Raw genomic sequence first — 57,671 nt, 5'->3', positions numbered from 1 at the left:
GCAGCTGCACCAGATCGCCACGACCATTCTCAAAGCCGGCTTCCCGGTGGTGCTGGATGCCACCTACCTCAAGCAGGCCCAGCGCGAGGCTGCCGCCAAAGTGGCCAGCAGCACCGGTACGCCGTTCCTGATTCTCGACTGCCAGGCACCGGATGCGGTCATTGCCAGCTGGTTGCAGCAGCGCCAGGCCGAGAATACCGACCCGTCCGACGCCACGCTTGAAGTGATCAAGGCGCAGCAGGCCAATCGCGAAGCGCTGACCAGCGAAGAGCAGCCGCACTGCAAGCGCGTCGACACCCAGGACAGCGCCAGCATGGATCAACTGATCGAGCAGATTCGCCAGCACCTGCCCGGCCTTTGAGGTTACAGGCGTGAAGCAGTCGACAGTTCAGGCCTGAAGTCAGGCGCCTTCTCAGTGATGTCATTACAATATCATCACAACTCATACAAGGAGGCGCCGCCATGAACCAACCCCGTCAGCTGGACAACGTGCTGTTCACCCTGGTTCGCGACGAAAAGATCGCCGCCTTCAACCGCGAGAAAGCCGCGCACGCCTCGATCGATTTTCGTGGTGGCGACTTCCGTGGGCTGGACCTGCGCGAGATGGACGTCAGCGGTGTCGACTTCTCCGACGCTTACTTCCGCGCAGCCGACCTGCGTGGCCTGGACCTTCGGGAAAACGGCCTGGAGGGCGCAAGCCTTGCCCATGCGCAGATTTCCGGCACCTACTTCCCGGCCGAACTGAGTGCTGACGAGATTCTGATGTCGGTCAAGTACGGCACCCGCCTGCGTTATCGCACAGCCCGCTGATACCGTCGCGGCCGGGCATGGATTCTGTAGGAGAGTGATGCTAGCTGTGCAGGCCTCATCGCAGGCTGGCGCCAGCTCCCACAAAGACTGTGCCGGCTGTGATGGAGATGTCTGACTGAGATCTTGTGGGAGCTGGCGCCAGCCTGCGATGGGGCCGGTGCAGGTTGCACACAACCAACAAGCAGGCTGTGCCCCGTAACTCCGGCATCCCGTCGGCCCCTATGGCAAAAGGCCGCGCAATCGCCAAGCCCCGCTACACTCCTCTCAGACCTGCTCGCGATTTATCCCTCTACCCCGTTCAGCCATCGCAAGGAGGCTTGATGAACGATGAATTGCAGCACCTGAAAAACCTTGGCAAAACCTCCGCACAATGGCTGCACGCCGCCGGTATTCACAGCGCATCGGACCTGCGCCGCCTCGGCGCTGTGGGCGCGTATCAGGCAGTCAGAACGCGAGGGTTCCGGGCTTCGAAAGTGCTGCTGTACGCCATTGAAGGCGCCCTGCTGGACATGCATTGGAACGACCTGCCCGCCGAACGCAAGGAAGCGCTCAACGAACAGCTGAACGCAAAGTGCCATCCGTCGCCGGCCGGAAAATAAATCAGAAACAGCCATTGACTACGAAATGAGAATCGTTATGATTATCACAACTGGTCGCGAGACTGGTTGGATACTCTGAAAGGCCTTGGTTCGGACTTTCAGATTATCTCCTCATCAGGCTAATCACGGTTTTTGACCCGCCAATTTGGCGGGTCTTTTTTTGCCTGTCGTACAGCCACCTCTGTCCAAACGCAGCTCACGTCTTGTGGCGAATACAAGAACTGCGCACCATAGCCGCCTCAATGCGCTACGCCGTCCATCAACAAGATGCCCCTCATGCATTACCTCTGCCCCAGCGCCACCCTGAAAGAAGGCCACAGCCGGGCGTTCACCCTGGACGGCACGCAGCTGTTCGGCGTGCGCCGCAACGGCACCGTGTACCTGTACCGCAACAGCTGCCCGCACCGTGGCATCAGCCTGAACTGGGACCAGGACCAGTTTCTCGACGCCAGCGGCACGTTGATCCAGTGCGCTCATCATGGCGCGCAGTTCATCATCGACAGCGGCGAGTGCATCACCGGGCCATGTGCGGGGGAATGGCTGGAGGCCCTGGGCTGCCACGAAGACAGCCAGGGGGTCTGGCTTACCGAGTGAGCAGCACTGGCAGCGGCCGGTCGATGACAATCTGCTCGGCGTCCAGGCGCGCGCCATACGCAAGCACCTCCACCCCATCAGCCACCGCCGCGCGCAGCGCATCGGCATAGGCCGAGTCGATTTCGTCGGCCGGGCGCACCGCCTCGATGCCGGTGAGGTTCACGCAGTACAGTTGTACGGCGCGGATGCCCTGGCGCGCCAAGGCGGCGAGCTCGCGCAGGTGCTTGGCGCCGCGCTGGGTGACGGCGTCGGGGAAGGCGGCCACCGCCGTGTCGGGGTAACCGAGGGTGACACTCTTGACCTCGACATAGGCCGGGCCGCTGTCGAACTGCAGGTAGAAGTCGATGCGGCTGCGCTCCTCGCCATACGCCACTTCACGCCGGAGCGCGGTGAAACCGGCCAGTTCAGTGATCACTCCGGCCCGCAGCGCCTCCTCGACCAGCGCGTTGGCCCGCCCGGTGTTGACGCAGGCCAGCCGCCCCTGCGGCGTTTCGCTGATTTCCCAAGTGCCGGGCAGCTTGCGCTTGGGGTCGTTGGAGCGGCTGAACCAAACCTGCCCGCCTTCGCGCATGCAGTTGAGCATGGAGCCGGTGTTGGGGCAGTGGATGGTCAGTTGCTCGCCGCAGGCCAGTTCGATGTCGGCAAGAAAGCGTTTATAGCGGCGCAGCAGGCGCGCCTGTTCCAGTTCAGGGAAAAGCATCAGCCCTGCCAGCTGCGCAGGCCGCGGGCGATACGCTGCACCGCCTCTTCCAGGCGCTGGACGTTCTGGGTGTAGGCAAAACGCACGTGATGGCTGGACTGATGCCGGCCAAAATCGACACCTGGGGTAAAGGCCACCGCCTCGGTTTCCAGGAAGTGCTTGCAGAATGCAAAGGCATCGCCGCCGAATGCGCTGATATCGGCGTACAGATAAAACGCCCCTTGCGGCTCCACGGCAATGCCGAAGCCCAGCTCACGCAGCGCGGGCAACAGGTAGTCACGGCGGCGCGCAAACTCGGCGCGGCGTTCTTCGAGGATGGCCAGGGTGTCCGGCTGGAAGCACGCAAGCGCGGCATGCTGGGCCATGCTCGGCGCACTGATGTAGAGGTTCTGCGCCAGTTTTTCGAGGTCACCCACCGCCGACGGCGGCGCCACCAGCCAACCCAGGCGCCAGCCGGTCATGCCGAAATATTTGGAAAAACTATTAAGGACAAAGGCTTCATCGTCCACTTCCAACACGCTTGAAGCGTCCATGCCATAGGTCAGACCGTGGTAGATCTCATCCACCACCAAGTGGCCGTTGCGCGCACGGGTGGCCTTGGACAGGCCGGCCAACTGGTCGCGGTCAAGCACGGTGCCGGTCGGGTTGGCAGGCGAGGCCACCAGCGCACCGACGCTGTCTTTGTCCCAGTAGCGCTCGACCAGGTCTGCGGTCAGCTGATAGTTCACATCGGGCCCCACCGGCACCAGTTGCGCGCCGCCTTCGACCAGGCGCAGGAAATGCCGGTTGCACGGGTAGCCAGGGTCGGCCAGCAGCCAGTGCTTGCCGGGGTCCACCAGCAGGCTGCTGGCCAACAGCAGCGCGCCAGAGCCGCCCGGGGTGACCAGCACGCGCTCAGGGTCAAGGTCGACGCCGTAGCGCTGCCCATAGAAGCCGGCAATCGCCTCGCGCAGTTGCGGCAACCCGCGTGCAGCGGTGTAGCGGGTGTGGCCATTGGCCAAGGCCGCTTGCCCGGCGGCGACGATTGGCGCGGCGGTGGTGAAGTCCGGCTCGCCGATTTCGAGGTGGATCACATCACGGCCTGCGGCCTGCAGCTCGTTGGCGCGCGCCAGCAGGGCCATGACGTGAAAGGGTTCGATGGCGCGACTGCGCGCACTGTGTGGCTGAGCCATGGGCCTTCTCTCAATTGGGTCTAGACTGGTGATTCTAACCGCGCAATCTACCGAACGTGCCGTTCACGCCGCTGTCCATAGCATCCATGGCACGGGCTAGCGCACCCCGGTGCTATCTGGTAAGTTCGGCGGCTCGCAGTCGCAGGGCCGGCGGGTGCCGGAGATGGAATCAAGCCTGCGCATTGGATCAGATGAGTGAGAGGCGGTCTATTCATGTCCACCGTAGAAAAGCAAAAAGCCGGTCAGACCATGTACGGTGTCGAGCCTTATAAGGAAACCAAAGGCGAAGAGTACATGGGTGAACCCATGCGCAAGCACTTCACCAAGCTGCTGGGCGCCTGGAAACTTGAGCTGATGACCAGTGTCGATCAGACCGTGACTCACATGAAGGACGAAGCAGCCAACTTCCCTGACCCGGCCGACCGTGCCAGCCAGGAAGAAGAGTTCGCCCTTGAACTGCGTAACCGGGATCGCGAGCGCAAGTTGATCAAGAAGATCGACAAGACCTTGCAGAAGATCCAGGACGAAGAGTACGGCTGGTGCGAATCCTGCGGTATCGAGATCGGCCTGCGCCGCCTTGAAGCCCGCCCGACCGCCGACCTGTGCTTCGACTGCAAGGAAATCGCCGAGAAAAAGGAAAAGACGGTCGGCAAAGGCTGATCCGAATCCTGCAAAGACGGGGCGTAGGGGTTGCCGGGCATTGCCTGCGCAGCCGCTACGCCCCGTCTTCATTTATATAGCCTGCGCAGACCATGACCGACTCCCGCTATATCGGGCGCTTCGCCCCCACCCCCAGTGGCTTGCTGCATTTTGGCTCGCTGGTCGCCGCCCTCGCCTCCTGGCTGGATGCCCGCGCCGTCAACGGCCAATGGCTGCTGCGCGTGGAAGACACCGACCCTCCTCGGGAAATGCCCGGTGCCCGCGATGCGATCCTGCACACCCTGGAAAGCTACGGCCTGCACTGGGATGGCGAGGTGGTGTGCCAGAGCCTGCGCCATGACGCCTACGCCGCCGTGGTCGACCGCTTGTTCAGCATGGGCCTGGCCTATGCCTGCACCTGTTCGCGCAAGCAGCTCGAAGGATACGGTGGGGTTTACCCAGGCCATTGCCGCAATGCTGGGCATGCCCGTGACGGTGCGGCGATTCGTGTGCGGGTGCCGGAACTGATCTACCGCTTCAATGACCGGGTGCAAGGGCCGTTCGAGCAGCACCTGGGCCGCGAAGTGGGCGACTTCATTATTCAGCGTCGCGACGGGCTGTACGCCTACCAATTGGCGGTGGTGCTGGATGACGCCTGGCAGGGGGTGAGCGATGTGGTGCGCGGCGCCGACCTGCTGGACAACACGCCGCGCCAGCTGTACCTGCAGGAACTGCTCGGGTTCTGCGAGCCGCGTTATCTGCATATCCCGTTGATTACCCAGCCGGACGGGCACAAGCTGGGCAAGTCGTACCGCTCGCCACCGCTGGCGCCTGCCGAAGCCACCCCGCTGCTGCTCAGGGCGTTGCGGGCGTTGGGGCAAGCTACCGAGGCGCAGTGGGCGCAGGCGTCACCTGACGAGGTGCTGGCCATTGCCCGCCAGCAATGGCAGCCGCAGAACATCCCCCGGCAGATGAGCGTGCCCGAGGCTGATTTGCACTAAAGCAGGCCCGGCCTATCGCAGGCTTTCGCCAGCTCCCACAGAGGCCGCGTCAGCTGCAATATTGGTGTCTGGCTCAATTCCTGTGGGAGATTCTATGGTTTTGTACAACCCTGTTTTCGCCAGACATATCTCCTTGTGGCGAGCGGGCTTGCCACAACTATCTATCGTTTCCCACAGGATGGGGTACAACCAGCAATGTTGCGGTTGAGCACGGTCTCTGTGGGAGCTGGCGATAGCCTGCGATGAGGCCAGCACAGGCAACCCCGGTGGCGCAAAACCCAGCCATTTCAAAACCTTGGCCAATACCGTGGATTCCCGCTACCCTCGCCCCCGCCATTTGCAGCAATAATCAACGCCAAACCCGCAGCGCCCAACCATCGAGGCCAGCATGTACATCTATCGTTTGGTCCTGCTTCTGGTCGTGGGGATCTATCTGTTCTCCCCGGCCATCATGGACTGGTGGATCGAGCCGACCGGAGCCTGGTACCGCCCGTACCTGCTCTGGCTGATCCTGATCGTCGTCACCTTCATCCTGCAGAGCCAACGAGATGCCGATGAGCTTTAGTCTGACCCAGATGATCCTGATCAGCGCCGCCTACCTGCTGGTGCTGTTCGGCGTGGCCTGGATCAGCGAACGCGGGTTGATCCCGCGCGCCATCATCCGCCACCCCCTGACCTACACCCTATCGCTGGGCGTCTACGCCAGTGCCTGGGCCTTCTATGGCTCGGTCGGCCTGGCCTACCAGTACGGCTATGGCTTCCTGGCCTGCTACCTGGGGGTGTCCGGGGCGTTCCTGCTCGCCCCGGTGCTGCTGTACCCGATCCTCAAGATCACCCGCACCTACCAGTTATCCTCGCTGGCCGACCTGCTGGCGTTTCGCTTTCGCAGCACCTGGGCCGGCGCACTGACCACCATCTTCATGCTGATCGGCGTGCTGCCCTTGCTCGCCCTGCAAATCCAGGCGGTGGCCGACTCCATCAGCATCCTCACCGGCGAGCCGGTCAAGGCGCGGGTGGCATTTGCGTTCTGTGCGCTGATCACCCTGTTCACCATTTTCTTCGGCTCGCGGCATATCGCCACCCGTGAAAAACACGAAGGCCTGGTGTTCGCCATTGCCTTCGAGTCGGTGATCAAGCTGCTGGCCCTGGGTGGTATCGGCCTGTATGCGCTGTATGGCGTATTCGGTGGCCCACACGAACTGGAGCTGTGGCTGCTGCAGAACCAGACCGCACTGGCCGCGTTGCACACCCCGTTGCAGGAAGGCCCGTGGCGGACCTTGCTGCTGGTGTTCTTCGCCTCGGCCATCGTCATGCCGCACATGTACCACATGGCCTTCACCGAGAACCTCAGCCCGCGCTCGCTGGTCAGCGCCAGCTGGGGCCTGCCGCTGTTCCTGCTGCTGATGAGCCTGGCGGTGCCACTGGTGTTGTGGGCCGGCCTGCGCCTGGGCGCCAGCACCAACCCGGAATATTTCACCCTCGGGCTGGGCATCGCCGCCAACAATGAGGCGCTGGCGCTACTGGCCTACGTCGGCGGGCTGTCGGCCGCCAGCGGGCTGATCATCGTCACCACCCTGGCGCTGTCGGGCATGGCCCTGAACCACCTGGTGCTACCTCTTTACCAGCCGCCCGCCGAGGGCAATATCTACCGCTGGCTGAAATGGACCCGCCGCGCGCTGATTGTTGCCATCATCACCGCAGGCTTTGTCTTCTACCTCACCCAGAACAACCACCAGAGCCTGGCCAACCTGGGCATCGTCGCCTTCGTGGCCACCTTGCAGTTCCTGCCCGGCGTGCTTTCGGTGCTGTACTGGCCAACCGCCAACCGACGCGGCTTCATCGCCGGCCTGCTGGCGGGCATGCTGGTATGGATGCTGACCATGCTGCTGCCGCTGCTGGGCAACCTGCAGGGCTTCTACATCCCGATGCTGGATGTGATCTACGTGCTGGACGACACCAGCTGGCACATGGCAGCAATTGGTTCGCTGGCTGCCAACGTGCTGCTGTTCACGCTGATTTCACTGTTTACCAACGCCAGCAGCGAAGAAGCCAGCGCCGCCGAAGCCTGCGCTGTGGATAACGTACGCCGCCCGCAACGCCGTGAGCTGCATGCCGCCTCGCCGCAGGAATTCGCCACCCAACTGGCTAAGCCTTTGGGTGCCAAGGCTGCGCAAAAGGAAGTCGAGCAGGCGCTGCGCGACCTTTACCTGCCGTTCGATGAGCGCCGCCCGTATGCCCTGCGCCGCCTGCGCGACCGTATCGAGGCCAACCTGTCCGGCCTGATGGGCCCAAGCGTGGCCCAGGACATGGTCGAAACCTTTCTGCCGTACAAGTCCGGTAACGAAAACTACGTGACCGAGGACATCCACTTCATCGAAAGCCGGCTTGAGGACTACCACTCGCGCCTGACCGGCCTTGCCGCCGAACTCGACGCCCTGCGCCGCTACCACCGGCAGACCTTGCAAGAGCTGCCCATGGGCGTCTGCTCGCTGGCCAAGGACCAGGAAATCCTGATGTGGAACAAAGCCATGGAAGAGCTGACCGGTATCGCTGCCAAGCACGTAGTCGGTTCGCGCCTGGTAACCATCACCGAGCCATGGCGCGGCCTGTTGCAAGGCTTCATCAACGTGCCCGACGAACACCTTCACAAGCAGCGCCTGGCGCTCGACGGCCAGCCGCGCTGGCTGAACCTGCACAAGGCCGCCATCGACGAGCCGCTGGCACCGGGCAACAGCGGCCTGGTGCTGCTGGTAGAGGACCTCACCGAAACCCAGGCCCTGGAAGACAAGCTGGTGCACTCCGAGCGCCTGGCCAGCATTGGCCGCCTGGCCGCAGGCGTGGCCCACGAGATCGGCAACCCGATCACCGGCATCGCCTGCCTGGCGCAGAACCTGCGCGAGGAGCGCGAGGGCGACGGCGAGATCATCGAGCTGTCCAGCCAGATCCTCGAACAGACCAAGCGCGTGTCGCGCATCGTGCAGTCGCTGATGAGCTTCGCCCACGCCGGCGGCAGCCAGCAGAACAGCGAAGAGCCGGTGTGCCTGGCCGAGGTGGCGCAGGACGCCATTGGTCTGCTGGCGCTTAACCGGCGCAATTTCGAAGTACAGTTCTTCAACCTGTGCGACCCCGAGCACTGGGTGGCAGGCGACCCGCAACGCCTGGCGCAGGTGCTGATCAACCTGCTGTCCAACGCCCGCGACGCCACCCCAGCCGGCAGCGCGGTACGGGTGCGCACCGAAGCCACCGAGCATACCGTCGACTTGGTCGTGGAAGACGAAGGCAGCGGCATCCCGAAAAACATCATGGACCGGCTGTTCGAACCGTTCTTCACCACCAAGGACCCAGGCGAGGGAACCGGACTGGGGCTCGCGCTGGTCTATTCCATCGTGGAAGAGCATTATGGGCAAATCACCATCGACAGCCCGGCCGACATCGAGCGCCAGCGTGGTACCCGGATCCGCGTGACCCTGCCCCGGCATGTCGTAGCGACGTCCCCTGAAATTCGAGACCGTCGAGAGAATTGAATCAATGCCGCATATTCTGATCGTCGAAGACGAAACCATCATCCGTTCGGCCTTGCGCCGTCTGCTTGAACGCAACCAGTACCAGGTCAGCGAAGCAGGCTCGGTGCAGGAAGCCCAGGAACGCTTCAGCATTGCCACGTTCGACCTTATCGTCAGCGACCTGCGCCTGCCTGGCGCCCCAGGCACCGAGCTGATCAAGCTCGGCCAGGGCAAGCCGGTATTGATCATGACCAGCTACGCCAGCCTGCGCTCGGCGGTGGACTCGATGAAAATGGGCGCGGTGGACTACATCGCCAAACCGTTCGACCATGACGAGATGCTGCAGGCCGTGGCCCGTATTCTGCGTGACCGGCCAAGCACGCCGGCGCCAACAGCGCCTGCCGAAACCCGCCCAGGCACTGCCAAGGCCACGGCCGACAAACCCGCTGCCGCCGCCGCCAATGGCGAAATTGGCATCATCGGCTCCTGCGCACCGATGCAAGAGCTGTACGTAAAAATCCGCAAGGTCGCCCCGACCGACTCCAATGTGCTCATCCAGGGCGAGTCGGGCACCGGCAAAGAGCTGGTGGCGCGCGCCCTGCACAACCTGTCGCGGCGCGCCAAGGCGCCGATGATCTCGGTAAACTGCGCTGCCATTCCCGAAACCCTGATCGAGTCCGAACTGTTCGGCCACGAAAAAGGCGCGTTCACTGGCGCCAGCGCTGGCCGTGCAGGCTTAGTCGAAGCCGCCGACGGCGGCACGCTGTTCCTCGATGAAATCGGCGAACTGCCGCTCGAAGCCCAGGCCCGCCTGCTGCGGGTGCTGCAAGAGGGCGAGATTCGCCGGGTCGGTTCGGTGCAGTCGCAAAAGGTCGATGTGCGCCTGATCGCCGCGACCCACCGGGACCTGAAAAACCTGGCCAAGGCCGGGCAGTTCCGCGAAGACCTTTATTACCGCCTGCACGTCATTGCACTGAAGCTGCCCGCACTGCGCGAGCGCGGCCCGGACGTCAACGAAATCGCCAGCGCCTTCCTGGCCCGCCAGAGTGCGCGCATTGGCCGCGACGACCTGCATTTCTCCAGCGAAGCCGAACAAGCCATCCGCCACTACAGTTGGCCGGGCAACGTGCGCGAGCTGGAAAACGCCGTGGAGCGTGCGGTCATTCTCAGCGAGAGCCCGGAGATATCCGCCGAACTGCTGGGCATCGACATCGAGCTGGCCGACCTTGAAGACGACGACCTGCTCGACAGCCTGCCAGGCATGGCCGGGGGGGGCAGCAATGCCAGCCACGAGCCTACCGAGGACCTGTCGCTGGAAGACTACTTCCAGCACTTCGTGCTTGAGCACCAGGACCACATGACCGAAACCGAGCTTGCGCGCAAACTCGGGGTTAGCCGCAAATGCCTGTGGGAACGCCGCCAACGCCTGGGAATCCCACGGCGCAAGAGCAACGCCACCAGCGACAACTGATTCGGCTCGGCCCAACGCGGGGCAAGCTTTCTCTCACCGGCGTGGGAGCGGGCTTGCCCCGCGATGCGTTCAGCACCCGGTAACAGATCAGTTGCGTAAAAATCTGTTACCGCAGCTGTCAGCCGTAACAGCGCCCGAGGCGTACGGTAACGAAATTTCTACATTTGCCCGGCGCACACAACCTGCGAAATGGCCAAAACCCCCGGTTTCATTGGGTTTTGAAAAGTTGGCACGGCACCTGCTATATCTTTGGTACAAGAACAATAAGAAGCACTGCAACTCATAACAAGAACAAGACGAAACGGCTCACGCACAATAAAAACAAGACGGCGGAGGCGCAGCTAACTGATTCTTTTGGAGAGGAGTTGTGTTTGGGGCTAGCCCCACGATCAGGCAGAGAACAACAAAAACTGCACTTAAAAGCAGCACCTGAACTGGTTGGACCGCAAGGTCAGCATCATCTCGGCGATCAAAGCAATCCGTTTGCTCTTCACCCCCGGTCTGGGGGTCGTTCACAGGCCAAGGCCTGGTGAACAGGGCACTCAACAAAAACAAGAAGCCCGACATAAAAACAATAAGAGCACACAACGACTTGGTGGGGAGCTTAGGCTCCCCATTGTCGTTTCTGGCCCTCTGCCACGGGGGTTGGCACACCGCCTACACCATTCCTCCAGTAAATGCTAGAATCCCCGCCCATCATGCGGCCATTCCCCTATCCATGGCCGAACATTCCTTCAAACAGTGCATCCCATGCTGAAGAAGTTGTTCCAGTCTTTCCGCCCGCCAGTCCCTGGCCAGCACCACAGGCGCACCACGCCTGAAGTGATCAATAAAAGCCAGCACTCGCTGCAACGCAGCCAGTTCAGCCGCCATGCGGTTGGCATCGTCGAACGCCTGCAGGCGGCCGGCTACCAGGCTTACCTGGTCGGCGGCTGCGTGCGCGACATGCTGCTGGGCATCACGCCCAAGGACTTCGATGTCGCCACCAGCGCCACGCCTGAACAGGTGCGTGCCGAGTTCCGCAATGCCCGTATCATTGGCCGGCGCTTCAAGCTGGTCCACGTGCATTTCGGCCGCGACATCATCGAAGTCGCCACCTTCCGCGCCCCGCATTCGGACGAGGACCAGGTCGACAGCCACCGTTCCTCGCACAACGCCAGCGGCCGCATCCTGCGTGACAACGTATACGGCACCCTGGAAGAAGACGCGCAACGCCGCGACTTCACCATCAATGCCCTGTACTACGACCCGGTCAGCGAGCGCGTGCTCGACTACGCCAACGGCATGCACGATGTGCGTAACCGTCTGCTGCGCCTGATCGGCGACCCGACGCACCGCTACCAGGAAGACCCAGTGCGGATGCTGCGCGCCGTGCGCTTTGCCGCCAAGCTGAATTTTGGTATCGAAAAACATACCGTGGCGCCAATCCGCGACCTGGCCCGCATGCTGCGCGATATCCCGCCGGCACGCCTGTTCGAAGAAAGCCTCAAGCTGTTCCTGAATGGCCAAGGCGCGCTGACCTTCGAAATGCTGGTCGACCTGAACCTGTTCGAGCCCCTGTTCCCGGCCAGCAGCCAGGCCCTGGAAGAGCGTCCGACCTACGCCCACACCTTGATCAGCCAGGCGCTCAGCAACACCGACCTGCGCGTCAAGCAGGGCAAGCCGGTAACGCCTGCGTTCCTGTTTGCCGCATTGCTGTGGCCCGCATTGCCAGGCCGCGTGCTGCAACTGCAAAGCCAGGGCGTGCCGCCGATTCCCGCCATGAACGGTGCGGCCCACGACCTGATCGCCGAACAGTGCCAGCGCATTGCTATCCCCAAGCGCTTCACCCTGCCGATCCGCGAAATCTGGGACATGCAGGAGCGCCTGCCACGGCGCAGCGGCAAGCGCGCCGACCTGCTGCTGGACAACCCGCGTTTCCGTGCCGGCTACGACTTCCTGCTGCTGCGGGAAAGCGCAGGCGAAGAAACCGACGGCCTCGGCCAATGGTGGACCGACTATCAGGACGCCAACGAAAGCCAGCGCCGCGACATGATTCGCGACCTGGGCAGCCGTGATGAAGGCGGCGCCACCGGTGCCGGCCCGCGCAAGCGCAAACGCAGTGGCAGCAAGCGCAAGCGTGACGACGAGCAGGTGTGGGACTGAGCATGACCCGCGCCTACATCGGCCTGGGCAGCAACCTCGATGAGCCCGCCGAGCAGCTGCGCAGCGCCCTGCTGGCGCTCGACGGCATCAGCGCAACGCGCCTGGCGGCCGCCTCGGCGCTGTACACCAGCGATTCGCTGCTGCCCGGCCAGCCGCGCTACACCAACGCCGTGGCTGCCCTCGATACCGAGCTTGCGCCGCTGCAACTGCTCGACGCCCTGCAAGCCATCGAGAATGGCCAGGGCCGGGTACGCAAGGAACGCTGGGGCCCGCGCACCCTTGACCTCGATGTGCTGCTGTTCGGTGACCAGGTCATCGACCTGCCGCGGCTGAAAGTGCCGCATTACCACATGCACGCCCGCCCCTTCGTGCTCTACCCGCTGGCCGAGCTGGTACCCGCCGATTTTCAGCTGGCCGATGGCCGCAGCCTCGCGCAGTTGCTCCAGGATTGCCCGTTCGTCGGCCTCGAACGCCTGTAATTCGGGCGTTTCAGCGGGCGGTAACGCCAGTAACACCTGCGCCGTAACAATGCGGTAACAGGGTGATTGACTTCCCCCACCTCGCTCACGACTATAGGCGTCCCGCGGCGCCATACGGCCGCAATCACCCATTTGGGCCCGGACGGACCTGCACCCCGAACATCACAACGATGATGTGCCGCTCCGGAAGATGAATACACGCGTTGTCCGCAGTTGTTGTTCACAGCGCCTGAACGAGGATGCCCCTACATGCCTGAAGTAACCCTGACCACCCTGACCACCCTGAACGGCCTCAAGGCTGCGGGTGAAAAGATCACCATGCTGACCTGTTACGACGCGACCTTCGCCAAGGTTGCCAGCGAGGCCGGCGTTGAAGTGTTGCTGGTCGGCGATTCGCTGGGCATGGTCCTGCAGGGCCATGACAGCACGCTGCCAGTCAGCAACGATGACATGGCCTACCACACCGCCTGCGTGAAACGCGGCAACCAGGGCGCGCTGATTCTGGCCGACCTGCCGTTCATGGCCCACGCCACCCCCGAGCTTGCCTTCAGCAACGCCGCGCAGTTGATGCGCGCCGGGGCGCACATGGTCAAGATCGAAGGCGCCGCCTGGCTTGCCGACACCATTCGCCTGCTGGCCGACCGCGGCGTACCGGTGTGCGCGCACATGGGCCTGACCCCGCAAACCGTCAATGTGCTCGGCGGCTATAAAGTGCAGGGCCGCAGCGAAGCCCAGGCGCGGCAGATGCGCGCCGACGCCATCGCCCTGGAGCAGGCCGGCGCCGCCATGCTGCTGCTCGAATGCGTGCCCAGCGAACTGGCCGCAGAAATTACCCAGGCGGTCGCCATTCCGGTCATCGGCATTGGCGCAGGCGCGGCCACCGACGGCCAGGTGCTGGTGCTGCATGACATGCTCGGGCTGTCGCTGACCGGCCGTGTGCCGAAGTTCGTGAAGAACTTCATGGACGGCCAGCCGAACATCCACAGCGCCCTTGCCGCCTACGTGCAGGCGGTCAAAGCGGTGAGCTTTCCAGCTGACGAACATGGGTTCAACGCATGAATACCGTCAACAGCGTGGCCGAACTGCGCGCCGCCGTGGCCCGCGCCCGTGGCGAAGGCAAGTGCATCGGCTTCGTACCGACCATGGGCAACCTGCACAGCGGCCACGCCGCACTGGTGACCAAAGCCGCCCAGCGGGCTGACTTCGTGGTCGCCAGCATCTTCGTCAACCCGCTGCAGTTTGGCGCCGGCGAAGACCTCGACAAGTACCCGCGCACCTTGGCGGCCGACCAGCAAACCCTGGTGCAGGCCGGCTGCGACTTGCTGTTCGCCCCCACCGTCGAGGAGATGTACCCCGACGGCATGGCCGTGCAAACCCGGGTCAGCGTGCCGCAGTTGTCCGAAGGCCTGTGCGGCGCCAGCCGCCCTGGGCATTTCGAAGGTGTGGCGACGGTGGTCAGCAAGCTGTTCAACATGGTCCAGCCCGACCTTGCAGTGTTTGGCGAGAAGGACTTCCAGCAGTTGGCTGTGATCCGCGCCATGGTGCGCGACCTCAACCTGCCGATTCAGATCATTGGCGAGCCGACCGTGCGCGCCGACGACGGCCTGGCGCTGTCGTCACGCAATGGCTACCTGAGCCCCGAGCAACGCGCCGCAGCGCCGCATCTGTACCGGGTGCTGAGCGCCATGGGCGAGGCCATCAGCCGAGGCCAGCGCGACTTCGCGGCGTTGATCGCCGACGGGCAGGCGCAGCTGGAGGCTGCGGGGTTTCGCAAGGATTACCTCGAAGTGCGCCACGCCGTTACCCTACGCCCCGCGCAGGCCGATGACCGTGAGCTGGTGGTCATCGCTGCTGCCTACATGGGTAACACCCGGTTGATCGACAACCTTTACCTGCACCTGCAAGCACCTGCCGCCTGACACGGAGAGCGTGCGCAACCGCAACATTGCTGGTTGGACCAATCCTGTGGGGAATGATAGACAGTTGTGGCGAGCGGGCTTGTCCCGCGTCGGGCTGCGCAGCAGCCCCTTGGGTTTTCAGGGCTGCTGCGCAGCCCAACGCGGGACAAGCCCGCTCGCCACAAGGGAAGTCGCCACAAGCAGATATGCCTGGCGAGAACAGGCTTGTACAAAACCATAGGATCCCCCACAGAGATCTCGTCGTTGTTGATCTTGTGGGAGCCTGCGACAGGGCCAGAGCAGCTTCGATAATATTTCATCTGCCACGCCCCTTGCCCCATTCCCGCCCCGCAGCCAATGCCTATAATGATTCCCTTGCAACTGGCAAAGGTTGCCAGTGTCATAGCCTGACCATGCACCAAGGAAACCATCCGCAATGGCGTATTACCGTACACCCCACGATGTGACGGCGCTGCCCGCCTGGCAGGCGCTTCAGCAACACCGCGACGCCATGCAGGGCTTCAGCATGCGCGAAGCCTTCGCCGCTGACGGCAAGCGCTTCGACCAGTTCTCGCTGAGCAGCTGCGGGTTGTTCCTCGACTACTCGAAAAACCTCATCACCGAGCAAACCCGCGACCTGCTGGTGAACCTGGCCAACGAAGTCGAGCTGGGCGATGCCATCAAGGCCATGTTCAGCGGCGAAATCATCAACGCCTCCGAAGGCCGCCCGGTGCTGCACACCGCCCTGCGCCGCCCGGTTGGCGACAAGCTGAGTGTCGGTGGCGTCAACGTGATGCCCGACGTGCACAAGGTGCTGAACCAGATCACCGAGCTGGTCGGGCGCATCCACGATGGCCTGTGGCGCGGTTACAGCGAAAAACCCATCACTGACGTGGTGAACATCGGCATCGGTGGCTCGTTCCTCGGCCCCGAGCTGGTTTCCGAGGCGCTGCTGCCCTACGCCCAACGCGGTGTACGCTGCCATTACCTGGCCAATATCGACGGCAGTGAATTCCACGAGTTGTCGGCCAACCTGCGCGCCGAAACCACGCTGTTCATCGTTTCGTCGAAATCGTTCAACACCCTCGAAACCCTGAAGAACGCCATGGCCGCGCGTACCTGGTACCTGGCCCAGGGCGGTTCGGAAGCCGAGCTGTATCGCCACTTCATCGCCGTGTCGAGCAACAAGGCCGCGGCTGTGGCCTTTGGTATCCGCGAAGAGAACATCTTCCCGATGTGGGACTGGGTCGGCGGGCGTTACTCGCTGTGGTCGGCCATCGGCCTGCCGATCGCCCTGGCCATCGGCACTGCCAACTTCAAGGAACTGCTGTCCGGTGCCTACACCATGGACCAGCATTTCCAGACCGCGCCGTTCGACAAGAACATGCCGGTGCTGCTGGCCTTGCTCGGGGTCTGGTATGGCAACTTCTGGGGCGCACAAAGCCACGCGATCCTGCCGTACGACCATTACCTGCGCAACATCACCAAGCACTTGCAGCAGCTGGACATGGAGTCCAACGGCAAGAGCGTGCTGCAAGACGGCACCCCGGTCAAAACCGACACGGGCCCGGTGATCTGGGGCGGCGTCGGCTGTAATGGCCAGCACGCTTACCACCAGTTGCTGCACCAAGGCAGCCAGCTGATTCCGGCCGACTTCATCGTGCCGGTGGTGAGCTTCAACCCAGTCGCCGACCATCATCAGTGGCTGTATGCCAACTGCCTGTCGCAAAGCCAGGCACTGATGCTCGGTAAAACCCGCGAAGAAGCCGAGAGCGAACTGCGCGCCAAGGGCCTGAACGAGGCCGATATCGCCAAGCTGGCGCCACACAAGGTGATCCCGGGCAACCGCCCGAGCAACACCCTGGTGGTCGAGCGCATCAGCCCACGCCGTCTCGGCGCGCTGGTGGCGATGTACGAGCACAAGGTCTTCGTGCAGAGCGTGGTCTGGGGTATCAATGCCTTCGACCAGTGGGGCGTGGAGCTGGGCAAGGAGCTGGGCAAAGGCGTCTACCAGCGCTTGGTCGGCAACCTTGAAGAAAGCGCCGAAGACGGCTCGACCCAAGGCCTGATCAACTACTTCCGCGGCCGCCACCGCGGCTGATCGCAAGGCCGTTTCTGCTCGTAGGAGCGGCCTTGTGTCGCGAAAGGGCCGCAGAGCGGCCCCAGACTCCCGGCATCATGCACTATCTCCGGGGGCTGCTTCGCAGCCCTTTCGCGACACGAGGCCGCTCCTACCCAGGACCTTGTGATCCTCAGGAACATCGCCTCCAGCTACACTGTCCATCGAATAGCCGTTGCAGTCCCCGCCCCTTACAAGAGCAGGACCACCGCCATGTTCGATATCCGCAATTACCCCGACGCCCTGGCTGTCAGCCAGGCCACCCGCCTGAGCGAAGACGACTACCGCCGCCTCTACCGCCAGTCCGTCGACGACCCCGACACCTTCTGGGCCGAACAAGCCCAACGCCTGGACTGGAGCAGCCCCTGGTCGAGCGTGCAACAATGCGACCTGAAAACCGGCCAGGCGCGCTGGTTCGACGGTGGCCAGCTCAATGTCAGCTACAACTGCATCGACCGTCACCTGGCTCAGCGCGGCGATCAAACCGCCCTGCTGTGGGAAGGTGACGACCCCGCCGACAGCAAGGTCATCACCTACCGCGAACTGCACCGCCACGTCTGCCGCCTGGCCAATGCCTTGAAGGCGCGCGGGGTAAAAAAAGGCGACCGGGTGTGTATCTATATGCCAATGATCCCTGAAGCCGCCTACGCCATGCTGGCCTGCACGCGCATCGGCGCGGTCCATTCGGTGGTGTTCGGCGGGTTTTCCCCGGACGCCCTGCGCGACCGCATTCTGGACGCCGACTGCCGCACCGTGATCACCGCCGATGAAGGCGTACGCGGTGGCAAGCGGGTGCCGCTCAAAGAAAACGTCGACAAGGCCTTGGCCAGTTGCCCGGCAGTCAGCAGCGTCGTAGTGGTCAAGCGTACTGGGGCCGACGTGGCCTGGGCCGAGGGCCGCGACCTCTGGTATCACACGGCCACCGAGCAGGCCGGCGACGATTGCCCGCCCGAGCCAATGGACGCCGAAGCGCCGCTGTTCATCCTTTATACCTCCGGCAGTACCGGCAAACCCAAGGGCGTGCTGCACACCACCGGCGGTTACCTGCTGCAAGCTGCACTGACGTTCGATGTGGTGTTCGATTACCGCGACGGCGAAGTGTTCTGGTGCACCGCCGATGTGGGCTGGGTCACCGGCCACAGCTATATCGTCTATGGGCCACTGGCCAATGGCGCGGTGTCGCTGATGTTCGAAGGCGTGCCCAACTACCCCGATACCTCGCGGTTCTGGCAGGTGGTGGACAAGCATAAAGTGAACATCTTCTACACCGCGCCCACTGCCCTGCGTGCGCTCATGCGCGAAGGCCCAGGGCCGCTGCAAAGCACCTCGCGCGCCAGCCTGCGCCTGCTCGGCAGCGTCGGCGAGCCAATCAACCCGGAAGCCTGGGAGTGGTACTTCGAAAAAGTCGGGCAAAAACGCTGCCCCATCGTCGACACCTGGTGGCAGACCGAAACCGGCGCCATCATGCTCACCCCGCTGCCCAGCACCCAGCGGCTCACGCCGGGTTGCGCGACCCAGCCGATGTTCGGCGTGCAGCCAGTGCTGCTGGACGACCAAGGCAAGCTGATCGAAGGCCCCGGCGCCGGGTTGCTGGCCATCAAGGCCAGCTGGCCGGCGCAGATCCGCAGTGTCTATGGCGACCACCAGCGCATGGTCGACACCTACTTCAAGCCGATGCCCGGCTACTACTTCACTGGCGACGGCGCACGCCGCGATGCCGACGGCGATTACTGGATCACCGGGCGCATCGATGATGTGATCAATGTGTCAGGCCACCGCATAGGCACCGCCGAGGTCGAAAGCGCCCTGGTGCTGCACGACAGCGTCGCCGAGGCGGCCGTGGTCGGCTACCCGCACGACCTCAAGGGCCAAGGGGTCTATGCCTTCGTCACCACCATGAACGGAGTGACGCCCGACGATGCGCTGAAAGCCGAGCTGCTGGCGCTGGTCAGCAAGGAAATCGGCAGCTTCGCCAAGCCTGAACTGATCCAATGGGCACCGGCCTTGCCCAAGACCCGCTCGGGCAAGATCATGCGGCGTATACTGCGCAAGATCGCCTGCAACGAGCTCGACAACCTGGGGGATACCTCCACCCTCGCGGACCCAAGCGTGGTCCAGGGCCTGATCGACACGCGTCTCAACCAGTAACCCGCGGCCGGGCCAGGCCGCCTTCACTGCAAGGTTGCCATGGAAGCCCTACGTCGCCGCATCGAAACCCAGGTCATGAGCCTTACCGGGCTGGCCCTCGGCCAGCTCGACCTGGAATCCCCCAAGGGCGACCCAGGGCTGTTCGGCCCGCAGAGCATCAGTTGGCGGGTGCACGGCGATTTCCCCAGCATGCTGGTGGGTGGCATCAGCGCCTTGATGCTGCAAGTGCTGCACCCCCTGGCCTTGGCCGGAGTGTGGGATCACTCCAACTTCCGTCACGACCTGCTCGGGCGCCTGCGCCGTACCAGCCAGTTCATCTCTGGCACCACCTTTGGCTCGACCCGCGACGCCGAGTGGCTGATCGAAAAAGTACGCACCATCCACCTGCAGGTGGTCGGCAATGCCCCCGATGGGCGCCCCTATGCGGCCAGCGACCCCGACCTGCTGACCTGGGTGCATGTTGCCGAGGTCAGCAGCTTCCTGGCCGCACACCTGCGTTATCGCAACCCTGCCCTGCCCCGCGCCGCCCAGGATGCCTACTACGACGAGATCGCGCTGATTGCCGAGCGCCTTGGCGCCCGTGACGTGCCGCGGTCCTGCGCTGAGGTCGAGGCATACCTGCAACGCATGCGCCCGCAGCTGCAGTGCGATGCGCGCAGCCTGGAGGTGGTCGATATTCTGCTCAAGGCCCCTGCCCCCAGCCGCCTGGCGCAACCGGTGGGCAAGCTGATGCTCAACGCCGGGATCGACCTGCTGCCAGCCTGGGCCGGGCAAATGCTCGGCCTGAAACAGAGCGCACTGGAGCGGCGCATGATCCGCCTGGGCCTTGCCCGCACCGCGCCACTGCTGCGCTGGGCCATGCGTGATGGCTCGGCGCATCGCGCGCGGCGGCGCATGGGCCTGGAATAAGGTATTTTGGTCGGCTCAGCGGAACCCATTTAACGTGCCATACTCCAACCACCCCAGCCTGATACAGACGATGCGACACATGCCCAAAGGATTGACCCGCGCCGTCGGCGCCCTGCTGGCCCTCGTGGCCCTGTACAGCCTGCTTGGCTTTCTTATCCTCCCGGGCATTGCCTTGCGCATCGCCAACCAGCAGTTGGCGCAATACGCCACGCTGCCGGCGCACTTGCAGCGCATAGAGCTCAACCCGTTCAGCCTGGAGCTGACCCTCTGGGGCCTGCAGATCGGCGAACCGGGCAAGGAGCAAGTGGGCTTCGAACGCCTCTACGCCAACCTGTCGCTCGACAGCCTGTGGTCCAAGGCGCTGCACCTGCAAGCGGTAGAGCTCGACAAACCGCGCACCGAGCTGCTGTTCGCCAAGGACGGCAGCCTCAACCTGACCCGCCTGTTCAAGCTGCCGCCGAGCGAGCCCAAGCCGGAGCAACCGCCCAGCGACCCGTTCCCACTGCGCATCGGCAGCATCAAGCTGAGCGATGGCTACCTGCACTTCGAAGACCTGCGCCCCAGCGAACCCATCGAGTTTCTTTACGACTCGCTCGACCTTGAGCTTAAAAACCTCAGCACGCTGCCGGACGACAACGCCGACATGACCTTGGTGGCCAACGGCCCCAATGGCGGGCGCATCGATTGGGCCGGCACCCTGAGCCTGGCGCCAATCGCCTCCGAAGGCACCCTGAAAGTCACCGACGGCAAAATGAAGCTGTTCTGGCCTTATGTGCGCGATGCCGTGCCGCTGGTGCTGGAAGACGGCCAGGTCAGCCTGGACGCGCACTACAAGATCAACCTGGCCAAAGAAACCGAGCTACTGCTCGACAAGGTGTCGCTGCGCGTCGCCCCGTTTGCCATCAACGCCCCGGACGGTCGCAAGCTGGCGCGCCTGGCCAGCCTTGAAGTCAGCGAAACCTCCATCGACCTGGCCAAGCAGTTGGTAACCGTGGGCAAGGTGCGCAGCGAAAAGCTCGAAACCTGGGCCGCGCTCGAAAAGGACGGCCAGCTCGACTGGCAGAAACTGTTCGCCAGCCAACCGGCCAAGGCCACCCCCAAGGAAAAAGCCGAACCGGCAGCCGCCGAACCGAGCGCCAAGGAAAAGGCCGCCAAGGCGCCGAGCAAACCCTGGCAAGTGCTGCTCAAGGACGTCCAGGCGCGCAATTACATGGTGCACCTGGCCGACCGCAGCCAGAAGGAGCCCGTGGCGCTGGATGTCGGCCCGCTCAACCTTGACCTGAAAAACTTCGACAGCCTCAACGGCTCGCCCTTCCAGCTCAAGCTCGATACCGGCGTGGGCAAGCAAGGCAAGCTGCAAGCCACAGGCCAGGTCAACCTGGCGCCTGTCACTGCCAAGCTGGATGTCAGCACCCGCGACATCGACCTGCGCGTGGCCCAGGCCTATATCAGCCCGTACATTCGCCTGGAACTGCGCAGCGGCATGCTCGCCAGCGACCTCAACGTCGACCTGAAGAACACCTCGCCGCTGGCCTTCGCCATCACCGGCAAGGCCCAGGTCAACCAGTTGCATACGCTGGACACCATCAAGAGCCGCGACTTCGTCAAATGGCAGCAGGTCAACGTCGACGGGTTGTCGTATGTGCATGGCGATGCCCTGACCATCGACAAGGTCACGCTGATGCAGCCTTACGCCCGCTTCATCATCAACGAAGACCGCACCACCAACGTCGATGACCTGCTGATCCCGCAGCCAGCAGGTGCTGCGGCACCGGCCAGCCAGAAAAAGGCCAGCACCGCCAGCAGCGCTGAAAAACCGCTGGGCATCCGCATCGGCCAGATCGACATCAAGGAGGGTTCGGCCAACTTCGCCGACCTGACCCTGACGCCCAACTTCGCCACTGCCGCGCAACAGCTCAACGGCCAGATCGGCACCATCGACAACCGCCAGCCGACACCGGCCAAGGTCGAGGTGAAGGGCAAGGTAGACCGCTATGCGCCAGTGACCATCAAGGGCGCGCTCAACCCGTTCAACCCGATGGCCAGCCTGGACATCGCCACCAGCTTCAAGCGGGTCGAGCTCACCAACCTGACCCCTTACTCCGGCAAGTTCGCCGGCTTGCGCATCCGCAAAGGCCGGATGAACCTCGATTTGCACTACTTGATCACCAATGGCCAGCTCAAGGCGCAGAACAAAGTGGTGATCGAGCAATTGCAGCTGGGTGACAAGGTCGACAGCCCGGACGCCGTCGACCTGCCGATTCGCCTGGCGGTGGCCTTGCTCAAGGACACCAACGGTACGATCTCCATCGAACTGCCGGTGACGGGCGACCTGAACAACCCGCAGTTCAGCGTCATGCCGATTGTCTGGCAGACCCTGCGCAACCTGGTGCTGCGTGCGGCCCAGGCGCCGTTCAAGATGCTCGGTGGCCTGGTCTCCGGGGGCGGCGCGGCTGATCTTGGCAACGTGTCGTTCGCGCCGGGTTCCAGCGACCTCAGCCCCGATGCCCAGGAGGCGTTGGACAAGCTGGCCGCAGCATTGAAGGAACGCCCTGAACTGCGCCTGGAAATCGAAGGCACCGCCGCGCAGAACAGCGACGGCCCATTGATCGCCCAGCAGCGGCTGGAGCGTGAGTACCAGGCCACCTGGTACAAGATCTTGCAGCGCCGCGGCGACAAGGTGCCTGCCAACCCTTCACTGCTGGTGGTCGACGACAGCGACAAGCCAGCCATGCTCGAAGGCATCTACCGCACCCGCCTCAAACAGCAACCGCCGGCGCAATGGGAACAACTCAGCCGCAGCGAGCGCGCCGACAAGCTGCGCGAAGCGGTGATCAAATCCTGGGCAGAAAGCGCAGCCCTGCTGCGTACCCTTGGCCAGGAGCGGGCCAGCAGCATCAAGGACTACCTGGTCGACCGTGGGCAGCTTGAAGATGACCGCGTGTACTTCATCGATGCAGCGCTGGGCCAGGCTGAAAGCGATGGCCGGGTAGTGACGCCAATGCACCTGGATGCCGAATAAGCCCCCGGTGAAGGCGCCAAATAACCCCGCATAAACAAAAGCCCCGGCCAATGCCGGGGCTCTTGTTTATGCGGTGGCCAATCCTTTGGCTTATGGGCTAATCCTTATTCAGCCTTCAGGCCGTCAGCCGAAACAGCTTTCACGCCTTCGATTTTCTTGGTGATGTCGACAGCCATTTTTTTCTGGGATTCGGTCACGGCAACGGTCGAGGACAGGGAAACAACACCCTTGTTGGTTTCGACTTTGATGTCGCTACCTGGAATGCCTTTCTCGGTCAGCAGATCCGCTTTCACCTTGGTGGTGATCCAAGTGTCTTTGGTCTCTTCCTTGGCTTTGGTCACTTCACCGGCAGCCAGCATCATTGGGGCTTGGGTGGCCGCCTGTTGCGCGAATGCTGCGTTGGTCATGGTCAGGGTCAGAGCGGTAGCAGCAGCGGCAGCAATAGCGAACTTCTTCATGTGGGTCACTCCTGTTGTCGAAAGATCTGCGCCAGGGTTGGTGGCGTCAGGTAACAGGGATATTGCATGGCCTGTGCCAGCTTTTCCGTTTCGCTTGAAGCCTTTAAAAACAATGACTTACGAGAAAATCGTTGATACACCCTTCGTGCATTTTGCAAGCCGGGGCGGTTTCCTGCATGCAAGATGCAAGTGTGCTTGAGAAATCGCAGGCAAAAAAAACGACCCCGAAGGGTCGTTCTATAAGCCTTAAGGCTTAAACGCCCGATGCCTTGGCAGCGGCTACGTCTTTGATCGACAGTTTGATACGGCCGCGGTTGTCCACGTCCAGTACCAGTACTTCGACTTCCTGGCCTTCCTTCAGCACGTCGGTGACTTTCTCGACACGAGCATCGCTCAGCATCGAGATGTGCACCAGGCCGTCTTTGCCTGGGAGGATGTTGACGAAGGCGCCGAAGTCGACGATGCGCTCGACCTTGCCGACGTAGATCTTGCCGATCTCGGCCTCTGCGGTGATACCCAGGACGCGCTGCTTGGCAGCTTCTGCCGCTTCCTTGGTTTCGCCGAAGATCTTGATGGAGCCGTCGTCTTCGATGTCGATCGAAGCCTTGGTCTCTTCACAGATAGCGCGGATGGTGGCGCCGCCTTTACCGATGACGTCACGGATCTTGTCGGTGTCGATTTTCATCGCGATCATGGTCGGAGCGTTGGCCGACAGTTCGGTACGCGACTGGCCAATGATCTCGTTCATCTGGCCGAGGATGTTCAGGCGCGCTTCCAGGGCTTGGCCCAGGGCGATTTCCATGATCTCTTCGGTGATGCCGTTGATCTTGATGTCCATCTGCAGCGCGGTAACACCTTTGGCGGTACCGGCTACCTTGAAGTCCATGTCGCCCAGGTGGTCTTCGTCACCGAGGATGTCGGTGAGGATGGCGAACTTCTCGCCTTCCTTGACCAGGCCCATGGCGATACCGGCGACCGGCGCCTTCATTGGCACACCAGCGTCCATCAGGGCCAGCGAAGCACCACAGACCGAAGCCATGGAGCTGGAACCGTTGGATTCGGTGATTTCCGAAACGACGCGGATGGTGTACGGGAACACGTCAGCGGCAGGCAGCATGGCCTGGACCGAACGACGGGCCAGACGGCCGTGGCCGATTTCGCGGCGGCCGGCGCCACCCATGCGACCACACTCGCCCACCGAGAACGGCGGGAAGTTGTAGTGCAGCATGAAGGGGTCTTTCTTCTCGCCTTCCAGGGTGTCCAGCAGCTGTGCGTCACGCGCAGTACCGAGGGTGGCAACTACCAGCGCCTGGGTTTCGCCACGGGTGAACAGTGCCGAACCGTGGGTTTTTGGCAGAACACCGACTTCGATGTTCAGCGGACGCACGGTCTTGGTGTCACGGCCGTCGATACGCGGCTTGCCGTTGACGATGTTCTCGCGCACGGTGCGGTATTCGATTTCGCCGAAGACTTCTTTGACTTCAGCAGCCGAAGGCTGGCCTTCTTCACCGGAGAACTTGGCGATCGCCTGATCGCGCAGCTCGCCCAGGCGCGCGTAGCGGTCGGCCTTGACGGTGATGGTGTAGCCCTGGGAAACAGCCTCGCCGAACTCGGCGCGGATGGCGTTGAACAGCTCGGTGTTGGCAACGGCCGGTTTCCAGTCCCAGGTCGGCTTGGCAGCTTCGGCAGCCAGCTCTTTGACCGCTTTGATCACGGCCTGGAATTCGTCGTGGGCGAACAGCACGGCGCCCAGCATCTGGTCTTCGGTCAGCTCTTTGGCTTCCGATTCAACCATGAGTACAGCCGATTCGGTACCGGCTACGACCATGTCCAGGCTCGAAGCCTGCAGCTGCTCGTAAGTCGGGTTCAGCAGGTAGCCGGTGCTTTCGTGGAAGGCAACGCGGGCAGCGCCGATCGGGCCTTCGAACGGGATGCCGGAGATTGCCAGGGCAGCCGAGGTGCCGATCATGGCGGCGACGTCCGGGTCGGTCTTCTTGCTGGTCGACACGACGGTGCAGACAACCTGCACTTCGTTCATGAAGCCTTCTGGGAACAGCGGACGGATCGGACGGTCGATCAGGCGCGAAGTCAGGGTTTCTTTTTCGGAAGGACGGCCTTCACGCTTGAAGAAGCCACCAGGGATCTTGCCGGCGGCGTAGGTTTTTTCCTGGTAGTGCACGGACAGCGGGAAGAAGCCTTTGCTCGGGTCTGCGTGCTTGGCACCGACCACGGTCACCAGCACGGTGACATCGTTGTCGACGGTGACCAGCACTGCGCCGGAGGCTTGACGGGCAATGCGGCCCGTTTCGAGAGTAACGGTCGATTGACCGAACTGGAACGTCTTGATTACCGGGTTCACGGTTTCCTACCTTCTTCAGTGGCTCTTGGGGGAACTGGTTCTTGCGAATGGGTGGGCAGAACGGAGTATCGGCTCCATTGACCGTCCAGATACAACACGAGGTTGGGAGCCTGGCGCCGAGCGGATAAACCGCACGACACACCAGACTGCCAACCTCGCAGATCGCGCGACGTGCCCGACGGCAGCACTGCTGAGCAGCGCTACCGAAGCATGCGACACGCCATGCAACACCACTGGCCAGGCCGCTATTAGCGACGCAGGCCCAGGCGACCGATCAGGGCGCTGTAACGAGTGGTGTCTTTACCCTTCAGGTAATCCAGCAGCTTACGACGCTGGTTGACCATACGGATCAGACCACGACGGGAGTGGTGGTCTTTATCGTTGGCCTTGAAGTGGCCTTGCAGCTTGTTGATGTTGAAGGTCAGCAGGGCAACCTGAACTTCCGGGCTGCCGGTGTCGCCTTGGGCTTGCTGATAGTCTGCAACGATCTGAGCTTTTTCTTCGACGCTGAGGGCCATTTGGCTTCTCCTGATAACGGAACCCGCAAGCGGGCCCAATAGGCCAGGGATTCAATCCCTGTATTAATAAGAAGAGGAATGACCGTGCCTACTGACAGCCATCCTCGAACCCGCAGGGCAAAGCCTGAACCTCGCCCTGTGGTTTCGGTCATTCCGACCGAATCAAGCGACGCGGCGCAATGCGCCCGTCTTCGCTCACTTCACCGATACCGATGAAGCGACCATTGTGATCCTGCACCCGAACCATGCCGAACTGCGGCGCTTCTGGGGCACGTACTGCCTGGCCATGCAGCCAGTAAAACGAACTGTGCTCGGACAGCTGCACCAGCGGCCAGTCGAGCAACCCGCTGTCGGACGGCATCAGGAAGCGGTCTAGCGCTTCGTTGCCACCCTCGGCGTGGGCTTGTTCCAGCGCTTCGAGGGTCACGGTCTGGGCCAGCTCGAAGGGGCCTGCCTGGGTGCGGCGCAGCTCGGCAACGTAGGCTCCACAGCCCAACGCCTCGCCCATATCCTCGACCAGAGTACGGATATAGGTGCCTTTGCTGCAGCCAACCGACAGGCGCGCCCGGGTGCCTTCGCACTCAAGCAGCTCAAGCCGGCTAATAGTAACAGAACGCGCCTCGCGCTCCACTACCTCTCCTGCACGCGCCAGTTTATACAGCGGCTGGCCATCGCGCTTGAGGGCGGAGTACATCGGCGGTATCTGCTGGATTTCACCGCGAAAACGCGGAATGACCGCTTCGATATCGGCGCGACCAACGGTCACCTCACGGCTTTTGAGCACTTCGCCCTCAGCATCGCCGGTGGTGGTGGTCTGGCCCATCTGCATGACCGTCTCGTAGCCCTTGTCGGAATCGAGCAGGTACTGCGAGAACTTGGTCGCCTCACCAAAGCACAATGGCAACACACCAGTGGCCAGCGGGTCGAGGCTGCCGGTGTGGCCGGCTTTCTCGGCATTGAGCAGCCAGCGGACTTTCTGCAGGGCAGCGTTGGAGGTGAACCCCAGCGGCTTGTCGAGCAGGATGATGCCGCTGACGTTACGGCGGATACGTTTGACCTGGGCCACCGCTTACTCCTTGGTGTCCGGCTGTTCGTCATCCTTGTGCAACCGGTCTTCGGCGACGGCACGTTCGATCAGGGCCGACAGGTGTACACCGCGGCTGACGCTTTCGTCGAAGTGGAAGTGCAGTTGCGGCACGCTGCGCAGTTGCATGGAACGGCCCAAGTGCAGGCGCAGGAAGCTCGCCGCGCTGTTCAGCGCCTTGACGGTCTGCGGTACGGTGTCGGCATCGTCCGGGCTCATCACGGTGATGAAGACCTTGGCGTGGCCAAGGTCGCGGCTGACGTCGACGGCAGTGATGGTCACAAGGCCAACACGCGGGTCTTTGACTTCACGGCGGATCAGCTCGGCCAGCTCGCGCTGCATCTGATCGCCTATGCGTTGGGTACGGCTATATTCTTTTGCCATTTTTGCTACCTGTAACTTAAAGCGGCAAACGCCCGGTCAAGCCGAAGCCTGACCGGGCGCTGCCTGCAGAGGCGCTGCCAGACGCCGCGAACGGCGCTGGCAACGGGCTCACCCTCAGAGGGTACGAGCCACCTGGACTTTCTCGAACACTTCGATCTTGTCGCCGACCTTGACGTCGTTGTAGCTCTTGACGCCAATACCGCACTCCATGCCATTACGCACTTCGGCAGCATCGTCCTTGAAGCGACGCAGCGATTCCAGCTCGCCTTCGAAGATAACAACGTCGTCGCGCAGTACGCGGATCGGACGGTTGCGGTACACGGTACCCTCGATGACCATACAGCCAGCGATGGCGCCGAACTTCGGCGAACGGAACACGTCGCGCACTTCGGCAACACCCAGGATGTTCTCGCGAACATCACTGCCGAGCATGCCGGTCAGGGCCTTCTTGACGTCTTCGATGATGTCGTAGATCACGTTGTAGTAACGCATATCCAGACCTTCCTGCTCGACGATACGGCGTGCACCCGCATCGGCACGCACGTTGAAGCCGAACAGCACCGCATTGGACGCCAGCGCCAGGTTGGCATCGCTCTCGGTGATACCACCGACGCCGCCACCGATCACGCGGACCTGCACTTCGTCGTTGCCCAGGCCGCCGAGCGAGCCTTGCAGCGCCTCGAGAGAACCACGCACATCGGTCTTGAGAACGATGTTGAGGGTTTTCTTCTCTTCCTGACCCATAGTCTCGAAGATGTTTTCCAGCTTGCCGGCGTGAGCACGGGCCAGCTTGACCTCACGGAACTTGCCTTGACGGAACAGGGCAACTTCGCGGGCTTTCTTCTCGTCAGCAACCACGGACAGCTCGTCACCGGCGTCCGGGGTGCCATCCAGGCCAAGGATCTCGACCGGGATCGACGGGCCAGCTTCCTTCACAGGCTTGCCGTTCTCGTCGAGCATGGCACGTACGCGGCCATAGTTGGAGCCGACCAGGACCATGTCGCCCTGACGCAGGGTGCCGTCCTGAACCAGGATGGTGGCAACCGGGCCACGGCCCTTGTCCAGGCGCGATTCAACCACGACACCACGGCCAGGAGCGGTCGGAGTGGCGGTCAGTTCGAGAATCTCGGCCTGCAGCAGGACAGCTTCGAGCAGCTCGTCAACACCGGTACCCATCTTGGCCGAAACCTTGACGAATGGAGTGTCGCCACCCCATTCCTCGGAGGTCACGCCTTCGACGGACAGCTCGTTGCGGATACGATCGAGGTCCGCACCTGGCTTGTCGATCTTGTTCACTGCAACCACCAGCGGTACGCCAGCAGCCTTGGCATGCTGAACGGCCTCGCGGGTTTGCGGCATCACGCCGTCGTCCGCAGCCACCACCAGGATGACGATGTCGGTCGCCTTGGCACCACGGGCACGCATCTGGGTAAACGCGGCGTGGCCCGGGGTGTCGAGGAAGGTGACCATGCCACGGTCGGTTTCGACGTGGTAGGCACCGATGTGCTGGGTGATACCACCGGCTTCGCCAGCAGCAACCTTGGCACGACGGATGTAGTCGAGCAGCGAGGTCTTACCGTGGTCAACGTGACCCATGACGGTAACAACCGGGGCACGGGAGGCAGTCTCACCTTCGAACTTGAGCGACTCGGCCAGCGAGTCTTCAAGCGCGGTGTCGCTGACCAGCGTGACCTTGTGGCCCAGTTCTTCGGCGATCAGCTGAGCGGTTTCGCGGTCCAGTACCTGGTTGATGGTCACCGGGGTGCCCATCTTGAACATGAACTTGACGACTTCGGCGCCCTTGACCGACATGCGCTGAGCCAGGTCCGAGACGGTAATGGTCTCGCCGATGGTCACGTCACGGATGACAGGACCGCTCGGGCTCTGGAAGCCATGCTGGTTACGCTTCTTGCCTTTGCCCTTGCCACCGCGACCACGACGGAAACCATCGCTTTCTTCATCGGTGGTACGTGGCGCAGCGCGTGGAGTCGGAGCCTTTTCCTTCTCCTTGACCTTGACCTTGATCGACACACGAGGGGCTTCGCCACGGCGTTCGCCGGTAGCTGCACCACCGCCGCCACGACGGTCGTCGTCACGGGTACGGCTTTCGTTGCGACGGGTCTCGTCTTTCTTGCGCTCGGCAGCACGGGCAGCGGCGTCTTCGGACACCGGTGCATCGGCCACGATAGGCGCGGCAGCAGCCGGCGCCGGCGCAGGCTTGGCAGCAGGCGCCGCAGCCGGAGCGTCGCCAGCCTGACGGCGAGCCTGCTCGTCGTTGCGGTTGCGCACTTCGTTGTTGATGCGGTCGCGCTCGGCAGTTTCAGCCGCGCGGCGCTCTTCCAGCTCGCGCTTCTGCTCGGCCTGGATTTCTTCCGGGCTGCGCTGCACGAATACTTTCTTCTTGCGTACTTCTACGCTGATGCTCTTGCTACCGGCGACACGCAGGGTGCTGGTGGTCTTGCGCTGCAAGGTAATCTTGCGCGGCTCTTCCACCTTGCTTTTATGGCTGCTTTTCAAATGAGTCAGCAGAGTCTGCTTCTCATTGTCGGTCACTACCTGACCGGCGTCGGTGTGCGGCAGACCTGCCTCACGCATCTGCTGCAGCAGGCGCTCTACCGGTGCCTCGACCTCTTGGGCCAGTTCTTTCACCGTGACTTGCGTCATGCACTTCTCTCCTCAGGCCGCGCCTAATTACTCGAACCAGTGGGCTCGGGCGGCCATGATCAACTTGCCGGCACGCTCTTCGTCGATGCCGTCGATGTCGAGCAGGTCGTCGATCGACTGCTCGGCCAGGTCTTCGCGGTTAACCACGCCGCGCACCGCCAGTTCGGCCGCCAGGTCTTTGTCCATGCCCTCGAGGGAGAGCAAGTCTTCAGCCGGATGGGCGTCTGCCAGTTTTTCTTCGGTAGCGATGGCTTTGGTCAACAAACGGTCCTTGGCCCGAGCGCGGAGCTCAGTGACGATCTCCTCGTCAAAGCCATCGATGTTGAGCATTTCTTCCAACGGTACGTAGGCAATTTCTTCAAGGCTGGTAAAGCCTTCGTCGACCAGGACTTGTGCCAGCTCTTCGTCGACTTCCAGTTCATCAATGAAATTACGCAGGATGTCGCCAGTTTCAGCCTGTTGCTTGGCCTGGATGTCCTTTTCGCTCATCACGTTCAGGGTCCAGGCAGTCAGCTGACTGGCCAGGCGAACGTTTTGACCGCCACGGCCAATGGCCTGGGCCAGGTTGTCTTCGGCTACGGCGATATCCATCGCATGGGCGTCCTCGTCAACGATGATCGAGGCAACTTCTGCCGGCGACATGGCGTTGATGACGAACTGCGCCGGGTTCTCGTCCCAAAGGACGATATCCACACGCTCACCACCCAGCTCGCCGGATACGGCTTGGACGCGCGAACCACGCATGCCGATACAGGCACCTTGCGGGTCGATGCGCTTGTCCTTGGAGCGGACGGCGATCTTGGCACGCGAACCCGGATCCCGGGATGCGGCCATGACTTCAATGAGGCCTTCAGCGATTTCCGGCACTTCGATGGTGAACAGCTCGATCAGCATCTGTGGCGCGGTACGCGACAGGATCAGCTGAGGACCACGGTTCTCGGTGCGGATTTCCTTGAGCAGCGCGCGCAGACGCACGCCAACCCGGAAGGTCTCACGGGGAATAATGTCTTCACGGGCCAACAGCGCTTCGGCGTTGTTGCCCAGGTCGACGATAACGTTGTCGCGGGTAACCTTTTTGACGGTACCGGAGATGATCTCGCCAACACGTTCGCGGTAGGCGTCAACCACCTGGGCGCGCTCGGCTTCGCGGACCTTCTGCACGATGACCTGCTTGGCGGTCTGCGCAGCGATGCGGCCGAATTCGATCGACTCGATCTTCTCTTCGATCACGTCGCCGACTTTGGCGTCCGGATGAGTCTGGTGGGCTTTTTCCAGCCAGGTTTCGATGGCTGGGTCGTCCAGGTCGTTTTCGTCGACCACGGTCCAGCGGCGGAAAGTCTCGTAGCTACCGGTGTGGCGGTTGATTTCCACACGCAGGTCAACTTCGTCTTCAAAACGTTTTTTGGTTGCAGTAGCCAGGGCTACTTCCAGCGCTTCGAAAATGACGCCTGGCGGTACACCCTTTTCGTTGGATACCGATTCAACAACCAGCAGTACTTCTTTGCTCATCGTACGCCTCGCCTTGCGCAAGCCATTGAGCCCGGAAAATCCGTCGGGCTCGGCACGTCTCAGTCAAAACTGGGAATAATATTGGCCTTGTCGATCGAGTCGATCGGCAGCAGGAATTCTTGATCGTCCACCTGGACCACCACGTCCTGTTCCTCCACACCGCGGAGAAGGCCCTGGAAGTTACGACGACCCTCGAAGGGTGAACGCAGTTTGATCTTCACCTGTTCGCCAGCATGCGAGGCAAACTGTTCAACGGTGAACAGCGGGCGTTCCATGCCAGGAGAGGAAACCTCAAGGGTATATTCGGAGCTGATCGGGTCCTCTACATCGAGAACGCTGCTGACCTGGCGGCTGACTTCAGCGCAGTCGTCCACCAGAATGCCGCCTTCCTTGTCGATGTAGACACGTAATACCGAATGCTTGCCCTGGGAGACGAATTCGATCCCCCAGCATTCAAAGCCCAGCCCCGTGACCACCGGGGCCAACAAGGCCTGCAACTGTTCTAGCTTGCTCGACACCTGAACCCCCTCGTGCATGCTGTGCAAATAAAAAATGGGCGAAGCGCCCATCCCTGAAAGCGCCGTCGGACAACGGCGCCGAAAAATGTTAGCTAGCAAAAAGCCCCTGAAAAGGGGCTCCGCTGAAGCTGGTTGCGGGGGCTGGATTTGAACCAACGACCTTCGGGTTATGAGCCCGACGAGCTACCAAGCTGCTCCACCCCGCGACAAAGCTGGGGCGCAAGTATAAGACCGAACCCTGTCCAGGGTCAATCCAACTTCCACCTACAAGAAAGCCCGCTAAAGCGGGCTCTCTTGCTTCAATTGGTACCGAGAAGGGGACTCGAACCCCTACACCCTATGGGCACAACCACCTCAAGGTTGCGTGTCTACCAATTCCACCACCTCGGCAATACTACATTTGAAACCCGTTACTGCTGCTCTTTTGCCGGAGGAGGTACATCACCAGAGTTGGTGGTTTCGCTCTTCTGCTGCTGGAGCACCGGTACATCATCATTGACGGCCGGCTTTTGCTCTTTGACTTCCAAAACCGCTGGATCTGGCAAACCGGCTTGAGTGAGCTGGTGTGCCTGCTGCTTGGCGAAGTATCCTAACCCAAGTGCAGTCAAAAAGAAAGTGGCAGCAAGTATAGCAGTAACTTTACTCAGGAAGGTAGCAGAACCTTGACTCCCGAACACAGTATTAGAAGCCCCTGCGCCGAAAGATGCACCTGCTTCCGCACCTTTACCCTGTTGCAGCAGCACCATGACAACCAGTGCCAATGCCGCCAACAGATGAAAAACAACTACGACTGTTTCCAGCATTGTTCAGTTTCCTGCGGCGCGACAAATTGCACCGAATTCGTCTGCGTTCAAGGAAGCTCCACCAATGAGCCCCCCATCAATATCCGGCATGCCGAACAGTTCGGCCGCATTGGCCGCCTTCACGCTGCCGCCGTAGAGAAGCTGCACGTTCTGTGCAACTTCGGCGTCCTGCGCCGCCAACTGCTTGCGGATGGCTGCATGCACATCCTGAGCTTGCTGTGGCGAGGCCGTCAAACCCGTACCGATGGCCCATACAGGCTCATAGGCAATTACTGCATTGGCAAAAGCCTTGATACCGAACGCGTCGATAACACTGCTTAGTTGACGCCCTACAACTTCGAGCGTCTTGCCCGCTTCGCGTTCCGCTAGAGTTTCCCCTACACAGAGCACCGGCGTCAAACCACTTTTCTGAGCGGCTGCAAACTTTTGATTCAGCACTTCGTTACTTTCGCCGATTATCTGGCGACGCTCGGAGTGGCCAATCAATACCAACTTGCAGCCCACTTCAGCCAGCTGACTCGGCGCAACTTCGCCGGTCAACGCACCCTGCTCGGGCTGTACTGCAGAATTCTGTGCTCCAACGATGACCGCCGTACCTTTGAGCCCATCAACAACTTCGTTGATGAACAAGGCCGGTGGAAACACCGCAACTTCGACACCGTTAGGAATGAGCATTTTGCCCAAGCCCTGAGTCAGCTCAGCGACGCTGGCGCGGTTACCGTGCATCTTCCAGTTACCAGCTACCATGGGGCGACGCATGCTTTACCTCGTCGGTCAAAGTGGGCGCAGATCTTACCCAACCCGATCTGCGCTGGCAAGCCTATTTCAGGCACAAACTTCTGCAACCAGTTTAGCCAGGGCTTCGGCATGGCCGCGCACCTGGCTTTCGTCGTCGCCTTCGACCATCACCCGCACCAACGGCTCGGTCCCGGATTTGCGCAGCAGCACGCGCCCGCGCCCGGCCATGGCTTCGGTGGCCTTGGCACTGGCCTCGACCACCAGCGGGTTCTGCAGCGGGTCGCTCTTGCCGGCTTCGAAGCGCACATTGATCAGCACTTGCGGGCACTTGCGCACCCCTTGACGGGCCTGCGCGAGGTTCTCGCCACGGCGTTTGAGGGCCATCAGCACCTGCAACGCGGCGATGATCGCATCACCGGTTGTGGTGTGGTTGCAGCACACGACGTGCCCTGAGTTTTCACCACCCAGCAGCCACTCACGCTCGATCAGCTCGGCCATGACGTAGCGGTCGCCGACCTTGGCCCGCACGAACGGGATATCCAGCTCTTTGAACGCAAGTTCCAGGCCCAGGTTGCTCATCAGCGTCCCGACCACCCCACCCTGCAGCTTGCCGCGGTCATGCAGGTCGCGACCGATTACATACAGCAGCTCGTCGCCGTCGACGATGGCGCCAGTGTGGTCAACCATCAGCACACGGTCGCCATCACCGTCGAACGCGATGCCAAGGTCGGCATGGCCTACCAGCACGGCAGCCTGCAGCGACTCGATATGGGTCGAGCCACAGTTTTCGTTGATGTTCAGGCCATCTGGTGCGGCGTTCAGCACCGTGACGTCGGCACCCAGCTCGCGGAAGACGCTCGGCGCCACCTTGTAGGTCGCGCCATGGGCACAATCGACGACGATCTTCAGCCCGGCAAAGCTGGTGCTGGTGGGCACGCTGCTCTTGCAGAACTCGATGTAGCGGCCGGCAGCGTCGTTGATGCGCGACACCTTGCCCAGCTTGCCGGACTCGACCACGGTCATCGGCTGGTCGAGAAGCTCCTCGATCATCAGCTCGACTTCGTCGGGCAGCTTGGTACCGCTGCCCGAGAAGAATTTGATGCCGTTGTCGTCATGGGGGTTGTGCGAGGCACTGATAACGATGCCAGCTTCGGCATGGAAGGTACGGGTGAGGTAGGCGATGGCCGGGGTCGGCATCGGGCCCAGCAACATCACGTCGGCACCGGCAGCGGACAGGCCAGCCTCAAGCGCCGACTCGAACATGTAGCCAGAAATACGCGTGTCCTTGCCCACCAGCACGCGGCAATGGCCCTGCTTGCGGAAGGCCATACCTGCGGCCCAGCCGAGTTTCAGCATGAAGTCCGGGGTGATGGGGAACTGGCCCACGCGGCCACGGATACCATCGGTACCAAAATATTTTCTGCTCATAGGGACTCCAATGTTCTTATTCGGCGCTCTGCACCGCTGCAATCATGCGCACCACATCGACCGTTTCGGCGACATCATGGACACGCAGGATGCTCGCCCCTTTGGTCATGGCCAAGGCTGCCAAGGCAAGGCTGCCATAAAGCCGCTGATCAACCGGGCGCTGCAGGGTGAGGCCGATCATGCTCTTGCGCGAAACGCCCACCAGCAGCGGGCAGCCGAGGCGGTAGAGCGCTTCCATGTGTTTGAACAGGCTCAGGTTATGCGCAACCGTCTTGGCAAAGCCAAAACCTGGGTCAAGAATGATGCGCTCAGCGCCGATGCCCACGGCGGCACAGGCCGCCATGCGCTGCTCGAGGTAGCGCGCGACATCGGCAGTTACATCATCGTAATGCGGATTGTCCTGCATGTTACCCGGCTCGCCACGCATGTGCATCAGGCACACCGGCAGCCCTGTAGCGGCGGCGGCATCGAGAGCACCCTCGCGCTCCAGGGCGCGCACGTCGTTGATCAGGCCGGCCCCCAGGCGCGCTGACTCGCGCATCACCGAAGGCGTTGAGGTATCGACGGAAATCACCACGTCGAGGCGGCTGTTGATTGCCTCGACAATGGGCGCCACACGCTCAAGCTCTTCGGTGGGAGACACGGCGCGGGCGCCGGGGCGGGTCGACTCACCCCCCACATCGATCAGCGTGGCACCGGCCAGCACCATCGCCTCGGCATGGCGCAGGGCTTCGTCACGCTGGCTGAAGCGCCCGCCATCGGAGAACGAGTCAGGGGTGATATTGAGGATACCCATGACATGGGTACGGGACAAATCAAGAACCCGGTTGCCGCAAGGCAACCGGGTTGGGTACTGCTGGGAAACCATAGAAACCCTTAGTGTTGAGCCGCTGGACCGCCGATCGGCGACTCAGGGCGATCACCCTGAGATGCCTGGTTGCCAGACGAAGTACCGGCATCGTTGTCCCAGTCACGCGGCTCACGCGGGGTACGGCCAGCCATGATGTCGTCGATCTGGTCGGCATCGATGGTTTCGTACTTCATCAGCGCCTCAGCCATGGCGTCGAGCTTGTCGCGGTTCTCGGTGAGGATCTGCTTGGCCGTGGCATAGCACTGGTCGATGATGCTGCGCACCTCGGAGTCGATCAGTTTGGCGGTCTCGCCGGAAACGCTGGTGCTCTGCCCGCCGGCGCTACGGCCGAGGAACACTTCGCCTTCTTCTTCGGCGTACATCAGCGGGCCGAGTTTTTCGGACAGGCCCCACTTGGTGACCATGTTCCGGGCAATCTGGCTGGCACGCATGATGTCGTTGGACGCACCGGTGGTGACGCCATCGAAGCCCAAGGTCATTTCTTCGGCAATACGGCCGCCGTACAGCGAGCAGATCTGGCTGATCAGCGCGCGCTTGGACAGGCTGTAGCGGTCTTCTTCGGGCAGGAACATGGTCACACCCAGTGCGCGGCCACGGGGAATGATCGAAACCTTGTAGACCGGGTCGTGCTCAGGCACTACACGGCCGACGATGGCATGACCGGCTTCGTGATAAGCGGTGTTCTGCTTTTCTTTCTCGGACATGACCATGGATTTGCGCTCGGCGCCCATCATGATCTTGTCTTTGGCCAGTTCGAACTCTTTCATCTCGACCAGGCGCTTGCCGGCACGGGCGGCGAACAGCGATGCCTCGTTGACCAGGTTGGCAAGGTCAGCACCGGAGAAGCCTGGTGTACCGCGGGCGATGACGGCCGGGTTGACGTTCTCGCCAAGCGGCGCCTTGCGCATGTGCACCTTGAGGATCTGTTCGCGGCCACGGATGTCCGGCAAGCCGACCACTACCTGGCGGTCGAAGCGGCCCGGGCGCAGCAACGCAGGGTCGAGCACGTCCGGACGGTTGGTTGCGGCGATGACGATGATGCCATCGTTCATCTCGAAGCCGTCCATTTCGACCAGCAGCTGGTTCAGCGTTTGCTCGCGTTCGTCGTGACCGCCGCCCATGCCGGCACCACGGTGGCGACCGACGGCGTCGATTTCATCGATGAAGATGATGCACGGGGCGTGTTTCTTGGCCTGCTCGAACATGTCGCGCACACGGCTGGCACCGACACCGACGAACATTTCGACGAAGTCAGAACCAGAAATGGTGAAGAACGGCACCTTGGCTTCACCGGCGATGGCCTTGGCCAGCAGGGTTTTACCGGTACCTGGCGGGCCTACCATCAGCACGCCACGCGGGATGCGGCCGCCCAGGCGCTGGAACTTGCCTGGATCGCGCAGGAATTCAACCAGCTCGCCAACCTCTTCCTTGGCCTCGTCGCAACCGGCGACGTCAGCCAGGGTAGTCTTGACCTGGTCTTCGGACAGCAGGCGCGCCTTGCTCTTGCCAAAGCTCATCGGGCCGCCCTTGCCGCCCGCCCCGCCCTGCATCTGGCGCATGAAGAACATGAACACCGCGATGATGACCAGAATCGGGAAGCTGGCGACCAGCAACTGGGTCCAGATGCTCTGCTGCTCAGGCTGCTTGCCTTCGACAGTGACGTGGTTGTCTACCAGGTCGCCGATCAGGCCGTTGTCGGTGATAGCCGGGCGAACGGTCTTGAAGCTGTCGCCGTCGCTGCGCTTGCCGGTAATGATGTAGCCGTCGACGGTCACACGCTCGACCTTGCCATCCTTGACCTGCTGGATAAAGTCGGAATAGTTGAGGGTCTGCGGCTCGTTAGGGCTGGAGAAGTTGTTCATCACCGTCACAAGGACGGCAGCGATGATCAACCAGAGGATCAGATTCTTTGCCATGTCGTTCAATTCGCTACCCTCTGAGGCCGGCGCACCACGCAGCCGTGCCTCGCATGATATACATCGCCCTAACTTACTACATTACCTACGCAGCCGCAGGCACCGTCTGTAACCCTTTGTGAAACGAGACTACACGAAGTTCGGACGATCCTGACGCGGTGGCCGATTGGAAATAACTATCGCCCACCGCGCAAAACGCCTTCACGCTCCCTTGAAACCCTTGCCCAACAGGTACTGTTCGCGGGAGCGATCCCGCGACGACGATGGCTTGCGCATTTGCACCTTGTCGAACTTGCTGCGCACGTCCTTCAGGTACACATCGAAACCTTCGCCCTGGAAAATCTTGATCAGGAAATCCCCGCCAGGCTTGAGCACGCGGGTTGCCAGATCCAGGGCCAGCTCACAGAGGAACATCGCCCGCGGCATGTCCACCTCGGGCGTACCACTCATATTGGGGGCCATATCGGAAATCACAAGGTCCACGTGCGAATCGCCTACAGCGTCGAGGATCTGCTGCAGCACTTCGTCCTGGGTGAAGTCGCCCTGGATGAACGTGACATCGGGAATGGAGTCCATTTCCAGAATATCCGAGGCGATCAGACGGCCCTGGCCACCAATCAGACGACTGGTCACCTGCGACCAGCCGCCGGGGGCTGCGCCGAGGTCGATCACACTCATGCCAGGGCGGATCAGGCGGTCCTTTTCCTGGATTTCAAGCAGTTTGTAGCTGGCGCGCGAACGGTAGCCGTCCTTCTGCGCCTGCTTCACGAAAGGGTCGTTAAAATGCTCGCGCAGCCAGTTGGAGCTGCTTTTGGAACGTTGTACCACGGGGCACCTCGATTTATGCGTCGTGTTTGACTGGGCGGAGCCACAGGCCCTCGGGTAAAATGCCCGTCAATTTTACAGAATCAGACGAAAAGGGTCAGATTATGCCGCTCAATAACGAGCAGAAGAAGCAATACAAGTCCATTGGTCATGACCTGAAGCCGGTCCTGATCGTTGCTGGCAACGGCGTCAGCGAAGGCGTTGCTGCCGAACTGGAACGCGCCCTCGCCGATCATGAACTGATCAAGGTCGAGATTCGCTCCGAAGATCGCGAAGAGCGGGCTGCGGCCATCGCCGAGCTGTGCAAGGTTGGCCGTGCGGAGCTGGTGCAGACCATCGGCAAGAAAGCGCTGATCTACCGCAAGAACCCACAGCCGAACAAGCAGCTGTCCAATATCCACCGCTTCAAGTAACAGCAGAATACTGCGCGAGCGCGACATAGCCGCAACGGCTAGGGTCGCGCCCTGACAGGTACGGGCTGGGCCACCAGCACGATGCCAGAGAAGCCCAACACCAGAAAACAGAACATCTGCCAACGCTCACCTACGGAGATACCGTAGCGTAGCGTGTAATAGGCAACGCAGGCAGAAAACCCCAGCAACAGCATCTGGCCGCGAAACTGCCGCCACCAGGCCGCCAGGCCTTCTACCCTCGCCAATACCGCCAACTGCGTCAGCAAGCCGAGCATTGCCACGCCGATCAACCAACGGTCGATCTGCGCAGCAACGTCATGCACCAGTAATGGCGCAAGCCCACTGACCTTGAGCGCGGGCACCAGCCCGACATGGAACACCCAAAGGCCGCCGACCCAGAAAACCTGGGCCAACTGCCAGAGGATACCTTCGAGCGAGGGCGCCCGCAGGCGCCGATCAGATGTGCTGGACTTCGACAATCTCGTACTCGACCGTGCCGCTTGGCGTTTTGATGACGACAACGTCGCCTTCTTCCTTGCCGATGATGGCACGGGCGATCGGCGCGCTTGCCGACAGCTTGCCCTGCTTGATGTTGGCTTCGTCCTCGCCAACGATCTGGTATTTAACCCGCTCGTCGGTTTCGGTGTTGGCCAGCTCGACGGTAGTACCGAAGATCACCTTGCCGGTGTGCGCGATGGTGGTGACGTCAATCACCACCGAGTTCTGCAGACGGCCCTCGATGTCGCGGATACGCGCCTCGACCATACCTTGCTCCTCGCGGGCGGCATGGTATTCGGCGTTTTCCTTGAGGTCGCCCAGCTCACGGGCTTCACCGATTGCCTGGCTCAGGCGCGGGCGCTCGGTCTTGCTCAGGAACAGATGTTCTTCTTCCAGGGCGCGAGCGCCCTGGACGGTCATCGGGTACTTGGTAATGCTCATGCTTTGAGTCCTGCATGCAGATCCTGAAGGCGGCGAACGGTCTTTTCCGGACCGAATTTCAGCGCCTCGCAGATGGCTTCACCGGCCGCAATGGTGGTGGTGCAGTAAATCTTGTGCTGCAGCGCATTGCGACGAATCGAGTAAGAGTCGGCAATCGACTGGCGGCCTTCGGTGGTGTTGATGATCAGCGACACTTCGTCGTTCTTGATCATGTCGACCACGTGCGGGCGACCCTCGGTCACCTTGTTCACACGGCGCACTTTCAGGCCAGCCGCTTCGATTACCTTGGCGGTGCCGGCAGTGGCAACCACTTCGAAGCCCAGGTTGATCAGGTCGCGGGCAACGCCAGCCACTTGCGGCTTGTCGTCGTCACGCACGCTGATGAACGCAGTGCCGCTGGTTGGCAGCACTTCGCTGGCACCCATCTGGGCCTTGGCGAAGGCTTCACCGAAGCTGTCGCCGACGCCCATGACTTCACCGGTGGATTTCATCTCAGGGCCGAGGATCGGGTCAACCCCTGGGAACTTGGCGAACGGGAAGACGGCTTCCTTGACGCTGTAGAAGTTCGGGATGATTTCCTTGGTGAAACCGATTTCTTTCAGGGTTTTGCCGGCCATGACGCGGGCAGCGATCATTGCCAGCGAAGTGCCGATGCACTTGGACACGAACGGCACGGTACGCGAGGCACGCGGGTTGACTTCGATCACGTAGATCTTGTCGCCCTGCAGGGCCAGCTGCACGTTCATCAGGCCGACAACGCCCAGCTCCAGGGCCATTTTCTTGACCTGTTCGCGGACTTCGTCCTGAACATGGGCTGGCAGCGAGTAAGGCGGCAGCGAGCACGCCGAGTCGCCGGAGTGAACGCCGGCCTGCTCGATGTGCTGCATGATTGCGCCGATCACCACGTCAGTACCGTCACACACCGCATCCACGTCCATCTCGATGGCGCAGTTGAGGAAGTGGTCGAGCAGTACTGGGCTGTCGTTGGACACCTGAACCGCTTCACGCAGGTAGCGCTTGAGCTCGTCCAGTTCGTAGACGATCTCCATGGCGCGGCCGCCCAGTACGTACGAGGGGCGAACCACCAGCGGGTAGCCGATGGTGCCGGCAGCGCGGATGGCTTCTTCTTCGCTGCGCACGGTGGCGTTTGGCGGCTGCAGCAGGTTCAGGCGCTGAACCATCTGCTGGAAGCGCTCGCGGTCTTCGGCGCGGTCGATGGCATCCGGGCTGGTACCGATGATCGGCACGCCGGCTTCTTCCAGGGCGCGGGCCAGCTTCAGCGGGGTCTGGCCGCCGTAGTGGACGATCACGCCTTTTGGTTTTTCGACGCGGCACACTTCAAGCACGTCTTCGAGGGTCAGTGGCTCGAAGTACAGGCGGTCGGAGGTGTCGTAGTCGGTGGATACGGTTTCCGGGTTGCAGTTGACCATGATGGTCTCGTACCCGTCTTCACGCAGCGCCAGCGCCGCGTGCACGCAGCAATAGTCGAACTCGATACCCTGGCCGATGCGGTTCGGGCCACCACCGAGGATCATGATCTTGTCGCGGGTCGACGGGTTGGCCTCGCACTCTTCTTCATAGGTGGAGTAGAGGTAGGCGGTGTCGGTGGCGAACTCGGCGGCGCAGGTGTCGACGCGCTTGTACACCGGGAACACTTCGAGCTTGTGGCGGTGGCGGCGCATGCTCTTGTCGGTAATACCGAGCAGCACAGCCAGGCGCTGGTCAGAGAAGCCCTTGCGCTTGAGGCGCAGCATGTAGTCCTTGTCGATAGCCGACAGGGCCAGGGTCTTGACCTTTTCTTCTTCCTTGATCAGATCTTCCATCTGTACCAGGAACCACATGTCGATGCCGGTCAGAGCAAAGATTTCTTCGCACGTCATGCCCGAACGCATGGCGTCGGCGACGTACCAGATACGCTCGGCGCCCGGCACAGTCAGCTCGCGCTTGAGGATGCCGGCAGCTTCGGCGCTGGCCAGGTCGACTTTCGGGTCGAGGCCGCAGGCACCGACTTCGAGGCCGCGCAGGGCTTTCTGCAGCGATTCCTGGAAGGTGCGGCCGATGGCCATGACTTCACCCACAGATTTCATCTGGGTGGTCAGGCGGGCGTCGGCTTTCGGGAATTTCTCGAAGGCGAAACGTGGCAGCTTGGTGACGACGTAGTCGATGGACGGCTCGAAGGACGCCGGGGTACGGCCGCCGGTGATGTCGTTCTGCAGTTCGTCGAGGGTGTAGCCGATAGCCAGCTTGGCAGCGATCTTGGCGATCGGGAAGCCGGTGGCTTTCGATGCCAGGGCGGACGAGCGAGATACCCGTGGGTTCATCTCGATCACGACCATGCGGCCGGTGTCTGGGCAGATGCCGAACTGCACGTTGGAACCGCCGGTTTCGACACCGATTTCACGCAGCACCGCCAGCGAGGCGTTGCGCATGATCTGGTATTCCTTGTCGGTCAGGGTCTGTGCTGGCGCCACGGTGATCGAGTCACCGGTGTGCACGCCCATCGGGTCGAAGTTCTCGATGGAGCAGACGATGATGCAGTTGTCCTTCTTGTCGCGGACCACCTCCATCTCGTATTCCTTCCAGCCGATCAGCGATTCGTCGATCAGCAGCTCTTTGGTCGGCGACAGGTCCAGGCCACGGGTGCAGATTTCTTCGAATTCTTCACGGTTGTAGGCGATGCCGCCACCGGTGCCGCCCATGGTGAAGGACGGGCGGATGATGCATGGGAAGCCAAGCTTCTCGAGGACCGTGTAGGCCTCTTCCATGGTATGGGCGATGCCGGAGCGCGGGCACTCAAGGCCGATGTCTTTCATCGCCTTGTCGAAGCGCGAACGGTCTTCGGCCTTGTCGATGGTGTCGGCGTTGGCGCCGATCATCTCTACGCCGAACTTCTCCAGAACGCCGTGGCGCTCCAGGTCCAGGGCGCAGTTCAGGGCGGTCTGGCCACCCATGGTCGGCAGTACGGCGTCCGGGCGCTCTTTCTCGATGATCTTGGCAACGGACTGCCACTTGATCGGCTCGATGTAGGTGGCGTCGGCCATGGCCGGGTCGGTCATGATGGTGGCCGGGTTGGAGTTCACCAGGATGACGCGGAAACCTTCCTCGCGCAGGGCTTTGCAAGCCTGGGCGCCGGAGTAGTCGAATTCACAGGCCTGGCCGATCACGATCGGGCCAGCGCCGAGAATCAGGATGCTTTTGATGTCTGTACGTTTTGGCATGGTTGTCACTCAAATCCGCGGGTCAGTCGGCAAGCCGTCTTGAACAATCTGGGTCAGGCGCTTCCGGGCGCGGCATCAGCCGGCCCGGGGCCTTGAGGCAAGATGCTCAGCGGCGCTTGGCCATGGCATCGGTGAAACGATCGAACAGTGGCGCGACATCGGTCGGCCCTGGGCTGGCTTCAGGGTGGCCCTGGAAGCTGAACGCGCTCTTGTCGGTGCGCTCGATACCCTGCAGGGTGCCGTCGAACAGCGACTTGTGGATGGCGCGTACGTTGCCCGGCAGCGTGGCTTCGTCAACGGCAAAACCGTGGTTCTGGCTGGTGATCATCACAACGCCGGTATCCAGGTCCTGGACCGGGTGGTTGGCACCGTGGTGGCCATGGCCCATCTTCACGGTCTTGGCGCCGGAGGCCAGGGCCAGCAGCTGGTGGCCAAGGCAGATGCCGAACACCGGGATTTCGGTTTCGAGGATCTCTTTGATCGCCTGGATGGCGTAGTCGCACGGCTCGGGGTCACCAGGGCCGTTGGACAGGAACACGCCGTCCGGATTCAGCGCCAGCACTTCGCTGGCCGGCGTCTGGGCAGGCACCACGGTCACGCGGCAGCCACGGGCGACCAGCATGCGCAGGATGTTCAGCTTGACGCCGAAGTCGAAGGCAACCACGTGGTACGGCAGGTCGGCGGCTTCGCGGGTCGGGTGGCTGTCGGTTTTCAGCTCCCACACGCTGGAACGCCACTCGTAGCGCTCTTTGGTGGAAACCACTTTGGCCAGGTCCATGCCCTTGAGGCCAGGGAAGCCACGGGCGGCGGCGATGGCGGCTTCTTCGCTGATGTTGTCACCGGCGAGGATGCAGCCGTTCTGGGCGCCCTTTTCACGCAGGATACGGGTCAGGCGACGGGTGTCGATGCCAGCGATGGCAACAACGCCGTTGGCCTTGAGGTAGTCAGGCAGCGACTGGGTGTTACGCCAGTTGCTGGCCAGCAGCGGCAGGTCACGGATGACCAGACCGGCAGACCAGACGCGGTCCGACTCGGCGTCTTCCGGCGTGGTGCCGGTGTTGCCGATGTGCGGGTAGGTCAGGGTAACGATTTGCTGGGCGTAGGAAGGGTCTGTAAGGATTTCCTGGTAGCCGGTCATAGCGGTGTTGAATACCACCTCACCAACGGTCTGACCGTCGGCACCGATGGATTCACCGCGAAAAATACTGCCGTCGGCAAGGGCGAGTATGGCTGGCTTTGTCAAGAAGACCTCCCGTAGTTCAAGCATGAAAGGGCGATCGCAGGTTGCAAAAAAGCGGAGTGACGTATGGACACGTCACCCCGCTTTCATGTGCTGAATTCAATTCGCTGCGCGCTTTTAGTGGACACACTAAAGCTGTAGCTTACAGAAAAGTGCTTTTTCGGTCTACCGTATATGTGTCTCTAAAACACATGAATGCGACAGAAGCGCAGGGTTACCTGGTTTTGTACCCGCCTGCCCGGGCCTCATCGCAGGCTGTCGCCAGCCCCCACAGAGCTCGCCCATCCCCATATCGATGCCGTATACGCGGTCAGTGTAGGAGCGGCCTTGTGCCGCGAAAGGGCTGCGAAGCAGCCCCAGGATCTGAGCACCCACCAGAATCGCCGGGGCTGCTTCGCAGCCCTTTCGCGACACAAGGCCGCTCCTACACAATCAAAAGCGACTTGCCCGAAACCATAGAATCTCCCACAGAGATCTGGGCAACACCTCGATATCTCGGTTGTGCGCGGTCTTTGTGGGAGCTGGCGACAGCCTGCGATGAGGCCGGAACAAGCAAGCACAGCACTGCGCCCGGCAACACCGCAGTGAAAGCCAGGCGACTACGGGTCAGTGGAGCTCTAGCACATCCTGCATGTCGTACAGCGCAGGCGCACGCCCATCGAGCCATAGCGCAGCACGCACCGCGCCCTTGGCGAAGGTCATGCGGCTGGAGGCCTTGTGGGTGATCTCGACGCGTTCGCCATCGGCGGCAAACAGCACGGTGTGATCGCCGACCACATCGCCCGCCCGCACCGTGGCAAAGCCGATGGTCTGCCGCTCACGCGCACCGGTCTGCCCTTCGCGGCCATAAACAGCCACTTCGCGCAGATCACGACCCAACGCCTGGGCAACCACCTCACCCATGCGCAGCGCAGTGCCCGACGGCGCATCGACCTTGTGCCGGTGGTGGGCTTCGAGAATCTCGATATCCACATCATCACCCAGCACGCGAGCAGCCGTATCGAGCAGTTTCAGGCACAGGTTCACACCCACACTGAAGTTCGCCGCAAAGACGATCGGGATCTCTTTGCCCGCCTCTTCCAGCAGGTGCTTTTCTTCAGCACTGAAACCGGTCGTACCGATCACCATGGCCTTGCCCGCCTTGCGGCAGAACGCCAGGTTTTTCAGCGTGACCGACGGGTGAGTGAAGTCGATCAGCACATCGAACTCATCAACCACCTTGGCCAGGTCATCGACAATCGGCACGCCGATGCGGCCAAGGCCTGCCAGCTCGCCGGCGTCAGCACCGACCAAGGTGCTGTCGGGGCGGTGGATGGCGGCGGTCAGGCCGGCTTTGGGCGCTTGCTGCTGCACCGCTTCGATCAGCACCTTGCCCATGCGCCCGGCGGCGCCCATCACTGCAATACGTCGCATAGCCTGTTCCTTGTCAGAGATCGCCGAAGAAGCGCTTCACGCCTTCGAACCAGCCACTGGCCTTGGGCGAGTGGGAGCTGTCGCCTTCGAGCGAGTCACGCAGTTCTTCGAGCAGCTCGCGCTGACGGCGGCTGAGGTTGACCGGGGTCTCGACCGCAACGCGGCACAGCAGGTCGCCCGCACCACCACCACGCACCGGCGCCACACCCTTGCCGCGCAGACGGAACTGCTTGCCGGTCTGGGTGCCTTCCGGGATCTTCAACTTCACCCTGCCATCGAGGGTCGGCACTTCCAGCTCGCCGCCCAGGGCCGCGTCGGTGTAGCTGATCGGCACTTCGCAGTACAGATGCTTGCCATCACGCTGGAAGATCGCGTGCTCACGCACACTGATGACCACGTACAGGTCGCCGGTCGGGCCGCCATGGGCACCCGCCTCGCCTTCGCCCGACAGGCGAATGCGGTCACCGGTATCGACGCCAGCTGGCACCTTGACCGACAGCGTCTTGTATTCCTCGACACGGCCTTCGCCGTTGCACGAGCCGCACGGGTCGGTAATGATTTTGCCCTGGCCATGGCAGCGCGGGCAGGTTTGCTGCACCGAGAAGAAGCCCTGCTGCATGCGCACCTGGCCGATACCGCCGCAGGTTGGGCAGGTCGAAGGCGTCGAGCCCTTCTTGGCACCGGAGCCGTCGCACGGCGCGCAGTTGACCAGGGTTGGGACACGAATGCTGACCGTGGTGCCGCGCACGGCTTCTTCGAGGTTCAGCTCAAGGGTGTAGCGCAGGTCGCTGCCGCGCTGGGCACCGCCACGACCACCACCGCGGCCACCGCCGCCGAAGAAGTCGCTGAACACGTCACCGAAGATGTCCGAGAAGTTGGCGCCACCGAAGCCTGCACCGCCGCCGCCCATGCTCTGGTCGACGCCAGCGTGGCCATACTGGTCGTAGGCTGCGCGCTTGCTCGGGTCAGACAGCACTTCATAGGCCTCGGCGGCCTCTTTGAACTTGTCTTCGGATTCTTTATCGCCCGGGTTGCGGTCCGGGTGGAGTTTCATCGCCAGACGGCGATAGGCCTTCTTCAGGTCGTCGGCACCGGCGCCACGCTCGACACCCAGGACCTCATAAAAATCACGCTTGGACATAGGTCATTTGCACTCTTGGGGTGTTTGGCACCTGCGCGCAGCTGTCGCGCCGTGCCGTCAACACCTGCCGCCATACGCGAATGCGCCCAGACAGATGCTGTAAAAATTCTCGTATTCCAGACACGCCAACGCGGGAGCAAGCCCCCGCGCGGCAACATCCTACCAGTTCAGCGGCAATTACCACTGAACTGGCCGACAACATGCAGGGATTACTGCTTGTTGTTGTCTTTCACTTCTTCGAACTCGGCGTCAACCACGTCATCGTGCTTGGCTTCAGGCTCGGCCTGCTGGGCGCCGCCCTGTGGCTGTTCGGCCTGCTGCTCGGCGTACATCTTCTGGGCAACCGGGGCCGAAACCTTGGACAGCTCCTCGACCTTGGACTCGATGGCAGCCTTGTCGTCGCCTTTCAGAGCGGCTTCCAGGGCAACCACGGCCGCTTCGATAGCGGTTTTTTCTTCGGCAGTGGCCTTGTCGCCAGCGTCGGTGACCATCTTGCGGGTCGAGTGCACCAGCGCGTCACCCTGGTTACGGGCAGCGGCCAGCTCTTCGAACTTGCGGTCTTCCTCGGCGTTGGCCTCGGCGTCACGCACCATGCGCTCGATTTCTTCGTCCGACAGGCCCGAGTTGGCCTTGATCACGATCGACTGCGACTTGCCGGTGGCCTTGTCTTTGGCGCTGACGTGCAGGATGCCGTTGGCGTCGATGTCGAAGGTCACTTCGATCTGCGGTACACCGCGTGGCGCTGGCGGGATATCGGCCAGGTCGAACTTGCCCAGCGACTTGTTGCTGGTGGCTTGCTTGCGCTCGCCCTGCAGCACGTGAATGGTCACGGCGCCCTGGTTGTCATCGGCAGTCGAGAACACCTGCGACTTTTTGGTCGGGATGGTGGTGTTTTTCTCGATCAGCGGAGTCATCACGCCGCCCATGGTTTCGATACCCAGGGTCAGCGGGCTGACGTCCAGCAGCAGCACGTCCTTCACGTCACCGGCCAGTACCGCACCCTGGATGGCAGCACCCATGGCCACAGCTTCGTCCGGGTTGACGTCCTTGCGCGCTTCTTTACCGAAGAAGTCGGCAACGGCTTTCTGCACCATCGGCATACGGGTCTGACCACCGACCAGGATCACGTCATCGATCTTGCTGACGTCGATGCCGGCGTCTTTCAGTGCGATGCGGCATGGCTCGATGGTGCGCTGAACCAGGTCTTCGACCAGCGATTCCAGCTTGGCGCGGGAAATCTTCACGTTCAGGTGCTTGGGACCTGTGGCATCTGCGGTGATGTACGGCAGGTTGACGTCGGTCGACTGGGCCGAGGACAGCTCGATCTTGGCTTTTTCAGCGGCCTCTTTCAGGCGCTGCAGGGCCAGCGGATCGTTCTTCAGGTCCATGCCGGACTCTTTCTTGAACTCGTCCACGAGGTAGTCGATCAGGCGCATGTCGAAGTCTTCGCCACCCAGGAAGGTGTCGCCGTTGGTAGCCAGTACTTCGAACTGGTGCTCACCGTCGACTTCGGCGATTTCGATCACGGACACGTCGAAGGTACCGCCACCCAGGTCATAAACGATGACAGTGTGGTCGCCCTTGGCTTTGTCCATGCCGTACGCCAGTGCAGCGGCGGTCGGCTCGTTGATGATGCGCTTGACGTCCAGGCCCGCGATGCGGCCGGCGTCTTTGGTCGCCTGACGCTGGCTGTCGTTGAAGTAGGCCGGCACGGTGATGACCGCTTCGGTCACGGGCTCGCCGAGGTAATCTTCGGCGGTTTTCTTCATTTTTTTCAGGACTTCGGCGCTGATTTGCGGCGGAGCCATTTTCTGGCCGTTGACCTCAACCCAGGCGTCACCGTTGTCAGCCTTGGCGATCTTGTACGGCACCATCTGGATGTCTTTCTGCACGACCTGCTCTTCGAAGCGGCGGCCGATCAGGCGCTTTACCGCGAACAGGGTGTTGTGCGGGTTGGTCACAGCCTGGCGCTTGGCCGACTGACCTACCAGGATTTCGCCATCGTTGGCGTAGGCCACGATCGAAGGCGTGGTACGCGCGCCTTCGGCGTTCTCGATGACTTTGACGTTACCGTTTTCGAGGATGGAAACGCACGAGTTGGTGGTCCCCAGGTCGATACCGATGATTCTGCCCATGTTGATTCTCCCGAAACTTGAATTAGGTGGCAGCGGCTACAGTGGCCAACTGCGGTAATACTTGAGTGCTTGACACCTAGATGGGGGTGCCCGGAAAGATTTCAAGCCTTCTCGTTGATCGAAGGCTGCGCTGCGGCCGGCGCCTTGCTGACCACCACCATGGCGGGGCGCAGCAGGCGGCCATTGAGCAGGTAGCCCTTCTGGAACACATTCAGCACGCTGTTCGGCTCTACGTCGGCGCTTTCCTGCATGGCCATCGCCTGGTGGTGCTCGGCGTTGAACGGCTGGCCGTGCGGGTCGATGGCTTCGAGGTTGTAGCGCTTGAGGGTGTCCTGGAACATCTTCAGGGTCAGTTCGACACCTTCGCGGATCTTCTTGACGTGCTCGTCATCGGCGCTGGAGTGAGCCAGTGCCAGTTCCAGGCTGTCGATCACCGGCAGCAGGTCGCTGGAAAACTTCTCCAGGGCGAACTTGTGTGCCTTCTCGACATCCTGTTCAGCGCGGCGACGCACGTTCTGCAGGTCAGCCACGGCGCGCAGGGACTGGTCCTTGGCGGCCGCCAGCTGCTCCTCGAGCTCAAGGACGCGGGTATCTGCAGACGCTGCACCGGCTTCTTCGGGATTAAGGTTCTTCTCATCCAGCTGTTCGTCAGCCATAAGGTTTCTCCTGCGCAATTTGCCTTGGGCGAGCCAGGCTCACCATGTCTTGCCGGCTATATGGGGTCAGAAAAACCAGCTTCAAGGGGCAATGTGCTTTTCTGCATTCGCCAGACGGGCATTGTCAGCAGGCGCAAAACCACTGTATAAATAACCAGACCTCAGCTTTCGGGAGCCGCCCTCATGCTGCTGCACCTGTCCATTCACAACTACGCCATCGTCGAACACCTCGACCTCGAACTCGCCCGCGGCATGTCCGTGATCACCGGCGAAACCGGCGCAGGCAAATCGATCATGCTCGACGCCCTGGGCCTGGCCCTTGGCGACCGCGCCGACAGCGGCGTGGTGCGCCCCGGTGCAGACAAGGCAGACATCCTCGCCACCTTCGACCTGGGCGACATCCCCGAAGCGCACACATGGCTGGCCGAGCGCGACCTCGAAAGCGACGGCCCGTGCATCCTGCGCCGGGTCATCACCGCCGAGGGCCGCAGCCGTGGCTATATCAACGGTACGCCGTGCCCGCTGGCCGACCTCAAGGCCCTGGGCGAGCTGCTGATCGACATCCACAGCCAGCACGAACACCAGTCGCTGCTCAAAACCGACACCCACCGCCGCCTGCTCGACGAGTACGCCGGCGCCATCGACCTGGCCCGCCAGGTGCAACTGGCTGCCAAACGCTGGAACCAGACCCGCCTCGAACGCGACCGTCTGAGCAATTCCGGTGATGAGCAGCGCGCCCGCCACCAACTGCTCAGCTATCAGCTCGAAGAGCTGGACAACCTGGGCCTTGGCGAAAACGAGCTGGAGCAACTGGAGCAGGAGCACAAGAACCTGACCAACGCCGAGGCGCTGTTCGGCATCTGCCGCCAGGTCATCGACCAGTGCAGCGAAAGCGACTCGGGCAACGTGCTCAGCGCCCTGACCGTCAGCCTTAACCGCCTGACCGCCGTCACCAACTCGCCCAAGGCCCTGAGCGAAGCCGTGACGCTGATCGCCAGCGCGCAAATCCAGGTAGAAGAAGCCGTCGGCGAGCTCAATCGCTTCCTCGACCACTTCGATGCCGACCCACTGCGCCTGCAGGCACTCGAAGAGCGGCTAGACACCATCTACACCCTGGCCCGCAAACACCGCGTGCACCCCACCGAGCTGCCGCACCTGCAGCAGCGCCTGATGGAAGAAATAGAAGGCCTCAACGCCTGCGATGAATCCATCGAACGCCTCGACGAAGAGCTGGCTGCTTATGCCCAGCACTATAAAGAGAAGGCAGGCGAGCTGAGCGCACTGCGCCAACAGGCTGCCAAGCAGTTGGCCGGCGCCGTCGAGCAGGAGATCCAGCGCCTGGGCATGCCGGGCGGGCGCTTCTGCATCGAGCTGACAGCGTTCGAGCACAACGACCTGTCGCCCCATGGCCTGGAGCAGATTGAACTGCTGGTCAGCGCCAACCCCGGGCAACCGCTCAAGGCATTGGCCAAGGTAGCATCGGGCGGCGAGCTGTCGCGGATCAGCCTCGCGATCCAGGTGATTACTGCACAGACCTCACGCATCCCTACCCTGGTGTTCGACGAAGTGGACGTAGGCATCGGCGGCCCGACTGCCGAAATCGTCGGCCAGTTGCTACGCCGACTTGGCGAGCGCGGCCAGGTGCTGACCGTGACCCACTTGCCGCAAGTGGCGGCGCAGGGGCATCACCACTTGTTCGTGCACAAGGTGCGCAACAGCGACACGACTCACACCGCCGTTACCAGCCTGGGCAAACGTGAGCGGGTGGAGGAAGTGGCGCGGATGCTGGGTGGTATCGACCTGACCAAGGAGTCCTTGGCCCACGCGCGCAAGATGGTCGTAACCACCAAGGCCTAACCAAACGCACCCGCGTGTAGGAGCGGCCTTGTGTCGCGAAAGGGCCGCAAAGCGGCCCCAAGATTCAAGCGTACAAGCAACAATCGCCGGGGCCGCTTCGCAGCCCTTTCGCGACACAAGGCCGCTCCTACAGGGCGTAGCTTGAACGGGCCAGCAAAAAGCACAAAGGCGACCCTAGGGTCGCCTTTGTCATTCATATCGAGCGTAATCGTTACTTCTTTTTACGCACATAGAGGACCAGATTGTGGTCCACCAGCTCGAAGCCGTGCTCGGTTACGATCTCTTTCTGGCGCCGCTCAATCTCGGCATCCATGAACTCGATGACCTCGCCGCTCTCCACGTCGACCATGTGGTCGTGGTGGCCGCCGTCAGCCAGCTCGAACACCGCATGGCCGCCGTCGAAGTTGTGGCGAACCACCAGGCCCGCCGCCTCGAACTGGGTCAGGACGCGATACACGGTCGCCAGGCCCACGTCCTCGCCAGCCTCCATCAGTGCCTTGTAGACATCCTCGGCACTCATGTGACGCTGCTCGGTAGAGTCGAGCATCTGAAGAATCTTGACTCGAGGCAGGGTCACCTTGAGGCCGGCTTTGCGTAATTCGCTATTTTCAACCATGGTCAGCTTTCTCGCCGATGCTGCTTCGCAGCTTCTCTTAATACGGGTATGATCGGGGTTTACGTTGTCCAGCCAAGATAGTGGAAGTCGCCCACCGATGCAAAACACCAAGCTCTTGCTAACCAGCCTCACCCTAGTGGGACTGCTCGCACTCGCCGGTTGCTCGTTTCCCGGGGTTTACAAAATCGACATCCAGCAGGGCAATGTCGTCACGCAGGACATGATAGACCAATTGCGTCCGGGAATGACCCGACGGCAAGTAAGGTTTATCATGGGCAACCCCCTGCTCCAGGACACCTTCAACACCAATCGCTGGGATTATCTCTACAGCCTGCAGCCTGGCGGCGGTCAGCGCCAGCAAGAGCGCATGAGCATTTTCTTCAACGACAGCGACCAACTGGTCAACCTGGCAGGCGACTTCATGCCAGGCGTCAGCCGCGACCAGGAAATCCTCGGTGGCAGCGGCGACACCAGCGTCAGCCCGGCGCAACAGCCTGGCCAGCCAGCCGAGCAACCGGCCAAGGCAGGTTCGCTGGAAGACTCGATCCAGAAAGAGATCGACACCATCGAAACCACCCCAGTGCCAACCCCCGCCCCGCTGGAAACCTCGCCGCAATAAATTGCAGGCGCAGACAAAAAAGCCCGGACACTGTCCGGGCTTTTTTATTTCAGCGCTTCAGCCGTAGAGTTGCTTGGCTCGCTGGCAGAACGCATCGACCATGGTGTTGGCCGCCTGGTTGAACAGCGGCCCAAGCGTTGCCCGCACCAGGGCGCCGGCATAGTCGAACGACAGGTCCAGGCTGATCTTGCAGGCCTTGTCGCCCAGCGGCTTGAACACCCACACGCCATGCAGTTGCGAGAACGGCCCCTCTTCCAGGTTCATCTCGATGGATTGCCCCGGCACCAGCACATTGCGGGTAACGAACTGCTGGCTCATGCCCCCTTTGGCCACTTCAAGCTTGGCACGCATGTGCGTCTCACCGGCCTCAAGCACTGTGGAAGCCGAGCACCAGGGCAAAAATTCGGGGTAGCTGGCCACGTCATTGACCAGGTCGTACAGCGCCTGGGCGGGGTATGGCAGCAGGGCCGAGCGTTGAATATGGGTAGTCATCCAGGCGTCACTTCCAAACGGGGCGGCGGCGCTTCACAGCACCTCGAAAACGGTTCTGAGCAACAGAACAAGGCCTGTATTGTCCGGGATTCGCCCTACAGGCTCAAGCACACCTAAAGGCCGTAGCCGAGGACGCAGTGACTGCCTATAATGCGGCCCCTATGGCTAAGCAAAAGAAACATCCGACCGGGACCATCGCGCAGAACAAAAAAGCGCGACACGACTACTTCATCGAACACAAGTTCGAGGCCGGGCTGGTCCTGTCCGGTTGGGAAGTAAAGAGCCTGCGGGCCGGCAAGGCACACCTGACCGACAGTTATGTACTGCTGAAGGATGGTGAAGCCTGGCTGTTCGGCAGCCATATCACCCCGCTGACCACCGCCAGCACACACGTCATCGCCGACCCCATCCGTAGCCGCAAGCTGCTGCTGAACAAGCGCGAGCTTGAACGCATTGAAGCGGCCGTGGCGCAGAAGGGTTACACGTGCGTGGCGATGTCGCTGTTCTGGAGCAAGTACCTGATCAAGTGCGAAATTGCACTGGGCAAGGGCAAGAAGGAGTTCGACAAGCGCGACACCGTGCGCGAACGCGACTCCAACCGCGAGCTGCAGCGCACCATGCGCAACAAGGGCAAGGAAGAGTAACTTCCCGCACGGCGCATACCCTTGTGGGAGATCACCCAGCCCTTCCGGGCTGCGCTGTCGCGCAGAGAACTGGGCACCGTGGGAGCGGGCTTGCCCCGCGATACCGGCGTCGCCGGTGCCATCCATCGCGGGGCAAGCCCGCTCCCACAAGAAGCAAAGCACTGCGCCCTCTGAAGCACATCAACACACCTCAACGCGCTTCAGTGCCCGCTACGCCGCTCCGAGCGCGCCACGCGCTGCGCCTCTTGCTGCGCTTCCTGCAGCACTTCCTGCACATACAGAATGTGCCGGCTGGACACTTCCCTCGCCTCGTCGGCTCGCCCCTGCACAATCGCCTCGTACAACTCGCGGTGCTGGCTGATCAGCATGTCGCGCGTTTCTGTACGCTGGCGGTACATCCCACCAATGTTGGTCACCACGTTGCGCTTGAGCAGGTCGAACAACCCGCGGATGGTATGCAACAGCACCGCGTTATGGCTGGCCTCGGCAATCGCCAGGTGAAAACTCGCATCGGCGACGCCCTCCTCCGCCCGGCTGACTTCATCAGCGCGGTTGTAGCAGTCCTGCAGTGCATCAAACGCCACCTTCAGCCGCTCACGGTCCGCCGCCGTAGCACGCTGGGCCGCGTAATAGGCGCATGACGCCTCAAGCGTATGGCGAAACTCCAGCAAGTCACGCTGCGCCTCGGGGCTGCCTTCGAGCAACTTCAGCAGCGGGTCACTGAAGGTCGAACCCAGCGCCTCAGCCACATAGTTGCCGCCGCCCTGACGGCTGACCAGCAGCCCCTTGGCCACCAGCTTCTGGATGGCCTCGCGCAGCGACGGGCGCGACACACCAAACTGCTCGGCCAAGGTGCGCTCGGCCGGCAGGCGCTGGCCCGAAGTCAGCGTGCCTTCCAGAATCATCCCTTCCAACCGATCGACAATGTCGTCGGACAGGCGCCGTTGGCGGACCTGATCAAAAACCATCACATGCTCTCCACAAACCCCGGAAGTACTGAGCCGGGGGCGCCTATTCTGCGCCTAACCGGCCAGCACCGACACCATCAGATGGCGAAATTCATCCGCCATCAGATGCCCGCCCATCGGCCTACGACCAAAGTTTCTAACGAGACAAATTGACACACCCATCGGCAGGCTTTTAACCTAGCGACCAGCCATTGTAAATTGGTCTTACCAATTATCCAATGCCAGTGCTGACCAACAACAATTAGGGGCCACCCCATATGCAAACCTGGCAACAACTCTATTCCCCACTCGGTAGCCTCGGCCTGTCCGCACTGGCGGCGGTCGTGCCCATCGTGTTCTTCTTCCTTGCCCTCGCCGTGTTCCGCCTCAAAGGCCACGTCGCCGGCAGCATTACCTTGGGCCTTTCGATCCTGGTGGCGATCTTTGCCTTCCAGATGCCGGTGGACATGGCCCTGGCTGCAGCAGGCTATGGCTTCCTCTACGGCCTGTGGCCCATTGCCTGGATCATCGTTGCCGCGGTGTTCCTCTACAAACTCACCGTCAAAAGCGGCCAGTTCGAAGTCATCCGCAGCTCTGTGCTGTCGATCACCGACGACCAGCGCCTGCAAGTGCTGCTGATCGGCTTCTGCTTCGGTGCCTTCCTTGAAGGCGCAGCCGGCTTCGGCGCCCCCGTGGCCATCACCGCCGCGCTGCTGGTGGGCCTGGGCTTCAACCCACTGTACGCCGCCGGCCTGTGCCTGATCGCCAACACCGCACCGGTGGCCTTCGGCGCGCTGGGCATCCCGATCATCGTGGCCGGCCAGGTCACCGGCATCGACGCCTTCCACATCGGCGCCATGACCGGCCGCCAGCTGCCGCTGCTGTCGTTGTTCGTGCCGTTCTGGCTGGTGTTCATGATGGACGGCCTGCGCGGCGTCAAAGAAACCTGGCCCGCCGCCCTGGTGGCCGGCCTGAGCTTCGCCGTCACCCAGTACTTCACCTCCAACTTCATCGGCCCAGAGCTGCCCGACATCACCTCGGCACTGGCCAGCCTGATCTGCCTGACCTTGTTCCTGAAAGTCTGGCAGCCCAAGCGTTCGTTCGCCGAAGCCAAAGGCAGCGTTGGCGCCGCCGTGGTGCAACCTAGCGGCAGCCAGCCGACCCCGTACAGCCTGGGCGAAATCTTCAAAGCCTGGTCGCCGTTCTTGATCCTCACTGTGCTGGTGACCATCTGGACGCTCAAGCCCTTCAAGGCCGCGTTCGCCCCAGGCGGCGCGATGTACAACTTCGTGTTCAACTTCGCCATCCCGCACCTTGACCAACTGGTGATCAAGACCGCACCGATCGTCGCCGCCCCCACCGCCATGCCGGCCGTGTTCAAGCTCGACCCGATCTCGGCCACCGGTACTGCCATTTTCCTTTCGGCACTGATCTCGATGCTGGTGCTGAAGATCAACTTCAAAACTGGTCTGACCACTTTGAAAGAGACCTTCTGGGAACTGCGCTGGCCGATCCTGTCGATTGGCATGGTGCTGGCCTTCGCCTTCGTCACCAACTACTCGGGCATGTCCTCGACCATGGCCCTGGTGCTGGCCGGCACTGGCGCTGCGTTCCCGTTCTTCTCGCCGTTCCTCGGCTGGCTGGGCGTGTTCCTGACCGGCTCGGACACCTCGTCCAACGCCCTGTTCGGTTCGCTGCAAGCCACCACCGCGCACCAGATCGGCGTCAGCGACACCCTGCTGGTTGCCGCCAACACCAGCGGCGGCGTAACCGGCAAGATGATCTCGCCGCAGTCCATTGCCGTGGCCTGCGCCGCCACCGGCCTGGTCGGCAAGGAATCGGACCTGTTCCGCTTCACGGTCAAGCACAGCCTGTTCTTCGCCACCATCGTTGGCGTGATCACGCTGGTGCAGGCTTACTGGCTGACCGGCATGCTGGTTCATCACTAAAGTGAAAGGGGCCGGGCGCCGTTGCGCGCCCGGCAACACCTCCAACCCACGCTGCGAGAATCCATGATTATTTCCGCCTCCACCGACTATCGCGCCGCGGCCCAACGC

At 62.0% G+C, this 57,671-nt stretch carries 50 protein-coding genes and 2 tRNA genes (2 of these 52 only partly in view); 23 read left to right on the top strand and 29 right to left on the bottom strand.

Features of this window, described 5'->3' with window-relative positions; genetic code table 11:
* From HU719_RS15795 to HU719_RS15780, 4 genes are all read left to right on the top strand, one after another.
* Window positions 1-361: the end of a bifunctional aminoglycoside phosphotransferase/ATP-binding protein gene (locus HU719_RS15795; protein ID WP_186535846.1), read on the top strand. 1,202 nt of this gene lie to the left of the window's left edge; only the last 361 of its 1,563 coding nucleotides appear in the window; the start codon falls outside the window, past its left edge; it ends in the stop codon at window positions 359-361.
* A gap of 101 nt (window positions 362-462) precedes the next feature.
* Window positions 463-810, top strand: a complete 348-nt coding sequence (locus HU719_RS15790) for a pentapeptide repeat-containing protein (protein WP_186521426.1) — start codon at window positions 463-465, stop codon at window positions 808-810.
* 320 nt (window positions 811-1,130) lie between these two features.
* Window positions 1,131-1,409: a TfoX/Sxy family protein gene (locus tag HU719_RS15785; protein WP_186521424.1), complete on the top strand. Its 279-nt coding sequence runs from the start codon at window positions 1,131-1,133 to the stop codon at window positions 1,407-1,409.
* Between the two features lie 276 nt (window positions 1,410-1,685).
* Window positions 1,686-2,003 (top strand): Rieske (2Fe-2S) protein, encoded by a 318-nt coding sequence (locus tag HU719_RS15780; RefSeq protein ID WP_186535848.1) that lies wholly within the window; start codon window positions 1,686-1,688, stop codon window positions 2,001-2,003.
* Here HU719_RS15780 and sfsA read toward each other — a convergent pair.
* Both sfsA and HU719_RS15770 read right to left on the bottom strand, forming a co-directional pair.
* Window positions 1,993-2,703 (bottom strand): DNA/RNA nuclease SfsA, encoded by a 711-nt coding sequence (sfsA, locus tag HU719_RS15775; RefSeq protein WP_186535849.1) that lies wholly within the window; start codon window positions 2,701-2,703, stop codon window positions 1,993-1,995. The two genes, HU719_RS15780 and sfsA, sit on opposite strands and share 11 nt — an antisense overlap.
* On the bottom strand, window positions 2,703-3,875 hold the full coding sequence (locus tag HU719_RS15770; protein ID WP_186535850.1) for a pyridoxal phosphate-dependent aminotransferase: 1,173 nt from the start codon (window positions 3,873-3,875) through the stop codon (window positions 2,703-2,705). The genes sfsA and HU719_RS15770 overlap by 1 nt, the downstream gene beginning before the upstream one ends.
* Before the next feature lie 213 nt (window positions 3,876-4,088).
* Here HU719_RS15770 and dksA point away from each other — a divergent pair, with 213 nt between their 5' ends.
* The 13 genes from dksA to HU719_RS15705 all read left to right on the top strand — a co-directional run bounded on the left by dksA (window position 4,089) and on the right by HU719_RS15705 (window position 23,209).
* The gene (gene dksA, locus HU719_RS15765) at window positions 4,089-4,535 is read left to right on the top strand and encodes an RNA polymerase-binding protein DksA (RefSeq protein ID WP_186535851.1); all 447 of its coding nucleotides are present in this window, start codon (window positions 4,089-4,091) and stop codon (window positions 4,533-4,535) included.
* 92 nt (window positions 4,536-4,627) lie between these two features.
* Window positions 4,628-5,515 (top strand): tRNA glutamyl-Q(34) synthetase GluQRS, encoded by an 888-nt coding sequence (gene gluQRS, locus HU719_RS15760; RefSeq protein WP_186535852.1) that lies wholly within the window; start codon window positions 4,628-4,630, stop codon window positions 5,513-5,515.
* 388 nt (window positions 5,516-5,903) lie between these two features.
* Entirely contained in the window at window positions 5,904-6,080 is a 177-nt protein-coding gene (locus HU719_RS15755; protein WP_003250005.1) for a hypothetical protein, read from the top strand.
* On the top strand, window positions 6,064-9,039 hold the full coding sequence (locus HU719_RS15750; RefSeq protein WP_186535853.1) for a sensor histidine kinase: 2,976 nt from the start codon (window positions 6,064-6,066) through the stop codon (window positions 9,037-9,039). Before HU719_RS15755 ends, HU719_RS15750 begins: the two co-directional genes overlap by 17 nt.
* 4 nt (window positions 9,040-9,043) lie before the next feature.
* Window positions 9,044-10,489 (top strand): sigma-54-dependent transcriptional regulator, encoded by a 1,446-nt coding sequence (locus HU719_RS15745; protein ID WP_186535854.1) that lies wholly within the window; start codon window positions 9,044-9,046, stop codon window positions 10,487-10,489.
* Window positions 10,490-11,239: 750 nt separating this feature from the next.
* Window positions 11,240-12,634: a polynucleotide adenylyltransferase PcnB gene (locus HU719_RS15740; RefSeq protein WP_186535855.1), complete on the top strand. Its 1,395-nt coding sequence runs from the start codon at window positions 11,240-11,242 to the stop codon at window positions 12,632-12,634.
* 2 nt (window positions 12,635-12,636) lie between these two features.
* A complete protein-coding gene (folK, locus tag HU719_RS15735) occupies window positions 12,637-13,113 on the top strand; it encodes a 2-amino-4-hydroxy-6-hydroxymethyldihydropteridine diphosphokinase (RefSeq protein ID WP_186535856.1) in 477 nt (158 codons plus the stop codon).
* A gap of 249 nt (window positions 13,114-13,362) precedes the next feature.
* Window positions 13,363-14,172 carry a 3-methyl-2-oxobutanoate hydroxymethyltransferase gene (gene panB / locus HU719_RS15730; RefSeq protein WP_186535858.1) on the top strand — a complete coding sequence of 270 codons (810 nt, stop codon included), beginning with the start codon at window positions 13,363-13,365 and terminating at the stop codon, window positions 14,170-14,172.
* Window positions 14,169-15,032 carry a pantoate--beta-alanine ligase gene (panC, locus tag HU719_RS15725; RefSeq protein WP_186521403.1) on the top strand — a complete coding sequence of 288 codons (864 nt, stop codon included), beginning with the start codon at window positions 14,169-14,171 and terminating at the stop codon, window positions 15,030-15,032. Before panB ends, panC begins: the two co-directional genes overlap by 4 nt.
* Before the next feature lie 415 nt (window positions 15,033-15,447).
* The gene (pgi, locus tag HU719_RS15720) at window positions 15,448-17,112 is read left to right on the top strand and encodes a glucose-6-phosphate isomerase (RefSeq protein WP_186521101.1); all 1,665 of its coding nucleotides are present in this window, start codon (window positions 15,448-15,450) and stop codon (window positions 17,110-17,112) included.
* 231 nt (window positions 17,113-17,343) lie between these two features.
* Window positions 17,344-19,278 (top strand): acetate--CoA ligase, encoded by a 1,935-nt coding sequence (gene acs, locus HU719_RS15715; RefSeq protein ID WP_186535859.1) that lies wholly within the window; start codon window positions 17,344-17,346, stop codon window positions 19,276-19,278.
* 39 nt (window positions 19,279-19,317) lie between these two features.
* Window positions 19,318-20,187, top strand: a complete 870-nt coding sequence (locus HU719_RS15710; RefSeq protein ID WP_186535860.1) for an oxygenase MpaB family protein — start codon at window positions 19,318-19,320, stop codon at window positions 20,185-20,187.
* Between the two features lie 79 nt (window positions 20,188-20,266).
* Complete coding sequence (locus tag HU719_RS15705) at window positions 20,267-23,209, top strand: DUF748 domain-containing protein (protein ID WP_186535861.1); 2,943 nt, start codon at window positions 20,267-20,269, stop codon at window positions 23,207-23,209.
* Between the two features lie 104 nt (window positions 23,210-23,313).
* Here the strand turns inward: HU719_RS15705 and HU719_RS15700 are convergent, their stop codons facing one another.
* From HU719_RS15700 to rlmE, 16 genes are all read right to left on the bottom strand, one after another.
* On the bottom strand, window positions 23,314-23,667 hold the full coding sequence (locus HU719_RS15700; protein WP_186535862.1) for a BON domain-containing protein: 354 nt from the start codon (window positions 23,665-23,667) through the stop codon (window positions 23,314-23,316).
* A 253-nt stretch (window positions 23,668-23,920) separates the two neighbouring features.
* The gene (gene pnp / locus HU719_RS15695; RefSeq protein ID WP_186535863.1) at window positions 23,921-26,026 is read right to left on the bottom strand and encodes a polyribonucleotide nucleotidyltransferase; all 2,106 of its coding nucleotides are present in this window, start codon (window positions 26,024-26,026) and stop codon (window positions 23,921-23,923) included.
* A gap of 248 nt (window positions 26,027-26,274) precedes the next feature.
* A complete protein-coding gene (rpsO, locus tag HU719_RS15690) occupies window positions 26,275-26,544 on the bottom strand; it encodes a 30S ribosomal protein S15 (RefSeq protein WP_186521095.1) in 270 nt (89 codons plus the stop codon).
* Window positions 26,545-26,692: 148 nt separating this feature from the next.
* A complete protein-coding gene (gene truB, locus HU719_RS15685; RefSeq protein ID WP_186521094.1) occupies window positions 26,693-27,610 on the bottom strand; it encodes a tRNA pseudouridine(55) synthase TruB in 918 nt (305 codons plus the stop codon).
* A 3-nt stretch (window positions 27,611-27,613) separates the two neighbouring features.
* On the bottom strand, window positions 27,614-28,012 hold the full coding sequence (gene rbfA, locus HU719_RS15680; protein WP_186521093.1) for a 30S ribosome-binding factor RbfA: 399 nt from the start codon (window positions 28,010-28,012) through the stop codon (window positions 27,614-27,616).
* 114 nt (window positions 28,013-28,126) lie between these two features.
* Window positions 28,127-30,676, bottom strand: a complete 2,550-nt coding sequence (gene infB, locus HU719_RS15675) for a translation initiation factor IF-2 (protein ID WP_186521092.1) — start codon at window positions 30,674-30,676, stop codon at window positions 28,127-28,129.
* 27 nt (window positions 30,677-30,703) lie between these two features.
* Window positions 30,704-32,185 carry a transcription termination factor NusA gene (nusA, locus tag HU719_RS15670; protein WP_186521091.1) on the bottom strand — a complete coding sequence of 494 codons (1,482 nt, stop codon included), beginning with the start codon at window positions 32,183-32,185 and terminating at the stop codon, window positions 30,704-30,706.
* A gap of 59 nt (window positions 32,186-32,244) precedes the next feature.
* Window positions 32,245-32,703 (bottom strand): ribosome maturation factor RimP, encoded by a 459-nt coding sequence (gene rimP, locus HU719_RS15665; protein ID WP_186521102.1) that lies wholly within the window; start codon window positions 32,701-32,703, stop codon window positions 32,245-32,247.
* Between the two features lie 129 nt (window positions 32,704-32,832).
* Window positions 32,833-32,909: transfer RNA gene (locus HU719_RS15660), tRNA-Met, on the bottom strand.
* Between the two features lie 98 nt (window positions 32,910-33,007).
* Window positions 33,008-33,093 (bottom strand) — tRNA-Leu (locus HU719_RS15655).
* Between the two features lie 20 nt (window positions 33,094-33,113).
* A complete protein-coding gene (secG, locus tag HU719_RS15650; protein ID WP_011532138.1) occupies window positions 33,114-33,506 on the bottom strand; it encodes a preprotein translocase subunit SecG in 393 nt (130 codons plus the stop codon).
* Between the two features lie 3 nt (window positions 33,507-33,509).
* A complete protein-coding gene (gene tpiA / locus HU719_RS15645) occupies window positions 33,510-34,265 on the bottom strand; it encodes a triose-phosphate isomerase (RefSeq protein WP_186535864.1) in 756 nt (251 codons plus the stop codon).
* A gap of 66 nt (window positions 34,266-34,331) precedes the next feature.
* On the bottom strand, window positions 34,332-35,672 hold the full coding sequence (gene glmM, locus HU719_RS15640; RefSeq protein ID WP_186521089.1) for a phosphoglucosamine mutase: 1,341 nt from the start codon (window positions 35,670-35,672) through the stop codon (window positions 34,332-34,334).
* 16 nt (window positions 35,673-35,688) lie between these two features.
* A complete protein-coding gene (gene folP / locus HU719_RS15635) occupies window positions 35,689-36,540 on the bottom strand; it encodes a dihydropteroate synthase (protein ID WP_186521088.1) in 852 nt (283 codons plus the stop codon).
* A gap of 8 nt (window positions 36,541-36,548) precedes the next feature.
* Complete coding sequence (gene ftsH / locus HU719_RS15630) at window positions 36,549-38,459, bottom strand: ATP-dependent zinc metalloprotease FtsH (RefSeq protein ID WP_186521087.1); 1,911 nt, start codon at window positions 38,457-38,459, stop codon at window positions 36,549-36,551.
* Between the two features lie 201 nt (window positions 38,460-38,660).
* Window positions 38,661-39,287 (bottom strand): 23S rRNA (uridine(2552)-2'-O)-methyltransferase RlmE, encoded by a 627-nt coding sequence (rlmE, locus tag HU719_RS15625; protein ID WP_186521086.1) that lies wholly within the window; start codon window positions 39,285-39,287, stop codon window positions 38,661-38,663.
* A 101-nt stretch (window positions 39,288-39,388) separates the two neighbouring features.
* On the opposite strand from rlmE, the gene HU719_RS15620 reads away from it, so the two are divergent.
* Complete coding sequence (locus HU719_RS15620) at window positions 39,389-39,697, top strand: YhbY family RNA-binding protein (RefSeq protein ID WP_186521085.1); 309 nt, start codon at window positions 39,389-39,391, stop codon at window positions 39,695-39,697.
* Between the two features lie 38 nt (window positions 39,698-39,735).
* Here the strand turns inward: HU719_RS15620 and HU719_RS15615 are convergent, their stop codons facing one another.
* The 8 genes from HU719_RS15615 to grpE all read right to left on the bottom strand — a co-directional run bounded on the left by HU719_RS15615 (window position 39,736) and on the right by grpE (window position 50,439).
* Complete coding sequence (locus tag HU719_RS15615) at window positions 39,736-40,176, bottom strand: MFS transporter (RefSeq protein ID WP_186521084.1); 441 nt, start codon at window positions 40,174-40,176, stop codon at window positions 39,736-39,738.
* On the bottom strand, window positions 40,154-40,636 hold the full coding sequence (gene greA, locus HU719_RS15610) for a transcription elongation factor GreA (protein ID WP_186521083.1): 483 nt from the start codon (window positions 40,634-40,636) through the stop codon (window positions 40,154-40,156). Before greA ends, HU719_RS15615 begins: the two co-directional genes overlap by 23 nt.
* Window positions 40,633-43,854 carry a carbamoyl-phosphate synthase large subunit gene (gene carB / locus HU719_RS15605; RefSeq protein WP_186521082.1) on the bottom strand — a complete coding sequence of 1,074 codons (3,222 nt, stop codon included), beginning with the start codon at window positions 43,852-43,854 and terminating at the stop codon, window positions 40,633-40,635. The genes greA and carB overlap by 4 nt, the downstream gene beginning before the upstream one ends.
* A gap of 106 nt (window positions 43,855-43,960) precedes the next feature.
* Window positions 43,961-45,097, bottom strand: a complete 1,137-nt coding sequence (carA, locus tag HU719_RS15600; protein ID WP_186521081.1) for a glutamine-hydrolyzing carbamoyl-phosphate synthase small subunit — start codon at window positions 45,095-45,097, stop codon at window positions 43,961-43,963.
* A 603-nt stretch (window positions 45,098-45,700) separates the two neighbouring features.
* Window positions 45,701-46,507: a 4-hydroxy-tetrahydrodipicolinate reductase gene (gene dapB, locus HU719_RS15595; RefSeq protein WP_186537416.1), complete on the bottom strand. Its 807-nt coding sequence runs from the start codon at window positions 46,505-46,507 to the stop codon at window positions 45,701-45,703.
* Window positions 46,508-46,520: 13 nt separating this feature from the next.
* Window positions 46,521-47,648: a molecular chaperone DnaJ gene (gene dnaJ / locus HU719_RS15590; protein ID WP_186522026.1), complete on the bottom strand. Its 1,128-nt coding sequence runs from the start codon at window positions 47,646-47,648 to the stop codon at window positions 46,521-46,523.
* A gap of 209 nt (window positions 47,649-47,857) precedes the next feature.
* Window positions 47,858-49,783: a molecular chaperone DnaK gene (gene dnaK / locus HU719_RS15585; protein WP_186537417.1), complete on the bottom strand. Its 1,926-nt coding sequence runs from the start codon at window positions 49,781-49,783 to the stop codon at window positions 47,858-47,860.
* A 101-nt stretch (window positions 49,784-49,884) separates the two neighbouring features.
* On the bottom strand, window positions 49,885-50,439 hold the full coding sequence (grpE, locus tag HU719_RS15580) for a nucleotide exchange factor GrpE (RefSeq protein WP_186522029.1): 555 nt from the start codon (window positions 50,437-50,439) through the stop codon (window positions 49,885-49,887).
* A gap of 183 nt (window positions 50,440-50,622) precedes the next feature.
* On the opposite strand from grpE, the gene recN reads away from it, so the two are divergent.
* A complete protein-coding gene (gene recN, locus HU719_RS15575; protein ID WP_186537418.1) occupies window positions 50,623-52,296 on the top strand; it encodes a DNA repair protein RecN in 1,674 nt (557 codons plus the stop codon).
* Window positions 52,297-52,507: 211 nt separating this feature from the next.
* Here the strand turns inward: recN and fur are convergent, their stop codons facing one another.
* Window positions 52,508-52,912, bottom strand: coding sequence for a ferric iron uptake transcriptional regulator (fur, locus tag HU719_RS15570; RefSeq protein ID WP_186522036.1), 405 nt, complete (start codon window positions 52,910-52,912; stop codon window positions 52,508-52,510).
* 97 nt (window positions 52,913-53,009) lie between these two features.
* On the opposite strand from fur, the gene HU719_RS15565 reads away from it, so the two are divergent.
* Window positions 53,010-53,531 carry an outer membrane protein assembly factor BamE gene (locus HU719_RS15565; protein ID WP_186537419.1) on the top strand — a complete coding sequence of 174 codons (522 nt, stop codon included), beginning with the start codon at window positions 53,010-53,012 and terminating at the stop codon, window positions 53,529-53,531.
* A 57-nt stretch (window positions 53,532-53,588) separates the two neighbouring features.
* On the opposite strand, the gene HU719_RS15560 is transcribed toward HU719_RS15565, so the two are convergent.
* Window positions 53,589-54,023 carry a type II toxin-antitoxin system RatA family toxin gene (locus tag HU719_RS15560; protein ID WP_186522038.1) on the bottom strand — a complete coding sequence of 145 codons (435 nt, stop codon included), beginning with the start codon at window positions 54,021-54,023 and terminating at the stop codon, window positions 53,589-53,591.
* 161 nt (window positions 54,024-54,184) lie between these two features.
* On the opposite strand from HU719_RS15560, the gene smpB reads away from it, so the two are divergent.
* A complete protein-coding gene (gene smpB, locus HU719_RS15555) occupies window positions 54,185-54,667 on the top strand; it encodes an SsrA-binding protein SmpB (protein WP_186537420.1) in 483 nt (160 codons plus the stop codon).
* 200 nt (window positions 54,668-54,867) lie between these two features.
* Here the strand turns inward: smpB and HU719_RS15550 are convergent, their stop codons facing one another.
* A complete protein-coding gene (locus HU719_RS15550) occupies window positions 54,868-55,635 on the bottom strand; it encodes an FCD domain-containing protein (RefSeq protein ID WP_186522043.1) in 768 nt (255 codons plus the stop codon).
* A gap of 257 nt (window positions 55,636-55,892) precedes the next feature.
* On the opposite strand from HU719_RS15550, the gene HU719_RS15545 reads away from it, so the two are divergent.
* Together HU719_RS15545 and lldD are read left to right on the top strand one after the other, a co-directional pair.
* The gene (locus HU719_RS15545; RefSeq protein ID WP_186522045.1) at window positions 55,893-57,563 is read left to right on the top strand and encodes a lactate permease LctP family transporter; all 1,671 of its coding nucleotides are present in this window, start codon (window positions 55,893-55,895) and stop codon (window positions 57,561-57,563) included.
* Between the two features lie 63 nt (window positions 57,564-57,626).
* A protein-coding gene (gene lldD / locus HU719_RS15540; protein ID WP_186522053.1) for an FMN-dependent L-lactate dehydrogenase LldD crosses the window boundary here: on the top strand, window positions 57,627-57,671 show its start. Its footprint extends 1,101 nt past the window's final position; the window shows 45 of its 1,146 coding nt (coding positions 1-45); it begins with the start codon at window positions 57,627-57,629; the stop codon falls past the right edge of the window.

Origin of the sequence: Pseudomonas farsensis (assembly GCF_014268805.2) — a bacterium.
Taxonomy (GTDB): Bacteria; Pseudomonadota; Gammaproteobacteria; order Pseudomonadales; family Pseudomonadaceae; genus Aquipseudomonas; species Aquipseudomonas farsensis.
The sequence above is the reverse complement of the archived record's forward strand: the minus strand, read 5'-3'. Positions and strand labels throughout refer to the sequence as shown.

Bases quoted from the DNA above. Each gene is read 5' to 3' on its own strand.
- infB (WP_186521092.1), bottom strand. From the start codon at position 30,676: ATGACGCAAGTCACGGTGAAAGAACTGGCCCAAGAGGTCGAGGCACCG.
- HU719_RS15710 (WP_186535860.1), top strand. From the start codon at position 19,318: ATGGAAGCCCTACGTCGCCGCATCGAAACCCAGGTCATGAGCCTTACC.
- panC (WP_186521403.1), top strand. From the start codon at position 14,169: ATGAATACCGTCAACAGCGTGGCCGAACTGCGCGCCGCCGTGGCCCGC.
- HU719_RS15755 (WP_003250005.1), top strand. From the start codon at position 5,904: ATGTACATCTATCGTTTGGTCCTGCTTCTGGTCGTGGGGATCTATCTG.
- fur (WP_186522036.1), bottom strand. From the start codon at position 52,912: ATGGTTGAAAATAGCGAATTACGCAAAGCCGGCCTCAAGGTGACCCTG.
- HU719_RS15750 (WP_186535853.1), top strand. From the start codon at position 6,064: ATGCCGATGAGCTTTAGTCTGACCCAGATGATCCTGATCAGCGCCGCC.
- recN (WP_186537418.1), top strand. From the start codon at position 50,623: ATGCTGCTGCACCTGTCCATTCACAACTACGCCATCGTCGAACACCTC.
- greA (WP_186521083.1), bottom strand. From the start codon at position 40,636: ATGAGCATTACCAAGTACCCGATGACCGTCCAGGGCGCTCGCGCCCTG.
- dapB (WP_186537416.1), bottom strand. From the start codon at position 46,507: ATGCGACGTATTGCAGTGATGGGCGCCGCCGGGCGCATGGGCAAGGTG.
- smpB (WP_186537420.1), top strand. From the start codon at position 54,185: ATGGCTAAGCAAAAGAAACATCCGACCGGGACCATCGCGCAGAACAAA.
- pgi (WP_186521101.1), top strand. From the start codon at position 15,448: ATGGCGTATTACCGTACACCCCACGATGTGACGGCGCTGCCCGCCTGG.
- HU719_RS15550 (WP_186522043.1), bottom strand. From the start codon at position 55,635: ATGGTTTTTGATCAGGTCCGCCAACGGCGCCTGTCCGACGACATTGTC.
- HU719_RS15785 (WP_186521424.1), top strand. From the start codon at position 1,131: ATGAACGATGAATTGCAGCACCTGAAAAACCTTGGCAAAACCTCCGCA.
- nusA (WP_186521091.1), bottom strand. From the start codon at position 32,185: ATGAGCAAAGAAGTACTGCTGGTTGTTGAATCGGTATCCAACGAAAAG.
- HU719_RS15790 (WP_186521426.1), top strand. From the start codon at position 463: ATGAACCAACCCCGTCAGCTGGACAACGTGCTGTTCACCCTGGTTCGC.
- HU719_RS15700 (WP_186535862.1), bottom strand. From the start codon at position 23,667: ATGAAGAAGTTCGCTATTGCTGCCGCTGCTGCTACCGCTCTGACCCTG.
- HU719_RS15545 (WP_186522045.1), top strand. From the start codon at position 55,893: ATGCAAACCTGGCAACAACTCTATTCCCCACTCGGTAGCCTCGGCCTG.
- HU719_RS15740 (WP_186535855.1), top strand. From the start codon at position 11,240: ATGCTGAAGAAGTTGTTCCAGTCTTTCCGCCCGCCAGTCCCTGGCCAG.
- HU719_RS15770 (WP_186535850.1), bottom strand. From the start codon at position 3,875: ATGGCTCAGCCACACAGTGCGCGCAGTCGCGCCATCGAACCCTTTCAC.
- rbfA (WP_186521093.1), bottom strand. From the start codon at position 28,012: ATGGCAAAAGAATATAGCCGTACCCAACGCATAGGCGATCAGATGCAG.
- HU719_RS15620 (WP_186521085.1), top strand. From the start codon at position 39,389: ATGCCGCTCAATAACGAGCAGAAGAAGCAATACAAGTCCATTGGTCAT.
- HU719_RS15560 (WP_186522038.1), bottom strand. From the start codon at position 54,023: ATGACTACCCATATTCAACGCTCGGCCCTGCTGCCATACCCCGCCCAG.
- grpE (WP_186522029.1), bottom strand. From the start codon at position 50,439: ATGGCTGACGAACAGCTGGATGAGAAGAACCTTAATCCCGAAGAAGCC.
- dnaJ (WP_186522026.1), bottom strand. From the start codon at position 47,648: ATGTCCAAGCGTGATTTTTATGAGGTCCTGGGTGTCGAGCGTGGCGCC.
- secG (WP_011532138.1), bottom strand. From the start codon at position 33,506: ATGCTGGAAACAGTCGTAGTTGTTTTTCATCTGTTGGCGGCATTGGCA.
- sfsA (WP_186535849.1), bottom strand. From the start codon at position 2,703: ATGCTTTTCCCTGAACTGGAACAGGCGCGCCTGCTGCGCCGCTATAAA.
- glmM (WP_186521089.1), bottom strand. From the start codon at position 35,672: ATGAGCAGAAAATATTTTGGTACCGATGGTATCCGTGGCCGCGTGGGC.
- HU719_RS15705 (WP_186535861.1), top strand. From the start codon at position 20,267: ATGCCCAAAGGATTGACCCGCGCCGTCGGCGCCCTGCTGGCCCTCGTG.
- folP (WP_186521088.1), bottom strand. From the start codon at position 36,540: ATGGTTTCCCAGCAGTACCCAACCCGGTTGCCTTGCGGCAACCGGGTT.
- HU719_RS15745 (WP_186535854.1), top strand. From the start codon at position 9,044: ATGCCGCATATTCTGATCGTCGAAGACGAAACCATCATCCGTTCGGCC.
- panB (WP_186535858.1), top strand. From the start codon at position 13,363: ATGCCTGAAGTAACCCTGACCACCCTGACCACCCTGAACGGCCTCAAG.
- tpiA (WP_186535864.1), bottom strand. From the start codon at position 34,265: ATGCGTCGCCCCATGGTAGCTGGTAACTGGAAGATGCACGGTAACCGC.
- dksA (WP_186535851.1), top strand. From the start codon at position 4,089: ATGTCCACCGTAGAAAAGCAAAAAGCCGGTCAGACCATGTACGGTGTC.
- HU719_RS15565 (WP_186537419.1), top strand. From the start codon at position 53,010: ATGCAAAACACCAAGCTCTTGCTAACCAGCCTCACCCTAGTGGGACTG.
- acs (WP_186535859.1), top strand. From the start codon at position 17,344: ATGTTCGATATCCGCAATTACCCCGACGCCCTGGCTGTCAGCCAGGCC.
- dnaK (WP_186537417.1), bottom strand. From the start codon at position 49,783: ATGGGCAGAATCATCGGTATCGACCTGGGGACCACCAACTCGTGCGTT.
- gluQRS (WP_186535852.1), top strand. From the start codon at position 4,628: ATGACCGACTCCCGCTATATCGGGCGCTTCGCCCCCACCCCCAGTGGC.
- rpsO (WP_186521095.1), bottom strand. From the start codon at position 26,544: ATGGCCCTCAGCGTCGAAGAAAAAGCTCAGATCGTTGCAGACTATCAG.
- ftsH (WP_186521087.1), bottom strand. From the start codon at position 38,459: ATGGCAAAGAATCTGATCCTCTGGTTGATCATCGCTGCCGTCCTTGTG.
- folK (WP_186535856.1), top strand. From the start codon at position 12,637: ATGACCCGCGCCTACATCGGCCTGGGCAGCAACCTCGATGAGCCCGCC.
- carB (WP_186521082.1), bottom strand. From the start codon at position 43,854: ATGCCAAAACGTACAGACATCAAAAGCATCCTGATTCTCGGCGCTGGC.
- HU719_RS15780 (WP_186535848.1), top strand. From the start codon at position 1,686: ATGCATTACCTCTGCCCCAGCGCCACCCTGAAAGAAGGCCACAGCCGG.